Origin of the sequence: Emticicia sp. 17c (assembly GCF_037153985.1) — a bacterium.
Lineage (GTDB): Bacteria > Bacteroidota > Bacteroidia > Cytophagales > Spirosomataceae > Emticicia.
In genome coordinates this window covers 1-53,456 of record NZ_JBBAYI010000018.1, presented here as the reverse complement: position 1 = coordinate 53,456, position 53,456 = coordinate 1, and the positions used below count along the sequence as shown (strand labels likewise).

General features: G+C 39.8%; 32 protein-coding genes. 23 read left to right on the top strand and 9 right to left on the bottom strand.

Translation table 11 applies throughout. From position 1 onward, the window contains the following. The 3 genes from WAA15_RS23030 (at window position 1) to WAA15_RS23020 (ending at window position 10,233) form a co-directional block, all read left to right on the top strand. Window positions 1-6,273 carry a gliding motility-associated C-terminal domain-containing protein gene (locus WAA15_RS23030; RefSeq protein WP_337045207.1) on the top strand — a complete coding sequence of 2,091 codons (6,273 nt, stop codon included), beginning with the start codon at window positions 1-3 and terminating at the stop codon, window positions 6,271-6,273. A 468-nt stretch (window positions 6,274-6,741) separates the two neighbouring features. Continuing rightward, window positions 6,742-9,222: an OmpA family protein gene (locus tag WAA15_RS23025; protein WP_337045206.1), complete on the top strand. Its 2,481-nt coding sequence runs from the start codon at window positions 6,742-6,744 to the stop codon at window positions 9,220-9,222. 90 nt (window positions 9,223-9,312) lie between these two features. Then, entirely contained in the window at window positions 9,313-10,233 is a 921-nt protein-coding gene (locus WAA15_RS23020) for an RluA family pseudouridine synthase (RefSeq protein WP_337045205.1), read from the top strand. Between the two features lie 5 nt (window positions 10,234-10,238). Here the strand turns inward: WAA15_RS23020 and WAA15_RS23015 are convergent, their stop codons facing one another. Beyond that, entirely contained in the window at window positions 10,239-10,544 is a 306-nt protein-coding gene (locus tag WAA15_RS23015) for a DUF4286 family protein (RefSeq protein WP_337045204.1), read from the bottom strand. 141 nt (window positions 10,545-10,685) lie between these two features. Between WAA15_RS23015 and WAA15_RS23010 the strand changes: the two genes are divergently transcribed. The 3 genes from WAA15_RS23010 to WAA15_RS23000 all read left to right on the top strand — a co-directional run bounded on the left by WAA15_RS23010 (window position 10,686) and on the right by WAA15_RS23000 (window position 15,111). After that, window positions 10,686-13,205 carry a YfhO family protein gene (locus WAA15_RS23010; protein WP_337045203.1) on the top strand — a complete coding sequence of 840 codons (2,520 nt, stop codon included), beginning with the start codon at window positions 10,686-10,688 and terminating at the stop codon, window positions 13,203-13,205. Between the two features lie 45 nt (window positions 13,206-13,250). Further along, window positions 13,251-14,243 carry a glycosyltransferase family 2 protein gene (locus WAA15_RS23005; protein WP_337045202.1) on the top strand — a complete coding sequence of 331 codons (993 nt, stop codon included), beginning with the start codon at window positions 13,251-13,253 and terminating at the stop codon, window positions 14,241-14,243. Window positions 14,244-14,397: 154 nt separating this feature from the next. Continuing rightward, window positions 14,398-15,111, top strand: a complete 714-nt coding sequence (locus WAA15_RS23000; RefSeq protein WP_337045201.1) for an FkbM family methyltransferase — start codon at window positions 14,398-14,400, stop codon at window positions 15,109-15,111. A 95-nt stretch (window positions 15,112-15,206) separates the two neighbouring features. Here WAA15_RS23000 and WAA15_RS22995 read toward each other — a convergent pair whose 3' ends face one another. Both WAA15_RS22995 and WAA15_RS22990 read right to left on the bottom strand, forming a co-directional pair. Further along, window positions 15,207-16,040, bottom strand: a complete 834-nt coding sequence (locus WAA15_RS22995) for an anti-sigma factor (RefSeq protein ID WP_337045200.1) — start codon at window positions 16,038-16,040, stop codon at window positions 15,207-15,209. 77 nt (window positions 16,041-16,117) lie between these two features. After that, the gene (locus WAA15_RS22990) at window positions 16,118-16,696 is read right to left on the bottom strand and encodes an RNA polymerase sigma factor (RefSeq protein ID WP_337045199.1); all 579 of its coding nucleotides are present in this window, start codon (window positions 16,694-16,696) and stop codon (window positions 16,118-16,120) included. Between the two features lie 271 nt (window positions 16,697-16,967). Between WAA15_RS22990 and WAA15_RS22985 the strand changes: the two genes are divergently transcribed. The 5 genes from WAA15_RS22985 to WAA15_RS22965 all read left to right on the top strand — a co-directional run bounded on the left by WAA15_RS22985 (window position 16,968) and on the right by WAA15_RS22965 (window position 23,346). Next, window positions 16,968-18,014: an agmatine deiminase family protein gene (locus WAA15_RS22985; RefSeq protein ID WP_337045198.1), complete on the top strand. Its 1,047-nt coding sequence runs from the start codon at window positions 16,968-16,970 to the stop codon at window positions 18,012-18,014. 9 nt (window positions 18,015-18,023) lie between these two features. Then, window positions 18,024-18,377 carry a n-acetylglutamate synthase gene (locus tag WAA15_RS22980; RefSeq protein WP_337045197.1) on the top strand — a complete coding sequence of 118 codons (354 nt, stop codon included), beginning with the start codon at window positions 18,024-18,026 and terminating at the stop codon, window positions 18,375-18,377. Between the two features lie 186 nt (window positions 18,378-18,563). Beyond that, window positions 18,564-20,948, top strand: coding sequence for a peptidylprolyl isomerase (locus WAA15_RS22975; protein WP_337045196.1), 2,385 nt, complete (start codon window positions 18,564-18,566; stop codon window positions 20,946-20,948). A 49-nt stretch (window positions 20,949-20,997) separates the two neighbouring features. Then, window positions 20,998-22,332: a peptidylprolyl isomerase gene (locus tag WAA15_RS22970; protein ID WP_337045195.1), complete on the top strand. Its 1,335-nt coding sequence runs from the start codon at window positions 20,998-21,000 to the stop codon at window positions 22,330-22,332. A 42-nt stretch (window positions 22,333-22,374) separates the two neighbouring features. Continuing rightward, window positions 22,375-23,346: an AAA family ATPase gene (locus tag WAA15_RS22965; protein WP_337045194.1), complete on the top strand. Its 972-nt coding sequence runs from the start codon at window positions 22,375-22,377 to the stop codon at window positions 23,344-23,346. A 173-nt stretch (window positions 23,347-23,519) separates the two neighbouring features. Here the strand turns inward: WAA15_RS22965 and metK are convergent, their stop codons facing one another. Continuing rightward, window positions 23,520-24,815, bottom strand: coding sequence for a methionine adenosyltransferase (metK, locus tag WAA15_RS22960; protein ID WP_337045193.1), 1,296 nt, complete (start codon window positions 24,813-24,815; stop codon window positions 23,520-23,522). A 436-nt stretch (window positions 24,816-25,251) separates the two neighbouring features. Beyond that, window positions 25,252-25,785 carry a C40 family peptidase gene (locus tag WAA15_RS22955; protein WP_337045192.1) on the bottom strand — a complete coding sequence of 178 codons (534 nt, stop codon included), beginning with the start codon at window positions 25,783-25,785 and terminating at the stop codon, window positions 25,252-25,254. A gap of 316 nt (window positions 25,786-26,101) precedes the next feature. On the opposite strand from WAA15_RS22955, the gene WAA15_RS22950 reads away from it, so the two are divergent. Continuing rightward, window positions 26,102-28,915 (top strand): outer membrane beta-barrel protein, encoded by a 2,814-nt coding sequence (locus WAA15_RS22950; RefSeq protein WP_337045191.1) that lies wholly within the window; start codon window positions 26,102-26,104, stop codon window positions 28,913-28,915. 36 nt (window positions 28,916-28,951) lie between these two features. After that, complete coding sequence (locus tag WAA15_RS22945; protein ID WP_337045190.1) at window positions 28,952-29,707, top strand: GLPGLI family protein; 756 nt, start codon at window positions 28,952-28,954, stop codon at window positions 29,705-29,707. Between the two features lie 197 nt (window positions 29,708-29,904). Here WAA15_RS22945 and WAA15_RS22940 read toward each other — a convergent pair whose 3' ends face one another. The 4 genes from WAA15_RS22940 to WAA15_RS22925 form a co-directional block, all read right to left on the bottom strand. Next, a complete protein-coding gene (locus tag WAA15_RS22940; RefSeq protein ID WP_337045189.1) occupies window positions 29,905-31,584 on the bottom strand; it encodes a hypothetical protein in 1,680 nt (559 codons plus the stop codon). Between the two features lie 68 nt (window positions 31,585-31,652). Then, window positions 31,653-33,530 carry a membrane protein insertase YidC gene (yidC, locus tag WAA15_RS22935; protein WP_337045188.1) on the bottom strand — a complete coding sequence of 626 codons (1,878 nt, stop codon included), beginning with the start codon at window positions 33,528-33,530 and terminating at the stop codon, window positions 31,653-31,655. Window positions 33,531-33,668: 138 nt separating this feature from the next. Next, on the bottom strand, window positions 33,669-35,318 hold the full coding sequence (locus WAA15_RS22930) for a CTP synthase (protein WP_337045187.1): 1,650 nt from the start codon (window positions 35,316-35,318) through the stop codon (window positions 33,669-33,671). A gap of 147 nt (window positions 35,319-35,465) precedes the next feature. After that, a complete protein-coding gene (locus WAA15_RS22925; protein WP_337045186.1) occupies window positions 35,466-36,281 on the bottom strand; it encodes a hypothetical protein in 816 nt (271 codons plus the stop codon). Between the two features lie 340 nt (window positions 36,282-36,621). On the opposite strand from WAA15_RS22925, the gene WAA15_RS22920 reads away from it, so the two are divergent. The 10 genes from WAA15_RS22920 to WAA15_RS22875 form a co-directional block, all read left to right on the top strand. Further along, window positions 36,622-37,602: an oxygenase MpaB family protein gene (locus WAA15_RS22920; protein ID WP_337045185.1), complete on the top strand. Its 981-nt coding sequence runs from the start codon at window positions 36,622-36,624 to the stop codon at window positions 37,600-37,602. Between the two features lie 53 nt (window positions 37,603-37,655). Then, entirely contained in the window at window positions 37,656-38,300 is a 645-nt protein-coding gene (locus tag WAA15_RS22915; RefSeq protein WP_337045184.1) for a TetR family transcriptional regulator C-terminal domain-containing protein, read from the top strand. Between the two features lie 159 nt (window positions 38,301-38,459). Continuing rightward, entirely contained in the window at window positions 38,460-39,440 is a 981-nt protein-coding gene (locus WAA15_RS22910; RefSeq protein ID WP_337045183.1) for a hypothetical protein, read from the top strand. A gap of 67 nt (window positions 39,441-39,507) precedes the next feature. Beyond that, window positions 39,508-40,842 carry an ABC1 kinase family protein gene (locus WAA15_RS22905; RefSeq protein WP_337045182.1) on the top strand — a complete coding sequence of 445 codons (1,335 nt, stop codon included), beginning with the start codon at window positions 39,508-39,510 and terminating at the stop codon, window positions 40,840-40,842. Window positions 40,843-40,953: 111 nt separating this feature from the next. Continuing rightward, complete coding sequence (locus WAA15_RS22900) at window positions 40,954-42,483, top strand: bifunctional metallophosphatase/5'-nucleotidase (RefSeq protein WP_337045181.1); 1,530 nt, start codon at window positions 40,954-40,956, stop codon at window positions 42,481-42,483. A gap of 85 nt (window positions 42,484-42,568) precedes the next feature. After that, window positions 42,569-43,084: a hypothetical protein gene (locus WAA15_RS22895; RefSeq protein WP_337045180.1), complete on the top strand. Its 516-nt coding sequence runs from the start codon at window positions 42,569-42,571 to the stop codon at window positions 43,082-43,084. Between the two features lie 13 nt (window positions 43,085-43,097). Beyond that, on the top strand, window positions 43,098-43,838 hold the full coding sequence (locus WAA15_RS22890; protein ID WP_337045179.1) for an LVIVD repeat-containing protein: 741 nt from the start codon (window positions 43,098-43,100) through the stop codon (window positions 43,836-43,838). After that, a complete protein-coding gene (locus WAA15_RS22885) occupies window positions 43,838-44,545 on the top strand; it encodes a hypothetical protein (protein ID WP_337045178.1) in 708 nt (235 codons plus the stop codon). The genes WAA15_RS22890 and WAA15_RS22885 overlap by 1 nt, the downstream gene beginning before the upstream one ends. Next, window positions 44,508-45,569 carry a type IX secretion system protein PorQ gene (gene porQ / locus WAA15_RS22880; protein WP_337045177.1) on the top strand — a complete coding sequence of 354 codons (1,062 nt, stop codon included), beginning with the start codon at window positions 44,508-44,510 and terminating at the stop codon, window positions 45,567-45,569. Before WAA15_RS22885 ends, porQ begins: the two co-directional genes overlap by 38 nt. Before the next feature lie 283 nt (window positions 45,570-45,852). After that, a partial coding sequence (locus WAA15_RS22875; RefSeq protein WP_337045176.1) for an Ig-like domain-containing protein occupies window positions 45,853-53,456 on the top strand: 7,604 nt, incomplete at its 3' end.

Here is a 53,456-nt window from a genome sequence, read left to right as displayed (position 1 = left end):
TTGACAGCTAGCGGTTGCAACGCTACATTATCTTGGAGTACCGGAGCGACAGGTAGCAGTATCACAGTAAGTGCAGCAGGTACTTATCGTGCAACCTGTACCAACAGTTGTGGTAGCACAAATTCAAACAATATAGTAATTAGTATCATCAACAGTCCGACCTCACCAATGATTAGTGCCAATAAACAACAATTGTGCGGTAATGAGGTAGCTACTTTGATAGCAACGGGTTGTGGCGGTACAATCAAATGGAGTACAGGTGTAAGTGGTAGCAGTACAACGGTGAACACACCGGGGACCTACACTGCAAATTGTATAAATGCTTGTGGCACGAGTGAGCCATCGAACATTGTTACTATTTTCTCAGGAGGTACAGTAACTCCACCAGTAATAGCGACAACCAAGACAGAGCTATGTGGCACAGAAACAACAACCTTGACAGCGAGTGGTTGTAGTGCTACTATCAAATGGAACACCGGAGCAACCGGTAGCAGTATAGTAGTAGGTAGTGCAGGTACATACAATGCAGTTTGTGAAACAAGTTGTGGCACCAGCAGTGCATCGAATGTGATTACTATCAAGACAGGTACTTCGCCAGTAGCACCAGTGATAGCGGCAACCAAGACAGAGCTATGTGTGGGTCAGACAACGACCTTGACAGCTAGCGGTTGTAATGCAACATTATCTTGGAGTACCGGAGCGACAGGTAGCAGTATCACAGTAAGTGCAGCAGGTACTTATCGTGCAACCTGTACCAACAGTTGTGGTAGTGCTAATTCTAATATCATCAGCATTACTACGGGTAATATACCAAACGCGCCAACCATTGTAAGTAATAAGACGAGCATTTGTGGTAATGAAACAGCTACATTGACAGCCAGTGGTTGTGTAGGTAGTTTGTCATGGAATACAGGTGCAACAGCTAGCAGCATTGTAGCAGGTACAGCCGGAACATATACTGCAACCTGTATAAATACATGCGGAGCAAGTGCGCCTTCAAATCTGATTACGATTACAACAGGTATTCCATCAGCAGCGCCAACTATTACAAGCAGCGCAACTACCTTGTGTAGCAATGAAACAGCAACTCTGATAGCCAGCGGATGTAATAGTAATGTAGTTTGGAGTAATGCTTCAACGGGTACTTCAATTATTGTAAGCGTAGCAGGTACATACAGTGCCAAATGTGTTAATAATTGTGGTGAAAGTACAAGTAGTAATGTAATTATAATTAAAACACAGACTTCGCCAGTAGTACCAACCGTACAAGCAAATGCTACTACGATTTGTGGGTCACAGACGGCTACATTAATAGCTACGGGTTGTACAGGTAACTTAACTTGGAGTACAGGTGCCACAACAAGTAGCATTTCTGTAAGTGCTGCCGGAACTTACTCAGCAATATGTACAAATGAGTGTGGAGAAAGCCTGCCAAGTACAGGAGTTGTAATCAGAAGAAGCAGTTCTCCTTCTGCACCGATAATCAGTACAAACAAAACAAGTTTGTGCGGAACTGAAACAGCGATTCTCAGCGCAACAGAATGTTTGGGTACTGTTAACTGGAACAACGGTACAACAGGAACAAGTATTACCGTGAGCAGTGCCGGAACTTACTCAGCTACATGTACAAGTATTTGTGGAACAAGTAGTACTTCAAATATATTGACTATTAATTCAGGTGGAACACCATCTGCACCAGTTATTGCTGCTACAAAAACAAATCTTTGTGGAACTGAAACAGCTACATTGACAGCAACAGGTTGTGGTGGAACTGTAAAATGGAATACCAATGCCACAGGTAGCAGTATCACAATAAGTGTAGCCGGAACCTATACCGCTAATTGCATAAATAGCTGCGGTACGAGCCTAGCATCGAATGCGATTATTATTAAAACAGGTAATACTCCAACTACTCCGGTAATTACAACCAATAAAAATAGTATTTGTGCCAACGAAACAGCTACATTAACAGCAACAGCTTGCAATGGCTCATTAATCTGGAGTACAAATGCTACAACTACAAGTATCACAGTAAGTGTAGCCGGAACGTATACCGCTGTGTGTAGCAATGATTGTGGCATAAGTCCGACATCAAATGTAGTACTTATCAGTACAGGAACTAACCCAAGCGCGCCAAGTATCACAGCTAACAAAACTAGCTTGTGTGGTACAGAGACAGCAACGCTGACAGCCACCGGATGTAGCGGTACAGTTAGCTGGACAGGTGGAGCAACAGGCACGAGCCTCACAGTAGGCACAGCCGGAACATACACTGCAACTTGTACAAATAGTTGTGGTACAAGTGGCGTATCGAACGCGATTGTGATAACAACTGGAGGTACCCCAAGCGCGCCAAGTATCACAGCTAATAAAACTAGCTTGTGTGGTACAGAGACAGCAACGCTGACAGCCACCGGATGTAGCGGTACAGTTAGCTGGACAGGTGGAGCAACAGGCACGAGCCTCACAGTAGGCACAGCCGGAACATACACTGCAACTTGTACAAATAGTTGTGGTACAAGTGGCGTATCGAACGCGATTGTGATAACAACTGGAGGTACCCCAAGCGCGCCAAGTATCACAGCTAATAAAACTAGCTTGTGTGGTACAGAGACAGCAACGCTGACAGCCACCGGATGTAGCGGTACAGTTAGCTGGACAGGTGGAGCAACAGGCACGAGCCTCACAGTAGGCACAGCCGGAACATACACGGCAACTTGTATAACTTCATGCGGTACAAGTGGCATATCGAACGCGATTGTGATAACAACTGGAGGTAATCCAAGTGCGCCGCTGATATCTACAAATAAACCAAGTCTATGTGGAAGTGAAACCAGCATAATAACAGCTACTGGATGTAGCGGTACAGTTAGCTGGACAGGTGGTAGCACCGGAACAAGCATTACCGTAAGTACAGCCGGAACATACACTGCAACTTGTACAAATAGTTGTGGTACGAGCGGAGTATCGAACGCCGTCATAATTACGACTGGCGGTAATCCTGCTGCTCCGGTAATCAGTACTGACAAAACCAGCTTGTGTGGTACAGAGACAGCAACGTTGACAGCCACCGGATGTAGCGGTACAGTAACCTGGACGGGTGGTAATACAGGTACAAGCCTTACAGTAAATACAGCCGGAACATACACCGCAACCTGTACAAATGTGTGTGGTATAAGTGTCGCTTCTAATCAGGTAGTTATTACCACAGGTGGCACACCAAGCGCACCAACAATCTCTACCGAGAAAACAACCATTTGTCAGAATGAAACCACAACGTTAATTGCGAATGGTTGCAGTGGCGTAATTAACTGGTCGAATGGAAGTACAGGCAGTAGCATTGCAGTAAGTACAGCCGGAACATATACGGCAACTTGTACCAATGCTTGTGGCACAAGTGTAGCTTCAAATACAATTGCGGTTGTAATACAGGCGATACCTACGGCACCAATAATTACAGCTAATAAAACAAGTATCTGTGCTACCGAAACTGCAATTCTGACAGCATCGGGTTGTAACGGACCTATCATCTGGACAGGCGGTACTACTGGTACTATTCTGACAGTAAATAGTGCCGGAACCTATACCGCAGTATGCTCAAATGCTTGTAGTACAAGTGGGGCTTCTAATACAATAATTATTACAACAAAAACCGATTGTGGTACTTGTTCGGCAGTTGCACCGGTTATTACAGCTTCTAAAACAAATATCTGTAAGCCTGAAAATGTAACATTAACGGCGGCAGGTTGTAGCACAGGCACGGTTATCTGGTCAACTGGTCAGACGGGTACATCGGTAACCGTTAAACCAACAGCAACCACTCTTTACACAGCTGTTTGTAAAGAATCGAACGTATGTAGCAGCTCATTATCGAACGGTGTTCAGGTGAGAGTTGAAAATATACCACTGCCAAGTCTGGTTTGTCTGAAAGACTTTGTTTGTGATGGTGAACCAGTAGTAATCAAAGCAAGTGGTTGTGAAGGCATAGTTGTTTGGTCAACTGGTGCAACAGGTGCGAGCATCACCCTCATACCAGATAGTACTGTTAAATATACAGCTAAATGTAAAGTTGGCGAGTGTGAAAGTGGTATAACCGAGCCAGTAATGATTCCGTTCGGAAGCCCTAACAAACCATTTATCTCATGTAAAAAACAAATCTGTGCAGGCGAAAGTACTTCTCTAAGCGCAACAGGTTGTACAGGTATAGTGGTTTGGTCAACCGGAGCAACCGGAGCCGTACTAACAGTAACGCCAACAACAGAGTTCTCAACTTATTGGGCTAAGTGTCGTTCATTAAGTGGTAAGTGTGAAAGCGAGCGTTCAAACGAGGTAACCATTACAGTAGGTAAGCAGGCAACTGCTCCAACAGTAATAGCCGAAATCAGAAATGTATGTCCGTTCAACACAGCCGATTTGAATACAGCAATCCTGAGCGAAATCTCAACAGTAGGAGGACAGTTTGAATTCCATACTACTAATTCGCCATCATCACCGCTGATAACGAATCCGGGTGCAGTAGGTGCAGGTACATATTATATTTTTGAACGTACCGCCGCAGGATGTTACACAGCAGGTTCGGTAGTGAAAGTAACAATTACCAACTGCGAAGGTGGTGTGAATCCGTCAGCACCATTAGTTGATTTGGCAATCAGTAAAAAAGCAATGGCTGATAAAGTAGAACTGAATCAGGAAGTTGAATATAAAGTATGGGTGAAAAACGTAGGACAAACCAAAGCAACTGGTATTGAAGTGCGCGACATCCTACCATATAAACTAAGCTTCATGTCAGGTAGTGCAAATGCTACTTATACCAACGGAGTTGTAAGCCTGAAACTAGATAGCTTAAAAGCAGGAGATAGTACTTCATTCACTTACAAAACACGTGTAGTAGCGGGTGGTAAAGTAGTAAACAAAGCTGAGTTAGCTAAAGTAAATGAAGTGGATAACACATTTGCTAATAATGTCAGCGAGTATACTATCAATGACCCTGCTAAAGAAAGTGTATTGCTTGGTTTAAGTAAAGTATCAGGCACGCCTGTACTCAACGCCGATAGCACTTACCGCATACCATTCACTATCTATGTGAAAAATATGGGTAATGCAGATGCCACAGGTGTACAGGTGATTGATGACCTCGAAAAAGCCTTTGGTAACGGTGCGAAAATACTCAACGATACAGTGAAAGTAGTGGCAGACTCAGGTTTAGTAGTGAACCCTCACTATACCGGACGTGGCCTGCATAAAGAAATGCTAATCGATTCTTTAAGTACTATTAAGAAAGGTGCTACGGCTGCTCTACGCTTCAATGTGAAACTAGACCTGAAAAATGCAAGCACAGGGCAGTTCTACAATAAGGCTGAGTTAATCATTGATGGGCAGAAGAAAGAGGAGTCGACCGACGGTATTAACCCTGACCCTGACCACGATGGTGACCCAACTAACAATGGTGACCCAACACCAATTGAGGTTCAGATAGATATCAATAATCCGAACAACCCGAATGCTCCATTAATTGGCGTGTCGTTGTCGATTGTCGATTCACTCAAAATCGACCAGTTGAGTTACTCAGTTACCTATCTGGCTCTTGTGAAAAACTTAGGTAATGTTAAATTGACTAACGTACAGGTTTCAGATAGTATAAGTAAAACTTTTGCCGATAGCACAAGCTATGAAATGGTAGGTAAACCGTCGCTTGGTATCAACTCAACCTTGAAGTTGAACCCGAACTTTAATGGTAAAGAAGATGCTAATCTGTTAATTGCAGACACTACCAGCCAATTGGCAGTAAGCAAAATGGATTCAATCTTCTACACAGTGAAGGTCTACCATAATAACCATGCTGGCCCTTATCAGAGCTATGCTTATGCCAAAGCAATTGGTAATGGCTTGTATGTGTCTGACATATCGAATTCTGGTATGCTGATAAAACCGAACGAAACCTCACCGACTCTACTGACCTTCCCGATTAACTACGGCGAAGTAGTAATTCCTGAGGCGTTCTCTCCTAACGATGACGGCGAAAACGACTTCTTCAAAGTTAGTATTCCTAAATCGGCCAAGTTGTTATCAGGTAATATCTATAACCGTTGGGGTCATTTGGTGTACAAAGACAAAGACAATGTATTGACCGGAAAAGGTTGGGATGGAACCTCGAATCAGGGTATCAGATTCGGTAGTGAAGGTTTACCTGACGGAACGTACTACTACGCCATTGATTATGAACTAGGCGGAACCAAAGTACACAAAGTAGGATATATTACCCTTGCAAGATAAACGCTAACCCAGCTGATTAATTTAAACGGTGCCACCTTTCAAAACGATTTTTCTAATGAGAGGTGGCTCGTTTGTTTAAAGGCTGGCACGCCTAAAAAACTAAATGTATTATTAAACCAGTAATGAGCCATCGTTTATAATGAATCGTTCAGGTATTGGTAGTTACTTTTTTATAATGGGAAGATATAAAAACTAATAGTTAGCTGTTTTCTAGGAACCATATAACCACATAAAAAACAACTTATAATTTATTTGATTAGGATAGATAATTTTTTTTATAAATTTATAACTGATTTGAAATTAAAGGCAGGGAAAAAGCCTTTTTGAAGGCATGATTTTTGCACTAATTTCGTTAATGAAAAAAGCAGTCATTACGGGGCAGTACTATTAATGCTATTGAGGAAATTAATATTCTTATTTTGGTTTGCTACTTCTGCTTTTGTCGTATTTAGTCAAGGAACTCCTAAAGTGCTCCAGAAAGCGGATGCACAGTACGAGGCTTTGGGGTACGCAAAAGCAATAGAGTTGTATGAAACTGCTTTGAAAAAACCGAAGGGACTCACCGACGAAGAAATAGTAAAAGCCAAAATCCAACTGGCTTTAGCGTATCGGCAGGTAAAAGACTTTAATAATGCCGAACGTGTATTCAGAGATGTGCTGGGTGCGAATCCTACCCTCAAAGGCGAAGACATAAAAGCATACAGGCATTTTGCACAAGTATTAACCAGCAACGGAAAATACGATGAAGCCAATCAGTACTGGCAAAAATTTAACGAGTTACAGGAGCAAGATAAAAGAGGCGAGGAGTTTATAAAACTAAATAGTAACCGCGGTGCTTTAGAACGAAACGCAGGAAGCTATAAAGTCGACTACATAGGCATTAACTCAAGTAGTGCCGACTTTAGCCCCATTTATTATAAAAAAGGTTTGGTTTTTGTGTCAGGCCGTACAAATAGCTCAGGTATTAAAAGAGTTTTCAACTGGGATGCTTCCGCTTTCCTTGATTTATTCTATCTTGAAGATTTAAAAATGCTCGGAAATGAGTCGAGTGCTTCTGCTATCGGAACAAGCTCACAGTCTGCTCCACCGAAAAGTCCTTCTCCATCAAAAAAACTTGGCGACGATTATTATACTCCGCCTACTGCCAATGATAGCAAAGTTGTTGGCCGTAAAGGAAGCGACTACATTACTGGAAGTAAAGAACTTGACTATCAGGAAGAACCCTCTATTCCGACACAAAAATTCAGTAAGACCCTCAATTCAAAATATCATGAAGGGCCCTGTACTTTTTTTCATGATGGCTCTAAAATTATTTTTACCCGCAATAGCCAGAACGCAAACGGAGGTATTTTCGGTCAGAAAAAGAATACGGGTATTACACGCCTGAAATTATACATGGCTTCCTATGAAGAAAACGAATGGAGGAAGGTAAAGGAATTACCATTTAATAGCAACGATTTTTCTTGTGGACACCCGACCCTTTCTATTGATGATAAAATACTATATTTTGTCTCTGATATGCCCGGAGGGTATGGCGGTACTGACATCTGGATGACCCGCTACAATAATGGTGAGTGGACCAAGCCCGAAAATCTAGGAGCTAGTGTAAATACACGTGGCAACGAAATGTTTCCGTTTGTAGACGAACGTGGGAATCTCTATTTTTCTTCTGATGGGCATCCGGGTTTGGGAGGTCTGGATATTTTTTTCATTGCCATGAATACCGCCACAGGTTTGCCATCGGCTAAGGTCAGGAATCTGGGTGCGCCGCTTAATTCAAATCAGGATGATTTCGGTATCATTACAGACAGCGAACGTCGTGCAGGGTTTATTAGTAGCAATCGTAAACGCGGCGGGAACGACGACGATATTTATCGGTTCACCCGTTTAGGCTCATTGTATGGCTGCCGCGAACTGATAGTAAATATTTTTGATGCCGAAACTAAAAAGCCTTTCGACCGTATACGCTTCGAATATGAACTGAAGGCAGATGCCAATACCAAAGAGAGCGCAATTACCAACAATACCGGAACCATCAAGTTATGTCTGGAGGCTGATAATGAGTACAATTTTATTGTCAAACAGAATGGGTATCAGACAAACGTTGTCAGTTTTTCAAACAAAGATGCTTCAGATTATGAAGCCTCAAAACTGGATATATATCTGAAACGTGAGATATTAGCACCAGAAAAAACAAAAAAGAAACCTGATGAAGTAAATAAAGCCAATACTCAAGACGAAATTCTGTTGTCGAAAAGAAATAAAAATAATGTTTCAAGTATTTTCAGAGGGGTAGTAACGGCAGGCAAAGACAGTACGCCTATTGCAGGGGTAAAAATCAGGTTTATCAATCAATGCAATAATCAGGTGCAGGAAATGATTACCGGTGCAGATGGTTCATACGAATTTAAGCGTGACCTCGACTGTGATTATATACTGGAAGCGATTAAAGAGAATTTTGGAAAAACGTCAGAGATAGTCGAAAAAGTAGCCGAAAAACGAAGTCTTGCCAGTATTTTTAAGAAAAAAACACCAAAACCGAGTTTAGGGTCTTTGTTCGATACAAAACTTTATAAAGTGGGTGATGTAGTGAAACTCGATAACATATACTACGACTCGGAAAGTTATAAAATAAGAGGAGAAGCCGTTAGAGAATTAGAGAAACTGGTTAATACCATGCAGAAAAACCCTAACATGATTATCGAGATACGGTCACACACAGATACCCGTGGCAATGCACAGGACAACATGGCGTTGTCACAGTTAAGAGCGAACGAAGTGGTTAATTTTCTGGCAAAAAATGGTGTGGCACGTGCAAGAATGAAAGCCGTTGGTATGGGTGAAACCGAACCCGTAAATGGTTGTGGCGATGGCGTACAATGTACAGAAGCAGAGCATCAGAGAAACCGCCGTACTGAATTTAAAATCTTGTCAATTGAGCGTAAATAAGCTGTTTTGCACTAATCAGGCAAAATCTTCATGATTAATTCAAACCTTTTTTATAATTTGTAGCCTTTAGTTGAGTTAAGTCTGATACGCATGGTAAAAAATGATAAAAAAGGGAAACATCCACAAAGGGCTTTAAACAAGCCCACCGAAACCAAACTGGTAGTAAAAGAAGAAACAGAGTTATTGGTTTTTCTGCTTAAAAACATACCCAATAAAAGCCGTAATGATGTGAAAGTATTGCTGCGTGACAGGCATATTCTGTTGAACGAAAAACCTGTAACACAATTTAATTATCTATTAAAACCAGACCAAACAGTAACTATCAGGTGGAAAAAAGCCCCTGAAGAACAAAAATATAAAGGCTTATCAATTGTTTTTGAAGATGCCCACCTGATTGTAATAGAAAAACAAGAGGGGGTATTATCAATAGCTACTGAAAAACAGAAAGATAACACCGCTTACAGTATCCTGAGCAGCCATGTAAAAAAGCAACACCCCGCCAACCGCATTTTTATAGTACACCGCCTAGACCGAGAAACCTCAGGCTTGATGCTCTTTGCTAAAAGCGAACGTATACAGAAGCTATTGCAGGAGTCATGGAACGATACCATCGAAGAGCGTACCTATCTGGCTGTGACGGAAGGAACCGTCGAAAAAGAGGAAGATACAATTACCTCCTATCTGGTAGAAAGCAAGGCCTTAATTATGTATTCGAGTCAGAATCCTGCTATTGGGCAAAAAGCGGTTACGCACTATCAAGTTCTGAGAAAAAACGCCAGATATTCTTTATTAAAAGTGAATCTTGAAACTGGCCGGAAGAACCAGATAAGGGTTCATGCCAAAGACATTAAACACCCCATTGTAGGTGATGCCAAATATGGTGCAAAAACTAACCCTATCAATCGGCTGGGGCTTCATGCGTGGGTGCTGGCATTCACACACCCCATTACTAAAGAAAAACTACGTTTTGAGACCGAAGTACCATTTAAGTTTATGAAACTTTTTGAATAATCCATTTAGCTTATATCTTCCAGAAGCGTGCTGAACATCACAAATTTGCCATTAAAAAATACATTGTGGCGTTCTAGTAGCTGCTCTTTGTAGTTAATGTCAAAATTCAGGAAATCCTCCATGGTATTGAAATAAAACTGAAAAGAGTAGGTACTACCTCCGTTCTCTATTTCAGTAAGTAATTTTAAAACCGATGATTTTTTTGGAACGCCGGTTTGCATAACCATTGGTATAAAATTTGCCTTCATCCATTTTAACCAATGCTGGCTAATATTTGTGTCAACGTTAAACGTTATATTAAAAAGGAGCATTTAAATTGTATTTCTTAATAAAAGATTTACAAATTTCGGAAAGAAATTTGGTCTTATCCTTACCGAGTTTAATTTTTCTTTGCGTTCTTTGTAACCAAAACTTCCAGAGACAGATTTAATTTTTATTATATTCTTTAAAAAATGTTTAAAAAATTCGCCCCTAATCTTTTGGCAATCGCTGGTTTTGTTGTGATTAGTTTCCTTTATGCTTCACCTCTTTTACAGGGTAAGCGGCTCGGACTACACGATATTCAGATGGCTTCTGCTGCGGCAAAAGAATTGAATGATTTTCATAAACAGACAGGCGAGTGGGCCTGGTGGACCAACTCAATGTTTGGCGGAATGCCCAGTTTTATGATAGTAGGAGGTTACCCCAATAGCTGGTCTAGCTGGCTAGGAGCGGGTTTGTTAGATATTTTTCCTGTTCCTGCCAATATATTTATAGCCCTCATGATTGGCTTTTTTGTGCTGATGCGTGTGCTGAGAGTAAATATATGGGTTAGTTTCTTTGGCTCAGTGGCGTATGCCTTTGGTTCATATAATTTGCTGTTTCTTGAGGCAGGGCATATTTCTAAAAATATAGCTTTAGCGTTTGCGCCCGGAGTGCTGGCAGGTTTTATAGCAGTTTTCAGAGGGCGATACTGGTTAGGCATAGCCATAACAACCCTTTTTATGGGCTTAGAGACATACGCTAACCACCCGCAGATAACCTATTATTTGTTTTTCCTGCTGGGTTTCTATACTATTTTTGAAACCTATCTGCATGTTAAAAAGGGTAACTTCTCAGGCTTGCTAAAAGCCTACGCTATATTGTTATTATGTACGGCTATTGGTGTAGGAACACGCGGTATGTACCTGTGGAATACGCTGGTTTATACAAAAGAAACTACACGTGGCAAATCAGACCTGACGTTAGGGAATATTAACCGTTCGGTAGATGGCCTTGACAAAGATTATGCCTTCGGAAAAAATTATGCTTTTGGCAAAATAGAAACGCTGACTTTACTTGCTCCGAACTTTTTAGGTGGAGCGTCAGACACAGACTTGGGTACCAATTCAGAAACCTACAAAATGCTTATCAGACAAGGTGTTGATGATACTAACGCCAGACGATTCAGCGCAGGTTTGCCTATGTATTTTGGTCCGCAAGGTTATACTTCGGGTGCTAATTATTCAGGTATTATTATATTGTTCCTGTTCTTATTAGCCATGTTTATTGTAAAAGATGGCCTGAAATACGTATTACTGGCTACGTCTGTTATCTATCTGTTTATTGCATGGGGGGCATATTTTAGTGGGTTCAACTATTTTATGTTCGATTACTTCCCTTATTTTAATAAATTCCGTGATAGCAAAATGATTCTCACACTTTTGCACCTTTGTTTGGTAGCAGGTGCTATGCTCGGTCTTAAGAGAATCATTGACGGTAAATTGTCTTTTGCAGAATTGAAAAAGCCTCTTATGTACTCTTTGGGTGGCTTATTAGGTTTTATGATTATCGGATATTTTCTGATTGACTTCCGCTCGCCAAGCGATGAAGCACTCGTGCAGAATATGGCACAGGCCAACGGACAAGAGTTCGCAAATTCGTTTCTAGCGTCTATCATTTCTGACCGTCAGTCGGTAGTAATGAGCGATATTTTCCGTTCAGTCTTTTTATTATTGGGTGCGGCAGGGTTAATCTGGGCCTTTGCTACCCAGAAAATAAAGGCAAACGCTTTTGTGATAGTTATCGGCTTACTAGCTGCCTTGGATTTAATATTAATAGACAAACGCTATTTAAAAAACTCTGATTTCCGTCCGAAAATGGATATTAGCCAATCTTATGAGGCAAGCCCGGCTGATGAAGAAATCCTGAAAGACAAAGACCCTGATTTCAGAGTAATTGATTTGGCTACTAATCAAGGCTTCTGGTCCGATGCCAGAATTTCATACTTCCATAAATCAATAGGGGGGTATCATGGTGCTAAACTGAAACGTATGCAGGAACTCTATGAAAACGCCATGATAAAAGACGGCCGTTTGAATATGCCAATTCTGAATATGCTCAATACAAAATACTTTATTGCGCCGGGGCCAAATGGAGAACCTGTGGCACAAAGAAACCCCGAAGCACTAGGCAATGCTTGGTTTGTGAATGAGATAAAAGTTGTAAAAAATGCTGATGAAGAAATTAAATCAGTAAGTAATTTTAATCCTCATAATGTGGCCTTTGTTGACCAGAAATACAACAGTTATCTTAACGGAAAACTACTTAAACAAGATACCACCGCAACCATTAAATTAACAGATTATAAGCCTAATGCGTTAACTTATGAGTCGAATTCGGCTTCAAATCAGGTCGCAGTATTCTCAGAAGTATATTACAGAGGTAACGAAGACTGGAAGTCTTATGTTGATGGCCAAGAAACACCGCATTTCCGTGCTAATTATGTACTAAGGGCAATGGTTGTACCTGCCGGAAAACATAAAATCGAATTCAAATTCCAGCCGAAATCTGTGGTAGTTGGTAATAAAATTGATTTGTTTTCTTCAATTGCCTTCGTATTGTTAATTATTGGCGGCTTGGTAATGGAGTTTAGAACCAATAAATCGGAGAGTAAGCCGGAGGAAGAAACAAGCAGTAATGAAGGTAATGCTAAAAGCAAGTACAAGAAATAAACAACGCACTCATTATAATTTATTGTTTGATTTAATTCCTAGATTATGCCCTCTATATCAGTTCTAATGCCTGTTTTCAATGCAGAGAGATATGTTAGAGAAGCAATTGAAAGTATTTTGAATCAGACATATAAAGATTTTGAACTGATAGTTTTAAACGATGCCTCAACCGATAAAAGTAAAGAAATTATTCTTTCTTTCAAGGACCCCAGAATAGTATATCTGGAAAATGAAAAGAACGGAGGCTTATCGTTTTCAAGAAATCGTTTATTGGCTGAGGCAAAAGGTGAATTTATCGCATGGCTTGATGCCGATGATATAGCTTATTCAGAGAGGTTACAAGAAGAAGTAAGTTTCCTTCAAAACCATCAGGACCATGCAATGGTAGCAGGCTGGGCGAGATTGGTAAATTCGGCAGGGGAGCCTACTGGTGATTTTATTAAATCATTTATACCTAATAAATACCTCTCAGCTTTGTTGCTGTTTGTTAATTATTTTGTGCAGTCGAGCGTCATGATTCGAAAAAGCTGTCTGCCTGAAATACATTATAAGCCCGATTTTCCACCAACCGAAGATTACGAGCTTTGGGTCAGAATAGCAGCCAATTATCCGGTAGCTATTTTGCCAAAAATTCTGGTAGACTACCGTATTCATACCAATAATATCAGTTCAGTACAGCAACAACGCTCTGAGCAAACCGTTAAACTGAATCACAGGCTACAATTGCAGAATCTGGGCCTTGTACCTGATGAGGACGAAATAAATCTTCACTATCATATTGCATTCAGAAAGGCTGATGACATGACATTTTTACAACAAACAGAAACGTGGTTACAGAAAATCAGTAACCAGAATAAAGTAAGCAAAAGGTTTGATACCCAAGCCTTGAATTACATTCTTGCGCATCGCTGGTTAAAAGTATGCACAAGCAATAAGGCACTAGGCATGAAGGCATTGAGCATTTATTTCAGAAGTAGTTTTGCCAGCATTAGTTTTAAAAACATATTTTTGTTAGGAAAATATATATTAAAGGGTTAGAAGGAAAGGGGATTTATTAAAAAAGACATTAAACCTGTAATGATTTAACAGGCTCATTTACAAATTCAGGACCGAAATGTGTTTTGTCTGACACATACACGCTGTTCTGTTGGCATATTCTTGGCTATCGGTTTTACCTCAAATTAAATCATTTATGTATAGTACTATATTTAAACTCTTACCTCTTTTTGATGCAATCAGATTGAATATATTATTACTTGTTAGAAGGTATATCTTTAAATTTGGTAAAGTTACGTTTTCTCAAACAGGAGAAGAGATAATTATTCAGTGGATTTTAAAGGATATAAAAAAAGGTTTTTATCTGGATGTTGGCTGCCATCATCCTTACAAAATATCTAATACTTTTCAGCTATATCTGCATGGTTGGCATGGAATAGTAATAGATGCAAATCCTAAATTAATTGATAAATGGAAACGAAAAAGAAAGCAGGATATCCCTGTTGTTGCGGCAATCTCAGATGAGGTAAAAGAAGTTACCTTCTATGAGTTTAAGGAAAGCGAGGTAAATACAATAGATGAAGCAATGCTAAAAGAATGGAAGCAAAAGTTTAATTATAGGAGTGAAAGAAAGCTGACAACACAAACTTTAACTTCAATTTTAGATAAACACCTGCCACAAAATCAGATAATAGATTTATTAACGGTTGATATAGAAGGAAATGATTTTAATGCCATAAAATCTATTGATTTAACCAAATACCGTCCTAAGCTGATAGTAGTTGAAATACACGGGTTTGATTTATCAACCATTCATGAAAATGAAATTTATCAGTACCTGACAGATAGAAAATATACGCTGGTAAGTTTTGCCACAATGAATGGCTATTTTCTTGATTCAGAAAGGTAATAGACAGTTATTGTAATAGCCTAAAGTACTATTAAAAACCAAAAGCCAGGGCTTTTGGTTTTTAGAGTATGTAAGGTATAAAAGGGTATTTTCTTTTAAATACCCATAACGAAAATATCAGATGTTGGTACTGGGTTGCCGCCTTTCTTTTCAAGTGTAACAGCAAATGCTTTTGGCAGTGGTACCTTTTTTAGCTCCTGCATATTGTTAATAATATCAAATACACCGGCATCTAGTGGTTTATCATCTACAATAGCCCAAAGCTGATACTGCATTCCAGCGGGTGGTTCTGGCAAATTGGGGCGTACCAGATACACTTTATTGGTTTTCATATCTAAAGCAAGCATAACAGTTGAGTTGGGCGAAACTTTCTGGCCCATTAACTTGAATGTCTTTACTTCAGGACTCATGAGCATTTTTACTTCACTGGCTTTCATCATGCCCTCGTTATTTTTTAGTTCCTTTTGTAGCTTAATGTTTTCATTAATAGCCAATGAAAGGTTTTCTTTGCTTGCATTCCAGCGTGTAAGCACATAAACATTTGCCAGTACGCTTCCTAACAGTGCCAATGAGGCTGCAATCCTGATATAACTACTAAAAAATCCGTTTGGCTTGGGTTGTTCCAGAGCCGTTAGCTCAACTTCTTCTCCATCAATGAAATCTATTACTTTTGTCTCTCTTACTGCTGAGCCAGCATTAGTTGTTTCAGCCTTGATAACATCCCAAATCTGATTTTTCAGATATGCAGGAGGTTCTTGGGCATGAGTAAAAGCATAGCTTTCCAGAGCATCTTCGATTGCCCGAAGTTCTGCTTTGATTTCAGGATATTTTATTGCCATTTGCTCCACTTCGGCCATTTCTTCTTCATTAGCCGAACCAAGCACGTAGCTTTCTAAAATACCAGACGCTATGTATGAATGAATATCCATTTTTTTACAGCTTGATTACATAATTAATAATTTAGGTCAAAATATCAAGCATATTTTATTCAAATTTCAGGTAGTCTCTACAAAAAATTAATCAATAAAAGTACTAGTGTTTGCAATAATGTACGTAAAGTATTTACTGCCGCTTTAATTCTGGTTTTTACAGTACCCAGTGGTATATCAAACTCCTCAGCTACTTCTGCCTGAGTGTAGCCTTTATAATAAACCAAATCTATCAACTGTCTGTATTCGGGTTTTAACTTATCAACCACCTTTTGCAAGCCTATGCCGTCTACCTCTTGTATTGTCTGGTACTCGCTATCAATCTGATAAACAACTTTATCTTCCATAGCAATATTCTGAGAGCTATCTCTGAAATCAACAGACCTTACTTTATCAATTGCCAGATTACGGGCAATATTCATCATCCAGGTAAAAATACTACCTTTCGAGGCATCATAATTGTCAATGTTACGCCATATCTTCAGAAAAGTATCCTGAAGCAAATCATCGGCATCGTCATTCGACTGTATAATTTTATTCAGCACACCATACAAAGCACCTGAATAGTTATTATACAGTATATTAAAGCCCCGTTGGTCTTTGTCTTTCAACAAAGCCACTAATTCTTCTTCTGATATGCTAATACGACGTGCCAAACTAATTTTTATCTTGGGCTTAATAAGTTATAATTCCCAAATATGTTATTTATCTTGCATCTTTCCAAAAAAAAATAATATTATTAAGGTTGGCTTCGTCTCGAATTGATATAAGAATAAAATTTCATTTTGTTTTGCACTTCTACATCTATTTACGTTATATTCTGAATTTTGGATTTATTTTATTAGATAATAGCCTTACCTTTGTTTTTTCTTAGATTATTTCTGAGAGATTTCATCAATGTAAAATCTAAAAAATCAGTAGTAAATAGTGCTTAAAACACCCAAACAACAAGGTTTTTTCTTTCCGGCCGAGTGGCATCCACATCGTGCAACATGGTTAAGTTTTCCTCAAAGTTCTGACTCGTGGGATTACGGCGAGCGTCTGGAAAGGATATATCCCTCTTATATGGCTTTTGTAAAAGCCATAGCTGAAAGCGAAAAAGTTTGTATTAACGCCACCAACCAGCAACAAAAAGAGTTAATCATACAGTTACTGGAAAAGTATGAGATAGACCAGAATCAGGTCGAAATTCCTGTGCATGCTACCAATGACTCATGGTGCCGCGACCACGGCCCTGCGTTTCTGATAAATCCTACAACTAAAGAGCGTATGATTGTTGAGTGGGGCTATAACGCATGGGGAGGGAAATATCCACCCTATGATGATGACGACCGCATACCAATAAAAATTGCCGAGTATTTGGGTTTGCCCTACGTAGCACCGGGCATTATCATGGAAGGTGGGTCGGTTGAGTTTAATGGTAAAGGAACCGTCCTGACCAGCAAGTCATGTTTACTAAATCCGAACAGAAACCCTCATTTGAATCAGTCACAGATTGAACAGTATCTGTTTGATTACTATGGGGTAGACCAAGTACTTTGGGTGACAGATGGCATTGTAGGCGACGACACCGACGGCCACATAGATGACACTACCCGCTTTGTGAATGAAGATACAGTGCTTACAGTTATTGAACATAATGCAACTGACGATAATTATCATCCATTGCAGGAAAATCTCAAAGATTTAACAAAGATGCGCCTTCTGAATGGCAAACCTTTAAATATCATAGAATTACCCATGCCTGATGCCGTCCATGATAGTGGCATAAGGCTACCCGCTTCTTATGCTAATTTCCTGATTACAAATGGAGCTGTTATTGTACCAACGTATCGTTGCGATAAAGATGACGTAGCACTGGAAATTATTCAGAGGTGTTTCCCCGATAGGAAAATGATAGGTATTGATGCCACAGAAATTATCTGGGGTTTAGGAAGTTTTCATTGTTTGTCGCAGCAAGAGCCGCTGGTATAGTTTTTTGAAATGTTAAATTATCATAAAAAAATATTTCAATCTGTAAGTAATACAGCTAATGGCGAAGTAAGCGAGCAAACCCTATTTCATTATTTTCAGGAGGGTACAATTGTCTGGGCTGAATATGCAGGTGGTGCAATCATGAAAGGCTTTTTAATAGCCAGAATGCTTGAAAATGGTGTGCTAGATATGCGATATGAGCATATTAACAAAGAAGGAGAGTTAATGACAGGCAAGTGCTGTTCAAGACCGGAAGTACTTGCCGACGGCCGGATACGACTGCATGAAAAGTGGCAGTGGACAAGCGGAGATTTATCGTCAGGGGAGTCAGTTGTGGAAGAAATAATCAATAAAACTTCGTAAAAAGCAGAAATTTCTGTTATTTTTGGTTCCCCGTTCTTTTTGCCTGAAATAATTTATTTCGGCATATTATAAACCCAAACAAAATTAAAGATTCATCACAATAATTTTTAAACCATTAGAGTTTAGTTATTGTAACATAGTGGCATTTTAATATGCCGTTAAGATGATTGAATAGAAGTATTTGTTATGAAGCGATTTTACAAGATATTCCCATATATACTATTAATCTTTTCACAGTTTGCTTGCCAGATTTTAAAAAAGCCATCATCAACAGATAAAACGGCTAAAGATGCAACAAAATCGGCTGGTAATAGTGTGGTACAAGCTGTGCCTGAAACAAAAAATGTGTTATATGCCGAACCCGTTGGGCTTACCGTAGGCACAAGTGAGGTAAAGGTTTCGGATATTAAGCAGGAGATTGAAAAAATAATGGTAAATGATTCTGTTCCGGCCGAAAAAGCATTGGAGCAGGTAATTTATGACCAAAGAATTATTGCAGAGGCTAAAAGAAGAGGCTACGACAACTCGGAAGAATTTAAAGAGGAACTTCAGACATATAAGGGTATTCTAGCCGAGGCGTATCTTACCGACAGCACTACCATTAAAGCACTGCTGAAAGAAACTTATGATTGGCTGTTGCAAGAAGTGAGAGCGTCGCACATTATGTATCAACTACCCGAATTTGCCGAACCTACCGACACCGCAGCTATTTATAATAAACTCATTGATATCAGAAGGAGAGCATTAGAAGGGGAGGATTTCGGTGTATTGGCGCAGCAATTCTCACAAGATAAAAAAACAAGTAGCAAAGGCGGAGAATTAGGATGGTTTACTGCATTACAACTAGTATACCCCCTAGAAAAAGCAGCGTTTAATGTAGCAGTAGGGCAGGTGTCAATGCCTGTCAGGACCAAAGCAGGGTATCATCTCATTAAGGTTTTGGAACGCAGGCCTAACAGTGGAAAAGTATTGGTACAGCACTTGCTGAAAAGTGTACCAGCCAATGCCCCCGATTCGGTATATGCCAAAGAAAGGTATCAGATTGATTCTTTATATACCTTGCTCACAAAAGGAGCTGTGTTTGAAGAATTATGCAAAAAATACTCTGACGACTATAAAACCAGAGATAACGGAGGCTACCTGCCTGTGTTTGGTATAGGCACCCGTGAAGAAACCGCCTTTGAACAGGCAGCGTTTTCATTGAAAGAAGGTGAGGTTTCAAAACCTGTTCGTAGTTCAGCCGGATGGCATATTATCAGGTTATCAAAAAAATACCCGCTTGAGTCCTACGAAGAGCTTTTGCCTAAATTAAAAGAAAAAGTAGTGACCGATTCGAGAGGTGAGCTGGTAAAAGAAAATGCCTTGAATCGCCTCAAAAAAGATATGCAATTTGTTGAAAACAGTGATATAGTTAAAAAAGCTATCGAGGCAGCAGATACCAACCTGTTAAAAAAGAAATGGGGCTATGTATTAAATAATCCCACAACTAACAGCACCATTTTTACTATCAGCAAAAACGAAATCAAAACAAAAGCATTCTATGATTTTGTGATGGACAGACAAATGGTTGAACGGGTTCCTGCGGGGTATACACCAACGATATGGATGCGCAGTTTATACAAGAAATTTGTTGATAAAAACGTAAAAGAATATGCACAGGCGCATCTGGCTGAAATTAACCCTGACTTTAAACTCTTAATGCAGGAGTACTCGGCAAGTTTTCTGAAAGTTCAGTTACTGAACGATTTGGTATACGAAAAATCAGTAGCAGACACTCTAGGCCAACGTGCTTTTTACGAGAAAAATAAGGCTAATTATCAAATGCCTGAAAGAGTCAGCGGAAGCCTGATAGTCGCAAAAGATGCCCAAACTCTGGCTGCCGTAAAGGATATTTTTAAGAAAGGAATGCCGTATCCGCTTAAAAGTACCATGAAAGACCCATTGTATTTTACTAAATTTTCTAGCGATTTAACACCAGAACATAAAAGGATTTTAGCAAATTTGCTGGAAATTATGCGCCTTAATAAAGGCTATGTGGTTGAAATAGGAGGCTATGCCGACCAAAACGAAAACAACACTACTTCGGCTGAGCGTATCGAAAAAGTAAAGAGTTTCTTAACAATGAATGGTTTGCCCATTGAAAGAATCATTGAAAACGATTACGCAAAAACAAAACCAGCCGACAGATTCGACTGGATGAAGAATCAGCGCGTAGTTTTTCAGTTTTACAGCAACTCCAAAAAAGATGTTGAAAAACGCTTTAACCGTAAAGAACCTAACAGCGTAACTATTGAAGATGGTTATTTCAAAAGAGGTGATAACCCTTATGTTGATGCCTTTAAATGGGAAGTTGGTTCGCAGTCGATTATAAAAAATGGCAAGCACATTGACTTATCTATCGAAAAAACTGAACCAGCTCGTTATAAAACATTAAGAGAAGCCCGCGGGCAAGTACTGGCCGATTACCAGAAACAACTCGAAAAACAGTTTAATGAGCAACTGGAGGCAAGGTATCCGGTTAAAATTAATAAAGAAGAAATTGATAAAGTAATAGAAACAAGAAAACAATAAAACCGAAATATCTTACCTACAATATTATAAGTACACTATCATAAAATATATGTTTAAGAAACTAATCTTACTTATTTGCTTGCCAATATTAGCGTTTTCTCAGGATAAACCCATTAATATTGATAGAATTATAGCAAAAGTTGATAACTACATTGTGCTTCGTTCTGAAGTAGAGCAATGGTATATGCGCTCACAACAACAGCAGCAACCTATCTCGAAATGTCAGGCTTTAGAAAGCCTTGTTGTTAACAAATTACTGGTTGCTAAGGCAGAAATTGACTCGGTGCTGGTTGATGATAAAGATGTAGATGCACAACTTACTGCACGTATGCAGCAGATGATTCAGCTATATGGTAATGAAAAAAATATAGTTGACCAGTTTGGCAAAACACTCGAAACCTTGAAGAGTGAGGTGCGTTCGCAGGTAAAAGAGCAGCTAACAGCCCAAAAAATGCAGAACGAAATCACCAAAGGCCTTAAAGTAACACCCAATGAGGTGAAAAAATTCTTTAACCAAATTCCGAAAGATAGTATTCCTGAAATACCAACCGAGGTACAAATCGGGCATATTGTGCGTTATGCCAAAGTAACAAAAGCGCAGAAAGATGAACTTTCGGAGCGGCTGCTCGATTATAAACGCCGGATTCTGGCCGGAGAAAAATTTGAAGATTTAGCTAAAGAATATTCTGAAGACCCAGGCTCACGCCAGTATGGTGGCGATTTGGGGTGGTCAAAAAGAGGGCAGATGGTTCCGCAGTTTGAGGCTTCTGCTATGAAATTGAAACCTAACGAAATATCAGATGTAGTGGAGTCAGACTTTGGTTTGCACCTTATTCAGACACTTGAGCTACGTGGGCAGGAGTTCCATGCCAGACATATTTTGTTACGCCCTGACTATAACCGCCTTGACCTGACACAGCCAACCAGATTCTTGGATAGCCTTCGTACACAAATCGTACGCGACAGTATTAAATTTGAAAAAGCAGCAAAAGATTTTTCGGAAGATAAACAAACGCAGGATGCAGGCGGAATGTTATCTGACCCGCAAACAGCGGCCTCTAAATTACCGCTCGACCAATCGATGGACCCAACCCTTTACTTTACTATCGATAGTATGAAAGTTGGCACGATTACTGCACCTCTGCCATACAGAAGCGAAGACGGTAAAACCGGTGTTCGTATCATTTATTATAAAGCTAAGTATGCGCCTCATATAGCTAATCTTAAAGATGATTTTGAGAAAATTAAAGACTTTGCTTTGATGGAAAAACGAAGCCGAGAAATTGAAACGTGGTTTAAAAAGGCAATTGCTGATGTTTATATAAAAATTGACCCAGAGTTTGAGTCTTGTAATATTTTCGGGAAAGTCCAGACTGATAACTAGCCAAGACACTGACCATAACTAATTCACCCATTCCGTAATTTAATGAGCAAAGTTCAATTTAATTCAGATGTAGAAGCAGCCGACGCCCTCAAAGTTGCTTTTGATAGTTTAAGAAAAGAAATAGGACAAGTAATAGTAGGGCAGGATGAAACGGTTCGTTTATTATTAACAGCTATTTTTTGTCAGGGCCACTGCCTGTTAGTAGGGGTGCCAGGCTTGGCAAAAACCTTGCTGATTCAGACTATTGCATCTGCTTTAGATTTAGACTTTAACCGGATTCAGTTTACCCCTGACCTGATGCCTTCAGATATTCTGGGTTCTGAAACCCTCGATAACGAGCGCAACTTCCGATTCATTAAAGGCCCTGTATTTGCAAATATTATTCTTGCTGACGAAATTAACCGTACGCCGCCTAAAACACAGTCGGCATTGTTGGAAGCCATGCAGGAGTACGCCGTAACGGTTGCAGGAAAAAAACATAACATTGGTCGCCCATTTTTTGTGTTAGCTACACAAAACCCTATTGAGCAGGAAGGTACTTATCCGCTGCCAGAAGCCCAACTCGACCGCTTCATGTTTATGGTGCATCTTGACTACCCGTCGTATCAGCAAGAGTTGAACATCGTAAAAAATACTACTTCTGACAATAAAGTAACTGTAAACAAGGTATTAACGGCCGAACAAATCCTGTATTTTCAGCATTTGGTACGCCGAGTGCCTGTGGCTGATAATGTAGTTGAATATGCGGTAAGTCTTGTACATAAAACCCGCCCAAATACAGAAATGGCCTCTGCAGATACCAATAAATATCTTGACTGGGGGGCTGGCCCTCGTGCTTCTCAGAACCTTATTTTGGCGGCAAAGTGTAATGCACTCGTAAATGGTAAGTATTCGCCTGATATTGAAGATGTAAAAGCCGTAGCCGTTGCTGTTCTTCGCCACCGTGTGGTAAGAAACTTCAAAGCTGAAGCTGAGCATATTTCAGTAGAAGAAATCATCAAACGAATGCTTTAATCGGTAGAACTCATAATTGTAGCTATATAAGCCAGTGAAGGAAACTTCGCTGGCTTTTTTTTGGCCAAACGTCTAATGTTTTTTATTGTATTTTCAGAATATATTGAAAATTATGTATAAAAAAAATAAGGAGCTTTAACTCCTTATTTTTTTATAATATGTTTATATCGCTATTAGTTAATACCAAAAGCCTCTTTTACTTTATCAACGTAATCAAGTTTTTCCCAAGTGAAAAGTTCAACTTTTACAGTTTTTTCACCTTCAGGGCCTTTAAATACTTTATCAACCCAAGCTGACTCTCTGCCCATGTGGCCATAAGCCGCAGTTTCTGAGTATATCGGGTTACGAAGTTTCAGGCGTTGTTCGATAGCATACGGGCGCATATCAAAAACCTTCTCAACAATTCTGGCAATTTCTCCATCAGTAAGTTTTTTACCGTTTTCGCCTTTTACTTTCGCAGTATTATAGGTATCAATAAAAATACCACAAGGTTTAGCAACACCAATGGCATAAGATACTTGTACAAGTACTTCGTCACAAACACCTGCCGCAACCAGATTTTTGGCTATGTGGCGAGTAGCATAGGCGGCCGAGCGGTCAACTTTTGAGGGGTCTTTACCCGAGAATGCACCACCACCATGCGCACCTTTACCACCGTAAGTATCAACAATAATTTTACGGCCTGTCAAGCCTGTGTCACCATGTGGCCCACCAATAACGAATTTACCCGTAGGGTTAATATGGTAGGTAATCTGGTCGTTAAATAGTTTACGTAACGACGGCTTCAATTTTGCTTTTACACGTGGAATAACATATCCGATAATATCTTTACGGATAGTAGCCAGCATTGCCTCATCTGCGGCGAAGTCATCATGTTGTGTAGAAACAACAATGGTATCAATTCGGATAGGCCTGTTATTATCAGCATATTCGATAGTTACCTGTGACTTGGCGTCAGGGCGAAGGTATTTAATACGTTTGTTTTCGCGGCGGATGGCCGAAAGTTCCTGCAAAATTTTATGCGCTAGGTCTAGGGCAAGTGGCATGTAGTTGTCTGTCTCACGGGTTGCGTAGCCAAACATCATTCCTTGGTCGCCTGCTCCTTGAGCTTCAGCTTTTTCTTCAAAATTTCTTTCATCAGCCAGGCGGTCAACACCACGGTTAATATCAGCCGATTGGTCATGGATAGCCGACAAGATACCACATGAGTTGGCCTCAAACATATATTCTGATTTAGTATAACCAATTTTTGCGATTACATCGCGGGCAATTGTTTGTACATCAAGGTAGGTTTTTGTTTTTACTTCACCTGCCAAAACTACCTGACCAGTCGTTACCAATGTTTCGCAGGCAACTTTAGAAGCTGGGTCAAACGCCAAAAAGTTATCAATAAGAGCGTCAGAAATTTGGTCAGCAACTTTGTCTGGGTGTCCTTCCGAAACTGACTCGGAAGTGAATAAATACGCCATAAATCTTACTTGGTTTTAAATGATTTGCAAATAGGTGTATGCAATAAAACTCTGTGCAGAAGTTAAAAAGAAACTTTTTTGACAACTAAGATAGGTATCTCTTATTGCCCGCATCTTTTTACCACCGTAGTGTTTCTACTCGGTTGGGTCTCCGCAAAACTGCGAATTTCTTGATACTTGCACAAAGTACGCTATTTAGTAAAACAAATGCAAAATTTAGCTTGAAAATATATCTAAAATACGTGGCTTAGGTTCTTAAAATTATCTCTAAATAAATTTCATATTGGACAAATTATCTGCCTAACCAGTAATATTAACGATATTTTACCTTTATTTGTAAATGCCCACCCGTAAATATAATGAGTTACTTTCGTAAGAAAGTAACTCATTATTTGGGTAACTAAATATTTGGTAAATGAATATTTGGTAAAATTCATTATTGGCAACCTTTAAGGCTGTCAATCACTCGGCGTATACCAGCAAAATGTTTACTGTAATAACTTTCTTTTAGATAGCTGATACAAACCCCTTTTTGTCTGGCAGAATGAATGAATCTAAGCCCATTTTTATCTGACTCCAGTACGATGCCTACGTGTGAAACAGCTTCTTTACTGCCATTAATCTTGAAAAAGATTAAGTCGCCCGGTTGGGCTTCTTCTGGTGAAGTATGGTACCCCAGCTTAAAGAGGTCAGAACTGCGGTGCCCTACTTTCATACCAAACTTGGCAAATACGTAGTTGACTAAACCGGAGCAATCGAAACCTTTAGGTGCTTTTCCACCCCATAGGTAACGGATGCCGATAAATTTTTTGGCGAATCGTTGTAGGTCGTCGGTTAATTTTGAGTACTCTGTTTTTTCAGAAACCTCTCGTGTTGTAGTTGATTTAGATTTAGAAGAGGGCGGGTCGGTGGCTTTTCCTGCCACAGACGTGACGACTAGCAACGAACCAAGTAAATATTTCTTTAGCATTACTTATTTAATTTGGTTCTACTACAAAAATAGGCAAATACAATGCCTATGACAAAATAAACGCTAAAAATCAGTCATTTATTTTTACTTAAGTACGGAAAAGTACAATTTTTTTGTAAAATGTGTTGGTCTTTTGTAAAAAAACTGCCTCAATTTGTAAAAATAAATCGTGCCATATAGGGCTTATGTAAAAGATTAGTTAAAAATGGTTAAAATTTGATTTCGTTTGGAAAATATATCTATCTTCGCAGCGTTATGAACTAAATAATTAGTTATTACTAATCGCCTATTCTAAAATTTCTATTTAACAACTCGTATGAAAAAGCAGTTACTTATCATTGCTGTGCTTATGCATGCAGTATTGTTTGCATTTGCTCAAAATCCAACCAAATTTAATATCAAAGGGGTAGCCATCGACTCGGCTAATGTACCCATGCCCTTTGCCACCGTCATGCTCTTGCAACCCAAAGACTCTACACTCGTGAATTTCGGACGAACCGACGAAAATGGAGCTTTTGAGTTTAAAAATGTGAAAAAAGCCAACTATCTCTTAAAAATTTCCTTTGTTGGGTATGTGCCTTTTCAGAAAGAAGTTACTCCTGTTGATGGAGCCGTAAACGATTTGGGAAGCCTGAAATTAAAACCTATTGCCCGCGAATTGATGGAAGTAGTAGTGAAGACAGCCCGCGCACCTTTAAATATTAAGGGTGATACCATCGAATACAACGCCGCTTCATTTAAAGTGCCACCCGGCTCAACTGTCGAAGACCTACTCCGAAAGCTACCCGGTGTACAAATCGATCAGGATGGTAACATTAAAGCGCAGGGGCAAGATGTAAAAAAAGTTACTGTTGACGGAAAAAGTTTCTTCGGAAGTGACCCCAAAGCAGCCACTAAAAACCTTCCTGCCGAAGCCATTACAAAAGTACAAATCTTCAATGATAAGTCAGAACAGGCCAAAGCAACTGGTGTTGACGATGGCAAGAAAGAAAAAACGGTTAACCTTGAACTGAAAGATAGTTTCAAAAAGGGTGGTTTCGGAAAAGTTACGGCAGGTATCGGTACCGACGAAAGAGCTGAACTGAAAGGAAACTATAACCGATTTGATACCAAACAGCAGTTCTCAATTGTAGGGTTGGGTAATAATATTAACCAGACAGGTATTTCGAGAGATGATTTTCAGGATTTCAGAGGGAGTCAGGCTTATAACTGGGGCGATGAAGCCGATTTTGGTTTCAGTAGTGGCGTAAGATATTTCTATGACAACGACACTGAAGAAAGCATAAGTATTCCGATTGGCGGACGTAATTTTCAGGGTTTTTCAGAAAACTATGCTGGTGGAGCCAACTATAACTATGACACTAAAAATACAAAATTCAGCTCAAACTATTATTACAGCCAAACACAACAGATTGTAAGCAAAACACTAGAGAGAGAGAATTTTCTTCAGAATAATACTTCATTCAAAAATTTTGAAAATAGTACTCAAAACCGTATCAGCCGTAATCATCGGGTGAGCTTGCGCTTCGAAAAAACGCTTGATTCGCTAAATACACTTGTATTAATTGGTAATGGCAGATTCGGTAACGGAACAACCAAATTTAACAGTGTTCAGGAGTTTTTCAGAGAAGATGGCTCTCAATCAAATAGAACCAGTATTAATAATGCCAGTGAATTTAACTCAGGAGCAGTAGCCTTAATTGGGTTGTATCGCCACAAGTTTAAGAAAAAAGGAAGAAATTTCGCGGCCAGTATTACTTATAACTATAATGATTCGGACGGAGAAGCCACCCAGAACTCCAATAACCAGTTATTCGGGCCTTCTACCGGAGCTATTCCGGCCAATATTAATCAGATAAACTTTACAAGTAGCCCGCGCCATCTGGTTAAATCGAGTTTGCTTTTTGTTGAACCACTATCGAAGAAATTCTTTTCTGAAACTTTCTATAACTTTAGCCTGCGTCGTGATGCAGTGGATAGAAATGTTCAGACAACCGATGCTATCAGAATAGACTCGCTGAGCAATTATTACAACAACGATTTTATGTATAACCGTTTCGGAACAAACGTCAGATATAACCATAAAGGCGTAAATATCTCGTTTGGTTTGGCCGCTCAGCATTTTCATTTTGCAGGAAACTTTGCCAGAAGCAAAACATCAACCGATATACAAAAAATCAATCGTGATATATTTGCTTTAGTACCAGCGTCGTCGGTGAGTATCGACCTTAAAAATAACAGATACATCTGGGCTGATTATGGTAAAGAAGTAAGCGAACCTGCCATTAAAGACTTACAGCCAATCATTGACAACAGTAATACGTTATATATCAGAGTCGGAAACCCCAACTTGTTGCCTATGAGTACCCATAGAGCCTACGTAGGTTATAATATGTTTAACCCTGCCAGTTTCACGAATATGTTCTTCAATATTTATTATAACTATAACGTGAATCAGGTTATTTATAACCAAACCGTTGACCCCATTACGCTAGTTACCACAGCAAAACCAACCAATATATCGGGTGGGCAAAACTGGGGTTCGTATCTGGGCTTTGGTTTCCCGCTTAAAAAAACCAAAAGTACTTTAAACCTGAATGGTGGTGCTAACTTATCTAAAAGCCTGATATATATTAATAACGTACTGAACGAAACCCATAACGATGGCTACAATTTTGGTTTCCGACTTGACCTGACCCCGAGCGATAAGTTTACGTTCTATGCTAATGGCAACTTCGGTATTACAAATACCAAGTATTCTATTAATAAAACACAAAATCAGCAGATATTTAACCATACTTTAGGTGGTGAAATGAACGTGGCTTTGCCGAAAGATTTCTATTTCAGTTCAAATCTGAATTACAGAATTTATCAGAACGAACGCTTCGGGTTTAATCAGCATATCCCGATTCTCTATGCGTCTGTATATAAATTGTTAGGGAAAGCCAAAAAAGCCGAAATACGTTTGTCGGGGTATGATTTGTTAAAGAAAAATGTGGGTATTAACCAATATGCCTATCAGAACTTCGTTTCACAAGAACAGACACAAACGCTTTCAAGATACTTTATGTTGAGCTTTACTTATAACGTAAGAGGCGTAAGTGCTAAGATGCGTCGTCAGGGCTGGTAATAAAATCAATAGAATAATATTAAAAACACATCATATATGAGAGCTATAAACAAATATCCGTTGCGCTTGTTACTGTTAATCTTACTGATGCCATTTATGAGTTTTGCACAAAAAAATGAAGGCATGGTTATTTATGAGCGTCAGGAATTCTGGTCAAAAATCGTGGGGCAATTAAGTTATATGTCAAACGAAGAAAAAGAACGTGTAAAGCAAACGTGGGGCCGTGACGATGAAGGTTGGAAGACCAAAACAAAGTTGTTTTTCAATGCCAACGAAAGCCTTCTCACAAACGTTGAAGAAGCCAGCGAATATGGGTGGTCGTCTAGGTCAGAGGAATACTACATTTACCGAAACTTTGAAAAAGAGAAAAAAACCGAAATCATTGAAATGTTAGGTAAAACATATATTGTAGATGATTCTTTACACGCACCTAACTGGAAAATCATGAACCAGATTAAAGATATAGCAGGGTATATCTGTATGAAGGCCGTTACTGAAGACACCGTAAAGCATCAGAAAATAACAGCATGGTTTACTGGTGATATTCCGGTTTCGACAGGTCCTGAGCGTTTCTTTGGTTTACCCGGCTTAATATTAGGCTTGGAAGTGAACGACGGCGACGTAGTTATTACAGCTACAACCGTAGAATTCAAGAAACTGGATAAAGAAATAAGCCTTCCTAAATTAAGAGGTAAAAAAATAAAAGATGCTGACTACGACCAACTGATAGCCAAGCATATTAAAGACAGTATAAAATCATACCGGAATCCGTACTGGGCAATTAAATATTAGCTTTAAAGGGTTCAATAAGAATAGGAGGTGTGTAAGCATCTCCTATTTATTTTGCCTATACAGAAGCAAAATACTCGTTTAAACTGAAAGCAAAATGGTGGGTATTTCTGACAGAAAATGTAATAAGGCATTTACCAGTAATAAAAAAGCAGTAGTAAGATTCATTACTACTGCTTTTTTATTGCCTTTCAGGGCTTTTATCGGGCAACTTCTATGAATTTGCCATCCTGATATTTAATGATAGGTACAATCTGATTTTCGTGCGAACGGTTGGTATAATCGAAACCATCAAGGGTGTAGCCTTGTGTGTACTCGATAGAGTCGAGGTTGTTACGAAGCCTGTTTTTGCCTGATTTTAACATTCGACCATAAAAAAGCATCATATCATAACCCCAGTACCCATAGTACGATGGTGCAATGTTCTGGCTATTAATGTAAGTGCTTCTGAAATTCTTTACTTCTTCTTTCTCACGGTCAATGTAGTCAAGCTGAATCAGGTATAAATCACGGTTAAATACATTTAGTGAGGAGCTTTCAAAATCAAAAGCAGACGAAGCTGCAATAATAGGAGCATTTACTTTTTTCTTATCTAAGGCACTAATTATTTTCTGGCCAAAGGTTGGGTCGCTACCTGCAATAAAAATATGGTCGGGTTTGCGTTTTACATCAATGTCGTCAGCTTTGATATATTTTTTTATAGCAAATACATTCAGCCCCTTTTCAAGTGCTTTGTCACGATAAATATAAGCAAAGGTAGAATCCTTGCGGGTATTACCATAATAGATACTAACCGAACGCGCCGAATTTTCGTTAACCATGTATTCAATAGCTTTTGCTGCCTGTGTTTCATAAGAAGGAGAGGCGAGAAAAGCTATTTTATCGTTGTTAACTAGCTGCCGGTTATTCGATAAAGGGTGTACCTGTATTATATCGTTAGACTTAGCAAAACTATTTGCTATTTTGTTTACCTCAGGATAAAGCGGGCCTATAATTAGGTCAACTTTTTCAAAGGCACGGTCGTTTACAAGGTCACTTACAGGTTTGGCCTCCCGCTCTACATCAAAGGCATAAAGGTTAACTGTAATCTGTTCAGAAGCTAGTTTTTCCTGAGCCAGTTTCATGCCTACGTACATATCATAAACATACTGGTTGGCACGGTTAGGGCGGTTAGGGTCAAACTCAAATAAACGAAAAGGTAACAATACGGCAACATTAATGGCGTCGTCGTTTTCTTTAGATTTATTTTTTTTAGGCTTGATGCTTGTGTTATCTTCTCCTAAATTAAACTGGTTAGTTAGCTGGTCCGACAACTCTAGGTCTTCGCGGCTTACCACTTTGCTTTTCTGGATATTATCTACAATTAGTTGCGCAAGAATAGGATTATTGGGAGATTTCTGATAGAGTTGTTTTAATCGCGAAAGCTCTTTAATCTTGCTCAGGTAGGTATACTCCATATTTTCGATTTCCTGCCTGAACGATTTTGAACTTATACGGTTCAGGTATTGCAACGCTTCATCTGGCTTGTTTTCTGCAAAAGCAATATTGGCTGATAAATACGTGGCTTCGTCAGTTTTTTTCCAGTCAGAAAAACGTTCCGACAGTTGTCTTAACATATTGCGGGCTTCGGCGTACTTATTTAATTTGAATGCCGATAAGGCATAATAATAATGTACGTAAGGGGCAACGGAGTTGTTATACTTAGTGTTGGTGAGTGGTAGCAGTAAATCTCTGGCCTCAGCATATTTCTGGTCGGCATACAATTGCACAGCTTTTTTGTATCGCAATAAGTAGTCTTTCTCGTTAAGATTAGTCGATGATTGCGCTACTGCATAAAATGATAGGAGTAAAAAAAAGAAAAAACTTTTTGTCCTTCGCATAGGCTTATTGTTAGGGATTTACTACTAGCATTGAGCGAAGTAAACTTACTTCGCTCAATGTTAATATATTATTTCTTTTTATTCTGCTGCTTCTTTTTCTGTTCTTCCTGTTGTTTACGGGTTTCTTCAGCTAGTTTTACTTGTTTTTCCATAAACTGTGCAAACTTTCCTTTTTTCGCAGCCTGAGGATTCGCCTGAAACTTGATTTTATTGTTCATTAAAATCTCTCTGATTTTATCTTCATCAACGAAACGACGCACAACTTGTTGTTGAATAATCGTAATTACGTTAGAAATCAGGTAATAAAAGCTCAAGGCAGCCGGAAAACTATTTAATACGAAGAAGAAAACAATCGGGAAGATATAACTCATCTTCTTCATATCGATAGGCCCTGGTTGGTCTGGTGTAATCTGGTTGTTGTAGTAAGTAAATGCCAAACTCGAAAGTGTCATTAATACTACAAACAAGCTGATATGGTTACCTACAATTGGTAAACTGGTAGCCCAGCTAATCGGATAATCATAGGTTGACAGGTCAGATGCCCACAAAAAGTTTTTCTGACGGAACATAATCATGTTCGGGAACAGGAAGAAAACCGACATCAGGATTGGCATCTGTAAAAGCATAGGTACACAACCACTCAGCGGATTAACACCCACCTGTTGGTATAGCTTCATTTGCTCCTGTTGCATTTTTACTTGGTCGTCGCCTACTTTTGCCCGAATTTCATTCAGTTCTGGTGCCAGAATACGCATTTTAGCCGAACTTACATAAGACTTGTAAATAAGTGGTGTAAGCACTAATTTAATAATTAATACTACTACAATAATTAACAAGCCATAGTTACTTACTATGTTTTCTACTAAGCCGAACAATGGTACAAATATGTAACGGTTAATAGGTTTTACGAAGTCATAACCCAGATAAACGTTTCTGTGAAAGCCTTCAGTAACTGTTTTAACCAAATGGTAATCGTTTGGCCCGAAATAGAAACGGTAATTTCCTTTACCAGTTTTTAGGTCAGAAATAGGTAAATTTGCATCTACTTCTGCAATTTTTACCACATTTGGGTTTGTTTCAGGCGTTGTGAGCTTAAGTTTAGCATTGGTAAGCGCCTGATTCTTACTTACAAAACCCGTAATAAAGTATTTTTGTTTAAACGAAAACCATCTGATAGGGTCATTCAGGGTTGTTTCATCGTTGCCGACTTTATTAGAACCCATGTCGTCAAACTCATCTTCTTTTGCATTCCAGAAGTTAATTTGTGCCGACTTGCGGTTTTCGTTAATATCATGTTCCAGTACTTTCAGGTTATCCTGCCAGTATAAGCGAACCGGCTGATTCTGTACCAGCGCATCTAACCCAACCAGATTAAGGTCGTAATCAACAATATAGCCAGTACCTTTAATGGTATATACCTGCTCAACGTATTGGTTGTCGCCTAGTGCGAGCTTAAACGCAATTTTAGTTGAATCGCCTGCTTTCAGAACTGTTGATTGTGTTGATGAGGTATAAAAAAGTTTCTTTAAATCTACTTTTCCTTTATTGGTCTGAATCTCAAGACTAATGGTTGAACTCTTTTCATCAAAAAGGGTCAAAGGTTTTTTGTTTCCTGCCTTGAAATCGTCATAAGTAGAATAATTTTTCAGAATTACTTCTTTTACCGAGCCGCCCTTTGTACTGAAAACAAATTTGGCATCTTGGTTTTCTATGATTATATCCTGCGCAGTTCCGGTAGCTGCCGAAGCAAAATCACCGAAAGCAGCTTTGATGGCTGTGGTATCTGTTATCGGAGTGTTTTTAGGTTCTACTTTCGTAGCAGTTGGGGGTACTGCCGGTTTTTGCTCTTGTGGCGGAGTAGACGGCATAAAGTAAGTATAACCGGCCCACATTGCCAACAACAGCACAATACCAATTATCTGGTTTTTGTCTATTAATTTTTCCATTAAAAATTTATAATTCGTAAAAAATACACTTCACAACTTTAAAATTGTTGTACAAAAGTCGCAAAGATTCGTAATAAATCCTAATTTACAGGCTTCTCTAACAATCTGTTACTAAAAGTTTAATATGCTATTAAGGTTTTAATGCAACACCATTTTTTTGCTGGAAGCATATTCAATAGCAGCTTTCACGAAGTTCACAAACAATGGGTGTGGTGCCATTACCGTACTTTTTAATTCGGGGTGGAACTGTACACCTATAAAATATGGATGATTAGGCAACTCGACGATTTCTACCAGACCGCTGTCAGGGTTAATTCCTGAAATAATCATTCCGGCGGCCTCATAATCTTTCAGGTACTTGTTATTGAATTCCCAACGGTGGCGATGACGCTCGCTAATGTTGGCTTTACCATATATTTTTCGAGCCAGCGTTTTGTCCTTTACCTTACAAGCATAAGCACCTAAACGCATGGTACCACCTTTATCGGTTACGTTTTTCTGGGTCTCCATTAAATCAATCACAGGGAATTGAGTATCTGGATCCATTTCAGTAGAGTGTGCTTGTGGCATTCCGATAACGTTTCTGGCAAACTCGATACAAGCCATTTGCATACCCAAACAAATACCAAAGAATGGAATATTGTTCTCTCTCACATAGCGCACCGCAGCAATTTTTCCTTCAATGCCTCGTTCGCCAAAACCCGGAGCTACTAAAACGCCATCAAGACCTTCAAATTTTTCAGCAATATTATCAGGGGTCAGGCTTTCAGAGTGAATCCATTCGATAGAGACTTTACACTCATTGGCTGCTCCTGCATGAATAAACGATTCTGCAATTGATTTGTAAGCATCTTTTAGCTCAACGTACTTGCCTATAAGCCCGATGGTTACCTGCTCAATAGGGTTTTTAAGTCTGCCCAGAAAGCCTTTCCACGCATCCATATCGGCATCTTGGTCATTATAGATGTCGAGCATATATAACACCCGTTGGTCGAGTTTTTCTTTCTGCATCAACAATGGTACATCGTAAATGGTTTCAGCGTCCATTGCTTCAATAACAGAGTTTTGTTCAACGTTACAGAAGAGTGCTATTTTTCTGCGAATATCCTGTGGGAGAGGGTGTTCGGTACGGCAAACAATAATATCAGGTTGCACGCCCGACTCTTGCAACATTTTAACCGAGTGTTGGGTTGGTTTGGTTTTTAACTCTCCTGCCGACTGCAAGTAAGGCACTAAGGTCAGGTGTATAACGAGTAGATTATCTTCGCCTAAATCCCATTTTAACTGGCGTACAGCTTCTACATAAGGAAGCGACTCGATGTCACCCACACAACCGCCTAGCTCTGTAATAATGATGTCGAATTTTCCTGTTTCTCCTAGTTGAAGAATATTTCTTTTGATTTCGTCAGTAATATGCGGAATTACCTGTACGGTTTTACCCAGATAATTACCCCGACGCTCTTTCATGATTACATTGTAATAGATGCGCCCAGTAGTGACATTATTGGCCTGTGAAGTAGGTACATTCAGAAAACGCTCGTAATGCCCGAGGTCAAGGTCGGTTTCTGCTCCATCGTCCGTTACGTAACATTCGCCATGTTCGTAAGGGTTAAGCGTGCCTGGGTCGACGTTGATGTAAGGGTCGAATTTTTGAATAGTTACCGATAAACCTCTTGCTTGAAGGAGTTTGGCTAATGAAGAGGCAATAATGCCTTTTCCAAGTGATGAAGTTACTCCGCCCGTAACAAAAATATACTTCGGATTGCGGGTTTGCCCGTTCATTGACATGTGGTCTTAAATCTTTGATTACGGGATACAAAGTTACGATTTTTTGTTGAACTCTTTCGGCTAAAATCTCATAACTTTTTTGTTTTTGCTATAATGATTTGATTATCAGTGTTTTATAAATATTGATTTTTTTTGAAGATTTTTTTACTACGGACAATTGTAAGAAAAATTCTCCTGATAGTTTTCTTCTTTTCCGTTAGATTTCCGTGTGATATTTGTTTTTACTGGAAACCCCTTGTCGTTATATTCATATTTGTACGAATACTCCACATTGCCATCAGCCGTAGCTATTCGGGCTGCTGTAACATTATTTTTATTAATAAAATAAGTGGTGTTTTCGGCTCCTACTTTCGATGTGAAAATAACAAAATAAAGCATAATTGTATTGAAAGGAGTAGCTATATAAGGGGCATTTTTATTATCAAAACTCAGGTTTTCGAGTATGGTCTGGGTTTTGCCATTTTGGGTCAGGTTTATTTTTTTTATGTTACTGTTAGCATCATATTCAATACTAGTATCTAGTACATCATCAAAAATAGGTAAAGCCAGTTTTATACGTTCAACCTGTTTTTTACTGTTTGTCGTAATAGAGCTTTTAAAGGCAAAAGGTTTGCCTGTACTGTCTTTGCCGTAAAAAGTGAGCAGTGTCATCGCGCCTTGCGCATCATAATCGAAGGTGATATAATTACCTTGCTCGAAGGTATTTTCGGCTTTTACAGGTAAGCCATTAATGTAGGTTATTTTATTAAAACCAGAGAAACCTTGTAGCGTATTTAGTAATTTTTGAGTATCGTAACTGAAATTATAAATAATACCATATCCATGATTAGCATTTTTAATGAAACACACCTGCTTTTGCTGTTCCTGCTGTTTTATTTCCAGAAGATTTACCTCCTTTTTATTACAGGTCAGAAACAATAGCAGTACAAGTACTAGAATATGTGATGGTTTTAATTGGGTCATGTAGTAAGCATGTTATATTAGCCAGAGTAGTTTATAATTAATAACCTGATTCATAAAAACATATTTGTTTTGATAGGCATAAGTTGGCAGTAGGTGTCATGCCAGCTATGCTTTACGAATAGGTATTGGTATTTTAAACATATCTCATAGAAAAGAAACTGAGCAAATATCATGCAGAAAAATGAGAATATAAATTTTTAATCGATATAAGCTCCGAAGCACTGAAATGTAGGCCAAATATAGCGGGCAAAACAAACATTTTCTTTTTATTGATTGTTGTTCTTGACGGGAAACGCATCGAGTAATACAGATTTTAATTATGTTCAAATAAAGTTTCGGTATGAAAACACAGGCTTTTATAGAAAACCAATTGGCTTATTACAGAGGTGAGGGCGATAAACCAGCCGACACTCTTATCGAACAATGGGTGCGAGAAGAAGGCATTCTGTCTTTACGCCAGTCAATGTCTTTTCTGGCCGATTTTAAATGCCTTGATTTTTCCGGCCAGCCACAACTATTACAGCGTTTTCTGTATGATCATTCATCGTTACCCAGATTTTTCAATAGCAAAGAGATACTCCGCGCTACTGATTTCTATCAGAAAAACCAGCAGGTTATTGGTTTAGTACTGGGTTTATATGCTTTGCCTTACTGTTACTTGGGTGCCGACGGTGCCAGAGTTCTGTATTTTTCGGAACGAATACGCAACGATACCCAGAAGCGTCTGGTCGAAACGGGCAATTTTCTGAAAGCCGTTATGCAGCATGATAACTGGGCCAGTCATAAAATATTTGCTATCTGTACAAAAGTTCGGCTCATGCACGCAGCTATCAGGTATTTTACGCTACATAGCCAGCAGTGGGACATGGGCTGGGGTTACCCCATAAATCAGGAAGATATGTTGGGTACAAATCTGGCTTTTTCGTTGGTTGTACTGAGGGGTATGCGCAAATTAGGCTATACCCTTGATGATACATACGAGCGGGCGTATCTGCATACATGGAATGTAATTGGCTTTTTGTTGGGTATTGAGCCAGATATATTGCCTGAAAATAGACAGGAGGCTTTAAAATTTGAACGCATGATAGCAGCCCGACAATTCAGACCATCGTTTGAAAGTCAGGCACTAACAGATGCCCTGATGCGCGCCGTCAGAAACATTAGCCCAAATAGTTTTACGGCCGATTTGCTGCAAGCACAATCAAGGTTTCTGCTTGGCGAAAAATACGCAGAAATACTAGGCATAAAAGAAACAAAAATACCTGACACGTTGTTGAAAGTATATAACACAACTGCTGTTCTAATGAACGATTTGTTATGAGCCAGCCAATTACTTCATGCTAACGAAATAACTAATTAAGTGATAGATAATCGATGACAAAAGATAAAATAAAACAAGCCTATATTGAGTATATTCTCGAAAAAGGAACACAACCCGAATCGGTTTATGCGTTCTGCAAAAAACTCAAAATCAAAGAGCCTGACTTTTACGAAGAGTTTTCTTCGTTTCCACAAATAGAAAGCGAAGTCTGGAAAGGCTTTTGTACAGATGCCATTGTTTCAGCACAAAAAGAAGAAGTATATGCCGACTACTCCGTTCGAGAAAAACTTCTGGCTTTCTTCTATACATGGATAGAAATATTAAAGCAAAACAGAAGTTTCATTCTGAAAGCTTACGAAACACTTCAAAAGCCTGTTTACGCCAAGCGAAATACCCAACTAGCTGATTTTAAAACAGTTTTTTACAGTTATATAAACGAACTATTGCTCGAAGCACGTGAGACTAAAGAGGTAGAGCAACGGCCTATTCCGCAATTAACTCAGCGGTATCCTGATTTATTCTGGGCTAAGGCATTGTTTATTCTGGATTTCTGGATAAATGATACCAGTAAATCATTTGAAAAAACCGATACCATGATAGAAAAATCGGTCAATACGGCTTTTGATTTGTTAGGTCGTTCGCCGCTCGATTCATTATTTGATTTAGGGAAGTTTTTATTTCAGAACAGAAGAGTATAGAACTGCCAACACAAGAAAGCAATTGCTCATATAAACCCACCCAAAGCAGTTGAAAGTATTAAGAGTTGGTTTTTTAAAAATAAAACAACGGTTTTGTTAATACCAAAAAGAGCTATCTCTTAAATTTACTCTTGATTAATAAAATTAACCTGAATAGAAATGGCTGCCTTTGAACTGGAAGATTTTCTGCTGATAAGAAAAGTAGATAGTTATAGTGAAATCAGGGGGATTCCTATTTATGTATATGATGACAGGCGAATGCAATGCAGGGTTATCAGAAATAATGCCCAAAGCTTTACTAGTAATATTGTTCTTCTTGTCGAAATAAAAGTAATCAAGGGAATTCTCGAACGAACATCATTCCATTTAAAAGAATTAACCAAACCTCTTTTTAATGAAAATACAGGTGCGCTCAAGCCTCTTTATAGTGAGTTAGTTTCGGCGGGGCTTAGTTGTAGCTCAACTGTGGGCAGTATGGGTGTAACGGCAGGAAGTGCAGCAGCAGGTTTTGAAACCTTTGGAGCAACATGGGCTATAACGGCCGTAAGCTGGGTAAACCTCACTACAAGTGCCGCACTTTGTGGCAATGATTTGGGGCGGCTTAAAATTGCTCTGGGTGATGCAATCAAGCACAAGAAGGTCAGAGATGACATAGAAGAACTTGCCATGCTCGATAACTCGGATGCCTATACCACAACAAAAAATGTAGTAGAAGTAGTAAATCTGGCGGCATCTCTTAAAAGTACTGCGAAGTATGCTTTTAAAAAACCTTTGCAGGCTTCTTATACCGAACTGAAGTATATCAGGAAAATGAAAGGGGCTAAACGACTGGAACCCCTGAAAACAGAGCTGGAAAAATTCAAATTTATTAATACCAAAAAATTTGAAGATACCGCACAGGGAATTATGGCTAAAAAAGGCATGGGTGTAGGTAATTCGGAAATGGATAAACTCATAAAACTCAGAAAAGCCCACCTGAACCAACTTAATTTCAAGAATCTTCAAAAAGATTTTATAAAAGACTTCAAAGGGATTCTTGTTGATAAAATTAAAGGTGCAGCCCCCGATATAATTAAAGGTGTAAACAATTTCCTTAACGAAGAAACAACCGTGGTGACTTTTCATTTTGTTGAAATCTGAGTCTGAAAAGGTCGGCTATTTTTCATTAATAAAATGATAAACAATTGGCCACTTAATTAATAATTGTATGAATTCACAGGATAAAATACCTACTTCTAAAGTAGCCAGAGCTACGCAGTTTGTGAAAGCAGGGGTAAAAGTAGGAGGTAATTATATTAAACATTACAGTAAAAAAATACTCGACCCATCGTTAAGCAAGGAAGAACTTCACAGAGATAACGCGGCCGATGTGTACGAAACCCTGAGTAACCTGAAAGGCAGTGCCTTGAAAGTAGCGCAAATGATGAGTATGGATAAAAACTTGCTACCTCGCGCCTATACCGACAAGTTTGCTATGTCTCAATATTCAGCTCCGCCTTTGTCGTCTCCGTTGGTTATTAAAACTTTCAAGCAATATTTCGGGAAGTCACCGTCTGAGATATTCGATAAATTCGATTTAAAGGCCGAAAACGCTGCTTCAATAGGGCAGGTGCATACGGCTTATAAGGATGGCAAAAAACTGGCCATAAAAATTCAGTATCCGGGAGTGGCCGAAAGTATTAGCTCTGACCTGAAAATGGCAAGACCCCTAGCTGTGCAGTTGCTTAAACTAAACGACGCCGAAATTGACAGATACTTTAAAGAAGTAGAAGAACGCTTGTTGGAAGAATCGGACTATGATTTGGAACTCAGGCGTTCGGTTGAAATAACCGATGCGTGTAGCCATATTCCACATTTGTTTTTTCCGAAGTATTACCCTGAATATTCTTCAAACAGAATTCTGACGATGGACTGGATTGAAGGTTTGCATCTGAAAGAGTTTCTGGATACTAATCCATCGCAGGAGATTCGGAACCAGATAGGGCAGGCACTCTGGGATTTCTATGATTTCCAGATGCACACCTTGCGCAAAGTACATGCCGACCCACATCCGGGCAATTTTCTGATGACTCCCGACGGCCAGTTAGGTGTAATAGATTTTGGTTGTATCAAGGTTATTCCAGACGATTATTATGAAAATTATTTTGCCTTGATGAACCCCGATACTTTGAACGATGACGATAAAATTCAGAAGATTTTCTGGGATTTGGATTTCTTGCTGAAAGAGGATTCGCCCAAAGAACAAGCCTTTTTCTCTGAAATATTCAAGCAGATGATTCGTTTGCTAGGGCGACCCTTTAATGCACATACTTTCGATTTTGGTTCAGAGGGCTACGTTGATGAAATATACAAGTTTCTGGATTACATAGCCAATATGTCTGAATTGAAAAATGGCAATTCGGCGCGTGGCTCGCAGCATGGTTTGTATGTAAACCGCACATACTTTGGCTTATACAGCATCCTGAACGACCTGAAAGCTAATATCAGAACCACCAAGCCAGACTGGGTAACGCCTGTGCATTTAAAAGAATCGCTGGTGTAAGTTGGGCTTTTTCTATACATTTGTTTGTAAAACGCTTATAGAGTTCGGTACTTTATAAGCGTTTTGCTTTTACGTACTTTTAAACCTACTCATTAACTTAAATTTTACTTCATGAAAAAACATTTCCTTTTTGTAGCACTTGTGCTTATACTGGGTGCTTGCCGTACTGCTAAAGTTAGTACCAGCAAGGATGAAGTGGCCATTACGTTTTTACATCTGAACGATGTTTATGAAATTTCGCCGCTTGATAACGGCAAAATCGGCGGAATGGCACGTGTAGCTACTGTTCGCCAGAACTTATTACACGAAAACCCTAATACTATTACCGTACTTTCGGGTGACTTCCTGAGCCCGTCGGTAACAGGTACGCTCCGTTACGAAGGCAAAGGTATTAAAGGCCGCCAGATGGTTGACGTTATGAATGCCGTAGGTGTTGACTGGGTTTGTTTTGGAAATCATGAGTTTGACCTCGACGAAAAAGACTTGCAGGAGCGCATTAATGAGTCGAAATTTAACTGGCTCAACAGCAATGCGCTTGAAAAAATTAATGGTAAACTCGAGCCTTTCGGCAAGGTGGTAAACGGCACCAAAATGCCTTTTCCTAAAACACAGATTTACACCTTTAAAAATGCCAAAGGCGAAGAAGTAAAAATGGGTATGTTTGGCATAGTGTTACCCTCTAATCCGAAAGATTACGTATGGTATGACGATTTCTTTGAAGTAGCAAGGAAAACCTATAATGAGCTAAAACCACAGTGCGACTTTGTAGTGGCCCTGACTCATATTAACAGAGTTGATGACATCGCCTTAGCAGGAATGGTTCCAGAGTTGAAACTAATAATGGGTGGGCACGACCACGACAACATGATTGAAAAAATAGGCGATGTAATTATGGCTAAAGCCGATGCCAATGCCAAAACAGCGTATATCCATCGGGTTGTTTATAACAAAGCTACTGGCAAAGCAAGCGTAAAATCGGAGTTGAAGAAAATTAACGACCAGATTCCTGATAATCCTGAGGCGGCTATGGTAGTAAAAAAATGGGAAGATATTGCCGATGCCAGTTTCAAAGCAATTGGTATTAATAAAAACGAAGTAATTACTGACCTGAAAGAGCCGCTGGACGGCCATGAGTCGACCGTCAGGAACCAGCAAGCACTTATGGGAAGCATGATAGCCAAAGCCATGACAGCCGCTACACCGGATGCTACCGATTGTACTTTTTTTAACGGAGGGTCTATCCGTATTGATGATGTGGTATCAGGGAAAATGACCCAACTCGATGTGCTGAGAGTTTTACCTTTTGGTGGTAAAGTAATAGAGGTAAAAATGCGTGGCCGCCTACTGGAACAAATTCTTGAAACAGGGCTGAAAAATAAAGGCAGCGGCGGATACCTGCAATGGGACAGAATCACTTATGAAGCAGCCAAAAATGAATGGTATATTAATGGTAAATTGCTTGATGTAAATCAGGAATACAAGGTAGTAACGAGCGACTTCCTGCTTACCGGAAAAGAAAGAAATCTGGATTTCTTCACGAAAACAAATCCTGATATTATTTCAGTGACAGACACTTTTCCTGAAGGCGATGTTCGGAATGACATACGGAAAGCAGTAATTGCCTATCTGAAAAAAAATTAACATAAAATTTTACAACCGTTCATAGCAGATAGTAGTCATAGTAGATAGAGATAGGTTCATCCGATAGTTCCTGAATCACAACACTATGAAAAAACTATTCTTTCTTGCCATAATTGCCATCTGCTATGGTTGTACTTTACACGATGAACGAGCCGACGAAAAAGTGAATGGCTATAAGCCCGTTTATGTCGATTACGCTACAATTCGCAAAATAGAAATACAACCTGCACGAAAACTCTCGCACCCGGGCAAAATCTACGTAAAGGGTAATTATTTGTACATCAACGAATCAGGGGAGGGGATTCATATTTTTGATAATACCGATAAAACTAACCCTAAGCCGGTAGCCTTTCTGGCTATTCCGGTCAATAAAGATATATCGATTAAAAACAACCTGCTCTATGCCGACAACGCCGATGACCTCGTTGCCATTGATATAAGCGACCTCAAGAATATCAGAGTAGTAAAAAGAATAGAAAAGGCTTTTCCGTATCCCACTTTTCCTAATGAAACAGGCAAATTTGAGTGTGCCGACCCCAGTAAAGGATATGTAAAGTCGTGGGAGTATACTCAGTTAATTAACCCTAAATGTTTCAGATAAATCCAGATACTTTATGAAAAAAATCCTGCTTTTTGTATCTGTAATGATTTGCCTTTATGCTTGTAAAGGAGATGCCATGAGTATCAGTAATGATGTATCGACCGGAAAAGGAGGCTCAACGGCACGTTTTACTATTGCCAAAGATTATCTGTATGCCGTTGATAATCGGTCGCTTAGAGTTTTTAGCCTTAGTAGTCCCGAAAACCCCGTTTTCATTAAAAAAGTATTTATCAACACGGCTGTTGAAACTATTTTCCCTTTTAATGATTACCTACTGATTGGCACCCAGACAGGCATGGTAATTATGAGTATTGCCAGCCCTGAAAACCCTACAACGGTTTCGGTTTATTCTCACATTGTAGCCTGTGACCCCGTAGTAGCCGAAGGTAACTACGCTTATGTAACCCTGCGCAGTGGTACTAATTGTAACCGTAATCTGAATGCACTGGATGTGATTGATATTAAGGATATGCGAAGCCCAAAATTACTGAAAAGTTACCTGATGCAGAACCCTTATGGGTTAGGAGTAGATGGAAATCTGCTTTTTGTAACAGAAGGAGATTACGGGTTGAAGGTTTTTGATAAAAGTAACCCCAACGATTTACAACTGATTGAGCAGTTTCGGGATTTCCATGCGGTTGATGTAATTCCAGACGACAATGTTTTAATTATTACAGGTAAACAAGGCATTTACCAGTATCAGTACAATGCACAGAAAGAACTCAAGTTGCTAAGTAAAATTCCGATAGAATAATGAAATCTGCTACGCTCACTATTATTGTTAGTTTATTTTTACTGAATGGAGTACTGGCTCAGGACTCCCTCCGTACAAAACATCATCTGATATTCAAGATAGCACCGCTGTCAATGTTTGACCTTGATAACACTTTTCAGTTTGCCACAGAACATCGGCTGAGAAGTAATCGCTGGACTTTATCAGAAGAATTTGGTTACGGAAATGTGAAAGCAAATATCTGGGGAGAAAGTTTTGCAGATAGCAAGTTCAGAGAGACTTTTCGTGCAAAAATAGAACTGCGAAGATATAAACGAGAGCAAGCATTTATGGGTAGGTATATTGCTTATGAAGCATTTTATAAGCAGATTAACGATAGAATGAACAGAAACATAGGGCGAGAATGCGAAAACGGGAATTGTAATTATTTTGAATATGCTAATTATCCTGTTAACAAATACGTTATTGGTCTGACAGCGAAACTCGGTTATCAGTTAAGAATACGTGATGAATCGAAAAAAAATACCAAATTTGTATTTGATTTTTACGTTGGAGCCGGAGTAAGACGGATAATTGTTAATCACCACTACGACCAGACGCTCACAAGCGGAAGTTTTATTTATTATAGTGATGGGATATTTAGTAATTCAGGACTTGGATACAGAGACAAAGCATATAATATTCCTCATCTTGCGTTGGGTCTCAAAATTGGCTACATCATTTTTTAAACCAGCCTTAGTGGTAAGTCTGGTAGTAATCTGCTATCTTTCTGGTAGCCAATTATATGCCCAGAGTAGCTTTTCATTTCTTAATGTTCCTAATAACGCCCGTGTAAGTGCATTGGGTGGAAGCAATGTTTCATTGTTTGATAAAGATATAAATCTGCATACGTTTAATCCGGCTTTGTTAGATACCACTCAGCAAAACCAACTAGGGCTAAGTTATTCTCCGTATCTGGCACAAAGTAATTTTTTTACACTTAATTATGCTCCAAGACTAAAAAATATCTCAGGTTCAGGTCAATGGGGCATCAGTTTGCAAAACCTTAATTATGGCAGTTTTCAAGGAACCGATGCAACCGGAAATCTGACCAACAGTTTTTCGGCCAACGATTTCTCTTTAGGTATTACACACGCCAGAAAGGTAAATAATATCTCCTTTGGTATCACTACAAAACTGGTAGGTTCTGTAATAGAATCTTACAGTGCTTTGGCAATTTTAACCGACTGGGGCGGTACTTTTAAACATCCTGAACATGACCTTAATTTTGGTATTGTTGCTAAAAATGTTGGTTTTGTTGTAAAGAGTTATGGAAATATTAAACCCGATATACCTTTCGACTTGCAAATGGGTGTATCGTTCAAACCGAAATATATGCCTGCCAGATTCTCTTTTACGGCCCATCATCTATATGTGTTTGATATTGCCTACAACGACCCCACACTCAATTATACTTTTGACGAGCAAGGGAATAAAATACCTAAAAAAATATCTATTGCCGATAAACTGCTGCGACACCTAACAGTAGGGGTTGAATTATTGATTCATAAAAATTTCTATCTGATGGTTGGTTATAATCATCTACGCCATAAAGAACTGATTCTTGCTCAGTCAGGCGGCTCCGCTGGTTTTTCTTTCGGAGCTAATATGCGCCTTCGCCAATTCGGGTTTTCAACATCTTATGCTACACTCACTACCGGAAAAGGTCTTTTTACTTTCAGTGCTTTATGGGGTTTTGCCAGAAAACCCTGACTCTTTTGGTGCTAAAAACCCTGTTAATTCAGCTTGTTTCAGGCTTTTTGCTGCTACTTATATCACTAAATTCCGTTATCGTTTTTATTCCTCTGTAAAAGGCTTTTAATCTGTTTGTGTGATTTTTTAAGTACTGATAGTCAGGTATTTATGGTTTTTTGCGTATCCGTTTGATAATTATTTTTTCAAATGGCATGGCATTTGCTTGGTTAGTACATAGAAGCCCAATAAATTATTTTATAGGCTTCTCAATATACCCAACTCAATTGTTAGATAAAACTAGGTGTCCTTTGTAAAAACAAATACCTATTGCTCTCCTGAATTTAACCGTTTAAAGAGAAGCCTCTTTTGGCATACTTATGTAAGTAATAAGTTAGCCATCAGTTTAAGCGTATGCCTCTTTTTAAACCTATTTTTTTCGTCTTTTGCTCAGAATCTTACTAATTCAGATAAAAATCAAAACTTTATTACTGCTAGTGCCGGAAATACTCCGAATTCGTTAGACCCAACTTTGCTTGCAGCTAATCAGCTAACAAGTACCGGATATGAAGGAAAAATATATGCAGACGGAGAAAAATTATTTAACAAAAACCTGTTATCTGCACCAGAAAAACCAAACTACTATACATCAACCGCACTAGTAGCCTGTGATAATTTTACCTCGGCTGGTAGTATTGCCACGGCTAATAATCAAACAATAGAACTTTATTGCCAGACCTCGGTAGACCCGGCTGCTTTCCTGACTTCTAGCCCGAGTGGTGGTAGCGGAACTGCTTATTATCAATGGCAATCAAGCCCTGATAACTATACATGGACTAATATTTCGGGGGCTACGTCGAGTGGTTATAACCCTCCGGCTATTAATACGATGACCTATTATCGTCGTTTGGCCAGAAGAATAGACTGTACCGACTGGGTAGCTACTAATAGCATACTTATTGCGGTAAATATGATGCCAAGCGTAAGTCTGGCTAAGACAGACCCAAGTTGCGGTACAAGCAACGGAACAATTACAGCAACGGGTAGTGGTGGTATATTGGGAACAGGCTCTATTACTTATCAAAGATGGAATAACATCAGCGGAACCTCGGTGTCAAACCTGACAAGTAACGCTAACTATCCGAATAATCCGTCGTTGACTACTACGTTAGCGAGAGCAGAAGCTGCAATAGACCAAGCCGATAACTTTGGAGGGCGTATTGTGGGTTATATTGCACCTAGCATTACGGGTACTTACTATTTCTGGATTTCGTCGGACGATAACGGTGAACTCTGGTTAAGTACTGACAGCAACCCAGCTAATAAATCGAAAATTGCTTACCATACAAGCTGGACTAGCCCAAGAGATTGGGGAGCATTTGCTACACAGAAATCGGTCGGAATAAACCTTGTTGCTGGTCAGATTTATTACATGGAGGCCTTATACAAAGAAGGAGGGGGGGGCGACAACCTAGCCATTGGTTGGTCGAAGCCGGGTGATGCAACCAACGTACCGGCAGAGGTTATCCCGATAGATGCCATAAGACCTTACGATAACACAGGGCTTAATACTCCAACCTACCAGTTTAAGATAGGAAGCGGTTCTTATCAGACTGGTAATTCTTTTTCAGGCTTAGCGGCAGGCACTTATACTGTTACCGTGACCGACGTATTTGGTTGTACTGCTAACAGTAGTATTACGCTGGCACAAAATGGTAGTGGTACAGCAACAGCCAGTACTAATTCGCCTGTGTGTGTGGGGCAGACCATCAGTCTGAGTGCATCGAGTAGCCCTGCTGGAGCAACCTATAAGTGGACGGGCCCCAATGGTTTTAGTTCTACCTCACAAAATGTTAGCCGAACCAATGCTGCCCTTAATATGGCAGGTACTTATACTTTAGCTGTTACATTCGGTAGTGGCTGTACAGCAACAGCTACTACTACCACCGTAGTAAGTGTTTCTTCGGTTCCGGCTACACCTACTGCAACAGGTGGAAGTGTGTGTGGAAATGGCTCAGCGACACTCTCGGCAAGTGGTTGTAGCAGCGGCTCTTATTTATGGTATACTGCCGCTACCGGAGGTACTTATGTAGGTTCGGGTAGCCCTTTTAATACGCCGAGTATATCAAGCACAACTAGTTATTATGTAGAGTGTAATATAGGGGCTTGTGCTAGTTCCAGGGCTTTAGCTACTGCAGTAGTAAAGAACTTGCCTACGGCAAGCGCTACGGGAGATACCGAATGTGAAGGCGACATGATTGTTCTTGGCGCAAGTGGTGGCACATCCTATTCATGGTCAGGCCCTAACGGTTTTAGTTCATCAGATCAGAACCCGACTATCATTAATACTACGCCCAATATGACGGGTATTTATACGGTAACAGTAACCAACTCAGACAACTGTACGGCTACTGCTACTGCAAGTGTTACTGTTAATGCTATTCCGTCGGCTCCGTCGGGCAATAACGTAAGCCGCTGTGGTACCGGAACAGTAACCCTTACAGCCACAGGTTGTAGTGGTACTTATAAATGGTATGCTAATGGTTCTACTACTGCAAACTTTGCTTCTGGCGCAAGTTACACAACACCGAGTTTAACGGCTAGTACCGATTATTACGTAAGTTGTACAGTCAATAACTGCGAAAGCACAAGAACACTTATAAAGGCTATTATTTCAAGCGCACCACCTGCACCATCTACGGTTGGGGCAACTCGTTGCGGGCCGGGCTCTGTTACGCTTTCTGCAAGTGGTTGTTCTGGAACCTATTTGTGGTATATGGCTGCAACCGGCGGCTCTTCGGTGGGTTCTGGTAGTTCTTTTAGTCCATCAATCACGGGTAGTACAAATTACTATGTTGAATGTAACAATGCCTGTACAAGCCCTAGAGCGCTGGCAGTAGCAACTATGAAGCCATTGCCTTCGGCTACTGCTACTGGTGACGTTGAATGTGAAACATCAACAGTAAGCCTCGGTGCAGGTGGAGGTACTTCTTATTCGTGGGCGGGGCCATTAGGTTTTACATCATCCTTACAGAACCCAAATATTGTTAATAGTACTACCAACATGACGGGCATTTATACGGTAACAGTAACCAACTCAGACAACTGTACGGCTACTGCTACTGCAAGTGTTACTGTTAATGCTATTCCGTCGGCTCCGTCGGGCAATAACGTAAGCCGCTGTGGTACCGGAACAGTAACCCTTACAGCCACAGGTTGTAGTGGTACTTATAAATGGTATGCTAATGGTTCTACTACTGCAAACTTTGCTTCTGGCGCAAGTTACACAACACCGAGTTTAACGGCTAGTACCGATTATTATGTGAGTTGTACAGTTAATAATTGCGAAAGCACTACCCGAAAAGTTATAAGAGCAATCATTAATCCTATTCCTGGAGCACCAACCACGAATCCGATTAGCCGTTGTGGTACCGGGCCTGTGACACTTGTCGCTGACAATTGTAATGGCACATTTAACTGGTATAACTCAAGTGGTGCATACGTAGGAGGAAATAATTATACTACGGGTAATCTGTCGGTAGGTACATACACTTATTCGGTTTCTTGTACCGAGAATGGTTGTACAAGTGCCACCCGTACATCTGTAACCGTAACGGTGTTACAGCCACCTACTGCCACTGCATCTAACACCGGAACACATTGTGTTGGTACTATTTTTAAGTTAATAGGCGGTGGAAACGGAGAAAGTTTTTCATGGAGTGGACCCAATGGGTTTTCAAGTAGCGAGCAGTCACCTCAGGTGTCAGGAGCCACAGCTGCCATGAGTGGTATTTATACACTTACGGTAACGGCTTCAAATGGTTGTACGGCAACAGCTACTACTAACATGGTTATAAATGCCAACTGTACTTCGGTTTGTACGACACCCATTGCGGTAATACCGGCAAATCCAACATCTTGTACAGCTACCGATGGTAATATTTTTATAACAGAATATAGCGCAGGGCCTTACTATGAAAATAGTATGGATGGTATTACATGGTATAACTCCGAGAAAACGTATGGTGGGCTAGGGGTTGGGTATTATACCATTTTTATCAGAGATAAAACATCGAAAATAGTTTGTAGAACTATTTCAGTAACACTTACTTCTGTTACTTCTTCTTACTACACAGGCGAAACGGTAACTTCTGCTACCGACTGTGCAGCTACCAATGGTAAAATTGTTTTACAGGGTGTAAACGGAACCGACGATGTTTCTTGGATTTCTTCTACTAGCAGAAATTTCGTAAAAGTTTCTACGCTATCGCCAAGTAATACCATCAGCAACTTGTCGCCAGGGCTTTATTATGTAGTGGTTACCAGAGGTGGTAATCCGCTTTGTTATAGCGAACGTAGAGTAACCGTTGGCAATACCGGCACCCCTTGTCCTACTGGTTTGTGTACCATTGCCAGCCCGACCAACTTGTTTCCTGGTGGTGACTTTGGGTCAGGAAGCAGCATTACGGGGCCATCGCTCGCACCGGGTGAGTCTCAATATAGCTATGCGCCTATTAACTGTGACTCTCCGAATGATGGTAACTACACCATCACTAATACTACTGATTGTAATGGCTCGGCAAGTGGTGGAAACATATTTACGACTTGGGATATCCTGACACAAGACCACACTCCGGGTGATGTAAACGGGTATATGATGATTGTAAATGCTTCTTACAACCCTGATATTGTAATTGAAAGAACCATTACCAATCTATGTCCGAATACAAGATACGAATACAGTTTATGGATATATAACTTATGCCCCCCAAGTAATGTTGATGGTTGTACTATTAAACCCAACCTGACATTTCTTGTTGACGGGGTAGGAAAATACATTACAGGTACACTCAACAGTAGCGGCTGGCAACAGGTTGGTTTTACCTTTACTACGGGTAATTCAACAACCTCAACATTCAGTATCAGAAACAATGCTTTTGGGGGACAGGGAAATGACTGGGCTATTGATGATATTTCAATTATTCAGTGTTTACCAAGCATTACACAAAGTGCCAATATGACCAAGTGCCCCGGTACAACTGGTCAAGCTATTTCAGCAACAGTAACCGACGGTAGCCAGCAGTATAAATATTATAAATGGCAACAAAGTACCGACGGAGGTTCTACTTGGTCTGACTTAACAAGCGGTGCAATTGCTACTTTCTCATCAGGAGTTTATACGGTATCTTATACATTGCCTACCATTACTACTACTATGAACGGTAATATATACCGTATAATAGTAGGTACGTCAACCGCCAACCTGAATAGTTCTTCATGTTTTTATAATGGTGCAGGAACAACCCTTACAGTACCAAACATTGCTATTAATATCTCAAACACGCAAACAATTTGTGCCAATAGCAGTGCAACTATCAGTGCCAGTGCATCAGGTGGAACAAGCCCTTATAGTTATAGCTGGAATAACGGTTTAGGTTCTGGTTCATCTAAAACAGTTAACCCGTCGGCTACCACTACCTATACTGTTACTGTTACAGATGCCAATGGCTGTACAGCTACTGCCACTACTCAGGTAATTGTCACTAGTTTGCCAGGGGCTCCAACGCCAATTAACGGTAGTAAATGTGGACCCGGAACAGTTACTTTAGGGGCATCGGGGTGTGCAGGTACTATCAGTTGGTATGCTTCTAATACCTCAACGGCTATTCTGGCTACAGGTACCGGTTACACTACACCAAGTCTAAGTGCTGCTCAAACAACTTATTATGTTAACTGTACAGTAAACGGATGTGTGAGTGCATCTCGCACTGCTGTGACAGCTACTATTAATCCTATCCCTACGGCAAGTGCAACGGGTGATGTCGAATGTGCAGGAAGTACAATAAATCTAGGGGCAAGTGGTGGAAGCACCTATTCATGGGCAGGACCTTCTGGGTTTACTTCTAATCTTCAGAACCCAATTATTGCCAACGCTACTACCAATATGGCTGGTACGTATACAGTAACAGTTACTTCTGCCGAAGGGTGTACGGCTACTGCCACAGCAAGTGTAACGGTTAATCCTACACCTAATCCAACTATCAGCGGAACAAACGTAATATGTGTAGGGCAGTCAACTTCACTCACTGCTAATGGCGGAGATAGTTATGTATGGAGCACGGGAGCTACCGATGCTACTATTACCGTTAACCCTGCTACCACCACTACTTATACAGTTGCTGCCTATGCAGTCAATACGAATTATACTAATCTGGTACGAGATGCTTTAGGCTTTAATGCTTCTAATTTTACATATATCAATTCCTCAAGTTCTTTTGCTGGGCCTCAGAATTTATTTGATGGGGTAGATAACGTTAATGCAGATACTTTTCATGCGACAAGAATCACAAATGGGCAGACTTGGGGAATTGGTTATACTCTTGGAGGGGATTATCTTATTAATTCCCTGAGTATTGATGGAAGAAATGATTGCTGTACTGACCGTGTGAAAGGTGGAGTAATGCAGATATGGAAAGCAGGTGTAATGGTTTATCAGAGTAACATACTAAACGGAACAGGAAGTGGTGTAATTAGTGTAAGTCCAACACCAAATGTTATCGGAGACGAAATAAGATATGTCTTTTTGAATGGTGTAAACACAATTAGCAATGAAACTACGCTGAATTTTGCAGAATGGATTATCGGAGGAGCTAAGGTGTGCTCTGCCTCTAAACAGGTTACTGTTACTGTAAATCAACTTCCCACACCAACGGCTACTTCAAATAGTCCGGTATGTTCGGGCAAGACTTTGACATTAACAGCATCAGGTGGAACCAGTTACTCATGGGCAGGCCCTAACGGATTTGCTTCAACAGGCCAGTCTGCAAGTATTTCAAACGTAACAAATGCAGCACAGGGTACCTATACTTTAACTGTAACTAATGCCAATGGGTGTACTGCTACGGCAACTACATCGGTCATTATTAATGATATACCTAATATAAGCATTGGTTCTAATAGCCCTGTTTGTTCAGGTCAGACGCTTACTTTTACCGCATCGGGGGGAGCCAGTTACTCATGGGCTGGCCCTAACGGATTTGCTTCAACAAGTCAGAATCCTAATATTCCAAACGTTTCTTCCCAAAATTCTGGTACTTATACAGTAACTGTAACGAATGCTGCCGGATGTACAGCCACAGCTACAATAGCTATCAATCAGCCTGCCAATCTTACTGCTAATGTTGTAGGTGTAAACGTAAAATGTAACGCAGGTAACGATGGAAGCGCAACAGTAACGGCCAGTGGCGGCACTGGACCTTATACTTACCAATGGTCACCAAGTGGTGGAACGAGTGCTACGGCAAGTAGTTTAACCGCTGGAACATATACAGTCACAGTCAAAGATGCAAACAATTGTAGCGTAACGGCAACGGTGACTATCACCCAACCAGCAGTTTTAACGGCAAGCGTTACAGGAGTTAACGTAAAATGTAACGTAGGTAACGATGGCAGCGCAACAGTAACAGCCAGTGGCGGAACCGGACCTTACACCTATCAATGGTCACCAAGTGGCGGGACGAGTGCTACGGCAAGTAGCTTAACCGCTGGAACATATACAGTTACGGTAAAAGATGCAAACAATTGTAGCGTAACAGCAACGGTGACTATCACCCAGCCGACGGCTCTTACCAGAACTATCACAGGAATAAACGTAAAATGTAATGGTGGCAATGATGGCAGTGCAACGGTAACAGCCAGTGGCGGAACAGGACCTTATACTTATCAATGGTCACCAAGTGGCGGGACGAGTGCTACGGCAAGTAGTTTAACCGCTGGAACATATACAGTTACAGTCAAAGATGCGAACAATTGTAGCGTGACTGCAACGGTGACTATCACCCAACCAACAGTTTTAACGGCGAGTGTAACCGGAGTTAACGTAAAATGTAATTCAGGCAATGATGGCAG

Coding starts and splice junctions, on each gene's coding strand:
- WAA15_RS22980 (WP_337045197.1), top strand. CDS start 18,024: ATGTTAAATTATCATAAAAAAATATTTCAATCTGTAAGTAATACAGCT.
- WAA15_RS22895 (WP_337045180.1), top strand. CDS start 42,569: ATGAAAAAACTATTCTTTCTTGCCATAATTGCCATCTGCTATGGTTGT.
- WAA15_RS22940 (WP_337045189.1), bottom strand. CDS start 31,584: ATGCGAAGGACAAAAAGTTTTTTCTTTTTTTTACTCCTATCATTTTAT.
- WAA15_RS22920 (WP_337045185.1), top strand. CDS start 36,622: ATGAAAACACAGGCTTTTATAGAAAACCAATTGGCTTATTACAGAGGT.
- WAA15_RS22930 (WP_337045187.1), bottom strand. CDS start 35,318: ATGTCAATGAACGGGCAAACCCGCAATCCGAAGTATATTTTTGTTACG.
- metK (WP_337045193.1), bottom strand. CDS start 24,815: ATGGCGTATTTATTCACTTCCGAGTCAGTTTCGGAAGGACACCCAGAC.
- WAA15_RS22975 (WP_337045196.1), top strand. CDS start 18,564: ATGAAGCGATTTTACAAGATATTCCCATATATACTATTAATCTTTTCA.
- WAA15_RS23020 (WP_337045205.1), top strand. CDS start 9,313: ATGGTAAAAAATGATAAAAAAGGGAAACATCCACAAAGGGCTTTAAAC.
- WAA15_RS22995 (WP_337045200.1), bottom strand. CDS start 16,040: ATGGATATTCATTCATACATAGCGTCTGGTATTTTAGAAAGCTACGTG.
- WAA15_RS22950 (WP_337045191.1), top strand. CDS start 26,102: ATGAAAAAGCAGTTACTTATCATTGCTGTGCTTATGCATGCAGTATTG.
- WAA15_RS22965 (WP_337045194.1), top strand. CDS start 22,375: ATGAGCAAAGTTCAATTTAATTCAGATGTAGAAGCAGCCGACGCCCTC.
- WAA15_RS22925 (WP_337045186.1), bottom strand. CDS start 36,281: ATGACCCAATTAAAACCATCACATATTCTAGTACTTGTACTGCTATTG.
- WAA15_RS23010 (WP_337045203.1), top strand. CDS start 10,686: ATGTTTAAAAAATTCGCCCCTAATCTTTTGGCAATCGCTGGTTTTGTT.
- WAA15_RS23000 (WP_337045201.1), top strand. CDS start 14,398: ATGTATAGTACTATATTTAAACTCTTACCTCTTTTTGATGCAATCAGA.
- WAA15_RS22915 (WP_337045184.1), top strand. CDS start 37,656: ATGACAAAAGATAAAATAAAACAAGCCTATATTGAGTATATTCTCGAA.
- WAA15_RS22905 (WP_337045182.1), top strand. CDS start 39,508: ATGAATTCACAGGATAAAATACCTACTTCTAAAGTAGCCAGAGCTACG.
- WAA15_RS22890 (WP_337045179.1), top strand. CDS start 43,098: ATGAAAAAAATCCTGCTTTTTGTATCTGTAATGATTTGCCTTTATGCT.
- WAA15_RS23005 (WP_337045202.1), top strand. CDS start 13,251: ATGCCCTCTATATCAGTTCTAATGCCTGTTTTCAATGCAGAGAGATAT.
- WAA15_RS22945 (WP_337045190.1), top strand. CDS start 28,952: ATGAGAGCTATAAACAAATATCCGTTGCGCTTGTTACTGTTAATCTTA.
- WAA15_RS22910 (WP_337045183.1), top strand. CDS start 38,460: ATGGCTGCCTTTGAACTGGAAGATTTTCTGCTGATAAGAAAAGTAGAT.
- WAA15_RS22970 (WP_337045195.1), top strand. CDS start 20,998: ATGTTTAAGAAACTAATCTTACTTATTTGCTTGCCAATATTAGCGTTT.
- WAA15_RS22885 (WP_337045178.1), top strand. CDS start 43,838: ATGAAATCTGCTACGCTCACTATTATTGTTAGTTTATTTTTACTGAAT.
- WAA15_RS22955 (WP_337045192.1), bottom strand. CDS start 25,785: ATGCTAAAGAAATATTTACTTGGTTCGTTGCTAGTCGTCACGTCTGTG.
- yidC (WP_337045188.1), bottom strand. CDS start 33,530: ATGGAAAAATTAATAGACAAAAACCAGATAATTGGTATTGTGCTGTTG.
- WAA15_RS23015 (WP_337045204.1), bottom strand. CDS start 10,544: ATGCTCCTTTTTAATATAACGTTTAACGTTGACACAAATATTAGCCAG.
- WAA15_RS22900 (WP_337045181.1), top strand. CDS start 40,954: ATGAAAAAACATTTCCTTTTTGTAGCACTTGTGCTTATACTGGGTGCT.